Here is a 56900-nt window from a genome sequence, read left to right as displayed (position 1 = left end):
CGATACGATAAATGAGCAAAATGAAAAGTGTAAACAGAATGCGCGTACGCAGATCTGTTACTTTCCATATGTTGGACACGGTCGTGAACAATTAGATCACCTCGGTTTTACCGCCGGCAGCCTGGATTTTCTCTACCGCAGATTGAGAGAACTTATTCGCTTTTACAGTGAGACCTACCTTCAATTCACCATTACCCAAGATTTTGATTCCTGCCAAAGGATTTTTAACAATTCCTTGCTCAAGAAGAACCTCTGGAGTGATTTCAGTACCTGCTGCAAAGCTGTTCAGATCTTCAATGTTAACAATCGCATATTCCTTGCGGAATGGATTGTTGAAGCCACGCTTCGGAACACGACGATACAGCGGGTTTTGACCACCCTCGAAACCAGGACGTACGCCGCCGCCGGAACGAGCATTTTGACCTTTATGGCCTTTGCCTGCTGTTTTGCCGTTACCTGTACCGATACCGCGGCCTTTGCGTTTAGGCGCGCGAGTGGATCCGGCAACTGGTGCTAGTTCATGCAATTTCATCGCTTTCGCACCTCCTTATATATTTCGTGTTTGACATATACCGATCGCTTTTATACTTCTTCGACTTTGATCAAGTGGCTAACATGGTGAACCATGCCGCGGATAGCCGGTGTATCGTTCAGCACGACCGATTGACGAATTTTGCGAAGGCCGAGCGATTCAACTGTTGCACGTTGCTTCTCGTTGCGGCCAATTAAACTGCGAACGAGGGTGATTTGCAATTTTGCCATCGAGTTTCCCTCCTTAACCTAACAGCTCTTCGACTGTTTTGCCACGCAGCTTCGCAACTTCTTCCGCACGCTTCAAGCGGGAAAGACCTTCTAGCGTAGCATTAACCATATTAAGCGAGTTCGAAGAACCGAGTGATTTCGTTAAAATATCGCCTACGCCAGCCAGTTCGAGAACTGCGCGAACCGGTCCGCCGGCGATAACTCCAGTACCCTCCGATGCAGGCTTCAGAAGAACTTTTCCTGCTCCGAATCTGCCCTCAACCAAGTGAGGAATCGATGTACCTACGAGCGGCACATGGATCAGGTTTTTCTTCGCATCTTCAATGCCTTTGCGAATCGCATCCGGCACTTCGCCGGCTTTGCCGATCCCTGCGCCGACATATCCATTGCCGTCACCGACAACTACAAGCGCGCTAAAGCTGAAGCGGCGACCGCCTTTGACAACCTTAGCAACGCGGTTAATATGAACTACTTTTTCAGTCAGTTCTAACGTATTAGGGTCTACACGCAAGTCGTTTACCTCCTTTTGAATGGATTAGAATTCAAGGCCCGCTTCGCGAGCTGCTGTCGCCAGCGCTTGAATTCTGCCGTGATACAAGTAACCTCCGCGGTCGAATACAACAACGGAAATGCCTTTTTCTTTCGCACGTTTCGCAATCAGTTCGCCAACTTTCGCTGCCGCCTCGACGTTGCCGCCGTTGCCGATTGCTTCCGCCAGCTCTTTATCCTTAGTGGATGCCGCTGTCAATGTTACGCCAGCTACATCATCGATCAGTTGCGCGTACATATGCTTGGAGGAACGGAATACAGACAGACGCGGACGCGCTGCTGTGCCGTTAATTTTTTTACGAACACGAAGGTGTCTTTTCAGACGAGCCTTATTTTTATCGGCTTTCGTAATCATGCAAGGTTCACTCCTTTCCTATTCGCCTTGGAACGCTATAGATCCAGATCAGCCTAAGCTGCCTTATTTCTTCTTACCAGCTTTACCTTCTTTGCGGATGATGCGCTCGCCTTCATACTTAATCCCTTTGCCTTTATATGGCTCAGGCTCACGTACGGAACGGATTTGAGCAGCAGTAGCGCCTACGCGCTCTTTGTCGATACCGCGAACGGTAATTTTCGTGTTGCCGTTAACCTCGAACTCGATGCCGCTCTCAGGAGCAATTTCAACGGGATGCGAGTAACCAACGTTTAGCACGATTTTGTCGCCGGACTTGCTTGCACGGTAACCTACGCCGACCAACTCCAGATTTCTGGAGAAGCCTTCCGTCACACCGCTCACCATGTTGGCAACAAGGCTGCGCGTTGTTCCGTGCAGGGAACGATGCAATTTATTGTCAGAAGGACGCTCGATCAGAACTTCGTTCTCCGCAACATTCACTTTCATGTCCTTGTGAAGCTCACGGGAAAGGGTTCCTTTCGGTCCTTTTACAGTAATAACTGTGTTGTCCAAGCTGATGCTGACACCGCTTGGGACTGCAATTGGTTTACGACCAATACGGGACATTGTTACACCTCCTGTCTCTGTGACTTGTTACTTACCATACGTAGCAGACAACTTCGCCGCCGGATTTCACCTGACGAGCTTCTTTGTCTGTCATGACGCCTTTGGACGTGGAAATGATCGCAATTCCAAGTCCTCCGAGCACGCGTGGAACTTCATTCGATTTTGTATATACGCGCAGACCAGGCTTGGAGATACGCTTCAGGCCTGTAATAACGCGCTCTTGGTTAGGGCCGTATTTCAAGAAGATACGGATAATCCCTTGTTTGTTGTCTTCGATATATTCAGCATCGCGGATGAAACCCTCGCGCTTCAATATTTCAGCGATTTGCTTCTTGATTGTCGAAGCGGGCATTTCCACGGTTTCGTGACGAACGATATTCGCGTTACGAATACGCGTCAACATATCTGCAATCGGATCAGACATAACCATTAGTGTGAACCTCCTTCCCGAACTAGGCTGATTACCAGCTTGCTTTTTTAACGCCAGGAATCTGGCCCTTGTATGCTAACTCACGGAAACAAATCCGGCAAATTTTGAACTTTTGCAGAACAGAATGCGGACGGCCGCAACGCTCACAACGCGTATAAGCGCGAACTTTAAATTTCGGTGTGCGTTGTTGCTTCACTTTCATCGAAGTTTTTGCCACTGGGTATTACACCTCCTAGAAGTGGATTACTTCGCGAACGGCATACCCAGTTGGGTCAGCAGCTCACGAGATTCTTCGTCCGTTTTTGCCGTCGTGACGATGACGATGTCCATACCGCGCACTTTATCAACTTTATCATACTCGATCTCTGGGAAGATCAATTGCTCTTTCAATCCCATTGTGTAGTTGCCACGACCGTCGAATGCTTTCGTTGATACGCCGCGGAAGTCACGAACGCGCGGGAGGGAAATGTTGAACAGCTTGTCAAGGAAGTGGTACATGCGCTCGCCGCGCAGTGTAACCTTAACCCCGATTGGCATGTTCTCACGAAGCTTGAAGCCCGCTATAGATTTTTTAGCACGAGTGACAACCGGCTTTTGACCGGAGATAATTTGCAGTTCTTCTACTGCTGTGTCAAGAATTTTGGAGTTGGAGACTGCTTCGCCAACACCCATATTGATGACGACCTTCTCCACTTTCGGCACTTGCATTACCGATGAATAGCTGAACTTCTGCATCAATGCAGGAGTAATTTCATTCAGGTAGCGACTTTTCATTCTCGCTGTCATAGATCATGGACCTCCTTTCCTACCGTAACAATTAGTCAATCACTGCGCCGGAACGCTTTGCGATCCGAACTTTTTTGCCGTTCTCTTCTTTGTAGCCGATACGAGTGACTCCGCCACTCTTCGGATCTACGTGCATGACGTTGGACACGTGAATCGGCGCTTCCTTCTCGATGATGCCGCCTTGTGGGTTGGCTTGCGACGGACGAGTATGTCTCTTCACCATATTTACGCCTTCTACAAGGACACGGTTTTCACGTGGATACGCGGCGATGATGCGGCCTTTTTTGCCTTTATCCTTACCGGTAATGACGATAACCGTATCGTCTTTTTTCACATGCAGCTTATTGTTATGGGATTCCAATACTTTTTTCAGCCTTGGCATTTGTTACACCTCCTGCTCGCTTAAGCTATCAGGTCTATATCAACACTGTCATTAGATTACTTCCGGTGCAAGCGATACGATCTTCATGAAGTCCTTGTCGCGAAGCTCACGAGCAACAGGTCCGAAGATACGCGTGCCGCGCGGGCTCTTGTCTTCCTTCACGACTACCGCCGCGTTCTCGTCGAATGTAATGTAAGATCCGTCCTTACGACGTACAGAACGCTTCGTACGAACGATTACAGCCTTCACGATGTCGCCTTTTTTGACAACGCCGCCTGGTGTTGCTTGTTTGACGGAGCAAACGATCAGATCACCGATATAAGCTGCGCGACGTCCTGTTCCGCCTAGAACCCGGATACACATCAATTCCTTAGCACCGGAATTGTCAGCCACTCTTAACCGTGTAAATGGTTGAATCATTTCAACGTCCTCCTTTCGGGGAAATGCTTAGACTTGCGAACGTTCATTAGAGAATGACAGCTTCTTGGACAACTTCAACCAGTCTGAAGCGCTTGTCTTTGGAAAGCGGACGTGTCTCCATGATTTTCACGATGTCACCAATTTTAGCTTGGTTGTTCTCATCATGCGCTTTGTACTTCTTCGTGTACTTAATGCGCTTATGGTACAAGTCGTGCTTCTTGTAAGTTTCAACAGCCACGACGATTGTTTTATCCATCTTGTCGCTTACCACTTTGCCGATTTCAACTTTGCGGGCATTGCGATCGCTCATGTTTTTCCTCCTTCCTTCATCCGTGAATGTACTTTTGAGCAAGGCATTGATTAGCTGCTGATTCCTAGTTCTCTTTCACGCAGAACGGTTTTAGCACGAGCTATTTCCTTACGCACATCACGAATCCGCGTCGGGTTGTCCAGTTGGCCAGTTGCCAGCTGGAAACGAAGGTTGAAAAGCTCTTCTTTAAAACCAGAGATTTTGTGTTCAATCTCAGCAGAGGTTAGGTTGCGAAATTCACTAGCCTTCATTTGCTTCACCACCCACTTCTTCGCGTTTCACGAACTTCGTTTTCACGGGCAGTTTGTGAGCTGCGAGACGCATCGCTTCACGAGCGACTTCTTCCGGCACGCCGGCCAGTTCGAACATCACTTTGCCTGGCTTCACGACTGCTACCCACTTCTCTACATTACCTTTACCGCTACCCATACGAACCTCAAGAGGCTTCTGAGTAATTGGCTTGTCAGGGAAAATTTTAATCCATACTTTACCGCCACGCTTGATGTAACGTGTCATTGCGATACGAGCCGCTTCGATTTGACGGTTCGTAATCCATGATGGCTCAACAGCTTGAAGGCCGTATTCGCCGAAAGCTACTGTTGTGCCGCCTTTTGCGCGACCTCTCATGGAACCACGTTGCTGCTTGCGGTGTTTTACACGTTTAGGTACCAACATGATTAGTTGCCTCCTTCCTGGGGAGCTTTCTTCTTAGTTGGAAGGACTTCACCGCGATAGATCCATACTTTTACGCCGATACGACCGTAAGTCGTATGAGCTTCAGCTGTACCGTAATCGATGTCGGCACGAAGCGTATGAAGCGGAACAGTTCCTTCGCTATATCCTTCTGAACGAGCGATCTCAGCGCCGCCGAGACGACCGCCAACTTGTGTTTTAATTCCTTTAGCGCCTGCACGCATCGTGCGTTGGATCGCTTGCTTGAGTGCGCGACGGAATGATACGCGGCGCTCCAACTGCTGAGCGATGCTCTCTGCTACGAGGATAGCGTCCAGATCAGCTTGCTTGATTTCAGAGATGTTGATGTGCACTTTTTTGCCGTTCGTAATTTTGCCAAGCTCCGTGCGGAGATTTTCCACCTCGGAACCGCCTCTACCGATAACCATGCCCGGTTTGGCTGTTTGGATCGTTACGTTCACGCGGTTAGCTGCACGTTCAATCTCGATATGAGAAACAGCTGCGTCTTTCAGCTTGTTTTTCAGGTATTCACGAATTTTCACGTCTTCCAATAGAAGATCGCCGAAGTCTTTTCCTGCGTACCATTTGGATTCCCAGTCACGGATAATCCCGACACGTAGTCCGACTGGATTTACCTTTTGACCCACTCGTTATCCCTCCTTATTTTTCAGATACCACCAAAGTGATGTGGCTGGTTCTTTTATTAATCCGGCTTGCACGTCCCATTGCGCGAGGACGGAAACGTTTCATCGTCGGCCCTTGGTTAGCGTAAACCTGGGATACGACCAGATTGTTGACATCAAGCTGGTAGTTGTGCTCAGCGTTAGCAATTGCAGAGTTCAGCAGCTTCTCCAGAATCGGGGATGCAGCTTTAGGCGTGTGACGCAGAATTGCGATCGCTTCGCCGACTTGCTTGCCACGAATCAAATCCGCTACGAGAGCAGCTTTACGAGGAGCAATGCGAACAAATTTTACGTGTGCTCTAGCTTCTGCCATGTGGGAACCTCCTCTCGGTTATCCTTAAATGATCAAGGGCAAATTAACGTCTGCCCGTTTTCTTGTCATCAGCCGCGTGGCCTTTGTACGTACGAGTTGGCGCGAATTCGCCAAGCTTGTGTCCTACCATGTCTTCCGTTACATATACCGGCACATGCTTGCGACCGTCATATACGGCAAACGTGTGTCCGATGAATTGAGGAAAAATCGTTGAACGACGGGACCAAGTTTTGATCACGACCTTCTTGTTCGTTTCGTTCAGGTCTTCCACTTTTTTCAACAGATAGCCGTCGATGAACGGCCCTTTCTTCAAACTGCGACCCATATGTGTTCCTCCCTTCTCACAATAGCTTGCGTGATGACTCCATCACGCGGACCCGATAGAGACGTTATTACTTCGTGCGAGGACGAATAATATACTGGCTCGATGCTTTCTTCTTCTTGCGAGTCTTGTAGCCAAGAGTCGGCTTGCCCCATGGGGACAATGGAGACTTGCGTCCGATTGGAGCGCGGCCTTCACCACCACCGTGCGGGTGATCGTTCGGGTTCATGACAACGCCGCGAACTTCAGGGCGTTTGCCCAGCCAACGTGAACGGCCGGCTTTACCGACTTTCACAAGTTCATGGTCTCCGTTGCCTACGGAACCGATTGTCGCGCGGCAAGTGCTCAGAATGCGGCGAACTTCGCCGGAGCTCAGACGAATGGATACATAATCGCTTTCTTTACCCAGCAATTGCGCTTCTGTACCAGCTGCGCGGACCAACTGTCCACCTTTGCCAGGCTTCAGCTCGATGTTGTGGATAACTGTACCGACAGGGATATTCGCAAGCGGCAATGCGTTGCCGATCTTGATATCCGATTCCGGTCCAGAGACAACTTGATCGCCTACTTTCAAGCCTTTCGGCGCGATGATGTAAGCTTTCGCTCCATCTGCGTAGTGGATCAACGCAATGTTGGAAGTACGATTCGGATCGTATTCGATCGTCGCCACTTTACCTACAACGCCATCTTTGATGCGTTTGAAATCAATGATGCGGTATTTGCGCTTATGTCCGCCGCCATGGTGACGAACCGTAATTTTACCTTGATTGTTGCGGCCGGCCTTTTTGTGAAGCGGCGCAAGCAACGATTTCTCCGGTGTGCTTGTCGTGATCTCTTCGAAAGTGGACACGCTCATGTTACGACGCGCTGGAGATGTCGGTTTGTACTTTTTGATTGGCACTAGAATTCCCTCCTTTTCTATACAGACGTTTCAAAGAACTCGAGTTCTTTGCTGTCATCGCTCAATTGAACGATTGCTTTTTTCCAGTCTGGTCTATATCCGCTATGTCTGCCATAGCGTTTTGGCTTACCCGCTACACGCATTGTGTTCACGCCGGTTACTTTAACGTTGAAGATTTGTTCAATTGCATTTTTGATTTCGGTTTTGTTCGCGCGAAGGTCTACTTCAAACACGTAGCGTTTGACAGCCATATAATCGCTGGAACGTTCCGTAATAACCGGGCGCTTGATAATATCGCGTGGATTTTTCATTACGCAAGCACCTCCTGTACTTTCTCGACCGCTTCTTTGGTGATAATCAGCTTGTCGTATACGAGCACATCGCGAACGTTAATGCCGTCTGCAGCGACGAATTTCACGCCCGGGATGTTGCGCGCGGACAATGCCACGTTATCCTCATAATTAGCTGTAACAACCAGAGCTTTGCGGTCTGCTTTCAGGTTGTTCAGAATTGTAGCGAATTCCTTTGTTTTCGGCGCAGCCATTGTCAATTGGTCCAATACGATGATGCCCTCTGCAATCACCTTGGAAGACAATGCGGATTTGATCGCCAGACGACGAACTTTCTTAGGAAGCTTGAAGCCGTAAGAGCGAGGTGTCGGTCCGAATACAGTACCGCCGCCAACCCATTGCGGGGAGCGAATGCTACCCTGGCGCGCACGACCAGTTCCTTTTTGCTTCCAAGGCTTGCGGCCGCCGCCGCGCACTTCGGAGCGTCCTTTTGTTTTGTGCGTTCCCTGACGTTCTGCAGCTTGCTGCAGAACAACAGCGCTGTGCATAACGTGAGCGTTAGGCTCGATACCGAATACGCTATCTGCCAACTCCAGTTCGCCTACCTGCGAACCACTCACGTTAAATACTGTTACTTTAGGCATTTACTGTTCCTCCTTTCTTCAAGAGCGATTATTTCTTAACTGTTTCTTTTACTTTCACGAATCCGTTCTTCGGCCCAGGAATGGAACCTTTCACAAGCAGAACGTTGCGCTCCGCATCAATCTTGACGATCTCAAGCTTCTGGATCGTAACCGTCTCATGACCCATATGCCCTGGCAGACGCTTGCCCTTAGGTACGCGATTCGCCTGAATGGAGCCCATGGAACCAGGTCCGCGATGATAGCGGGAACCGTGAGACATAGGTCCTGTGCTTTGTCCCCAACGCTTGATAACGCCGGCAAAGCCTTTACCTTTCGAAATACCTGTTACGTCAACAAATTCGCCCTCTGCGAACAGATCAGCCTTCACTTCCTGGCCAACTTCATATTCACCAAGGTTGATACCGCGAATTTCGCGAACGTAGCGCTTAGGAGCCGCACCAGCCTTCTTCGCATGGCCGATAGTCGGCTTGTTCGCTCTCTTCTCGCTCTTATCGGAGAAGCCCAGCTGAACAGCTTCGTATCCATCATTCTCTTGGTCTTTCTTCTGCAGCACAACGCAAGGACCCGCTTCGATTACCGTAACCGGGACTACGTTGCCCTCAGGAGTAAACACTTGAGTCATTCCAAGTTTCTTCCCTAAGATACCTTTCATGTTGACACCTCGTTTCCTCTCTATAATGGCAATACTTCAATTTAAAGTTTGATCTCGATATCTACACCGGATGGCAGATCCAGACGCATCAGCGCATCAACCGTTTGCGGCGTTGGATTCACAATGTCGATCAAGCGCTTGTGTGTGCGCATCTCGAATTGCTCACGGGAATCCTTGTACTTGTGTACCGCACGGAGAATGGTGATGACTTGCTTTTCCGTTGGTAACGGAATCGGACCGGATACTCCAGCACCGGAACGTTTTGCAGTTTCCACGATTTTCTCTGCGGATTGGTCAAGAATTCTATGATCGTATGCTTTCAAGCGGATACGAATCTTTTGCTTTGCCATATAAGTCCCTCCTTCTATCGCCCAATTTTTTTAATCGGACATACTCCGTGAGAAAACCCTTCACTAGCTCCATGGCAAAGGAGCCGGGTGTGTCGGCAACCTCTCACATCAACGCAACGTCAGACCAACAGTCAATATTATACCGAAGTAGGCGGGCTAATGCAACCGGAAATTAAACTTTTTTTGCAAAAAAAAAGCAAGGGGCAAATTCCCCTTACTTCTTCCTTCTAGCAACAGCCTCAACCTAGCACAACTCTATCATCGGCCATCTTCTTGCCGCTAATTCGTTCAAACTCGCCCAGCAGACGCTCAACCGTCAATTGTTTTTTGCGATTCTCATCTACCTGAAGAATAATTCGACCTTTATCCATCATAATGAGCCGATTGCCCAGCTGAATCGCTTGCTCCATATTATGGGTGACCATCAGTGTCGTTAATTCCAGCTCACGCACGATTTGCTCCGTCAATCTCGTCACCAGCTCCGCGCGAGCGGGATCGAGAGCTGCCGTATGCTCGTCCAACAGAAGAATCTGGGGCCGCGTAAAGGTCGCCATTAGCAGGCTGAGCGCCTGCCGCTCTCCTCCGGACAACAGCCCTACCTTAGCGCTGAGACGATTCTCGAGACCGATACCGAGGCGAGACAGCTCATTACGGAACAGTTCGCGCGTCTTTCGCCCCACCCCCAGCGTCAATCCCCGGGACTGTCCACGCTTGTATGCGATCGCCAGATTCTCTTCAATCGTCATACGCGGCGCCGTCCCCGCCATGGGATCCTGGAATACCCGACCAATCCAGCGGCTCCGCTGATTCTCCGACAATGCGCTCACCTGATTACCGTCAATTCCAATATCTCCTGCATCCGGCTTTAGCACTCCGGATATAATATTCATAAGCGTCGACTTGCCCGCTCCGTTACTGCCTATAACTGTGACGAAATCGCCAGGCTTCAATTGAAGGTTAGCATCCATAAGCGCCACCTTCTCATCCATGGTACCGGGATTGAACAGTTTAGACACCCTATCAATTTGCAGCATTAGCGACCACCCCCGCTCTTCGCTTGCACCATTGCCGCCAGCATCTCTTCTGTTCGCTTCTTGGCGATCATCTTCTGGACCAATGTTCTTCGCACTGTAGGAATAACAAGGGCACAAACGATGATCACGGCTGTAATGAGCTTCATATCCTGAGCATCCAGCCATTCCACCCGCAATGCCACCGCATAGATGATACGATAGATAATGGCGCCGCATATAGCAGCGAAAGTAGCCCAGAATATATTCCTGGCTCCGATGATAGCTTCACCGATAATAACAGAAGCGAGGCCGATGACAATCATGCCGATACCCATACTCTGATCCGCATAACCCTGATGATGAGCTACAAGCGCTCCTGAGCACGCCACAAGTGCATTAGAAAGCGCGATGCCGAGAATCGTCGTCCAGTTCGTATTGGCTCCGAAGCTGCTGACCATGCGGCTGTTATCCCCGGTCGCTCGCAAGCTTAAACCCAGATCCGTCTTGAAGAACAAATCCAGCAGCAGCTTCACTGCGAATACCAATATAATGGCCAGAACAATAACAGGGATCGTCTCGAACAAATCCTCGTGCCCGCGAAGCGACACATTCGGCTTGCCTAGTATGCGAAGGTTAATGGAATACAGGGCGATCATCATAATGATGCCGGATAGCAAGCCGTTTATTTTCCCCTTTGTATGCAGCAGTCCCGTGCATACGCCTGCTGCAGCGCCGCCGAAGAAGGCGCATATGACGGCTAACCATGGAGGCGTCCCTCCAATCGTCATGACGGTCGCAATGGCTGCGCCTGTCGTGAAGCTTCCGTCCACCGTCAAATCCGGAAAGTCCAGAATACGGAAAGTGATGTATACGCCCAGCGCCATAAGCGCATAGAGCAAGCCAAGTTCTACGCCGCCCTGCAGAGATATCAGCATGCTATCGGCCTCCTAAGTTACTCAATAATGTTATTGGCAGGGTCTTTCACGTATGCTTTCATCGCGTCGGACACTTCAATTCCCTGCTCTGCAGCCGCCTTCAAATTGATGATGAAATCCAATTTTTGCGGCATCGTCACGTCCATCTCGCCAGGATCTTTGCCTTTTAAAATTTCAACTGCCATTTGTCCAGCTTCATAGCCATGATCGTAGTACTTGAATCCGACAGTAGCGAATGCGCCTTTCTCTACTGTATCGCGGTCAGCAGAAAAGAAAGGAATGTCTTGCGCATTCGCGACTTCGATGATAGCATCTGCTCCTGTAACGACCATATTGTCTAGTGTAATATAGATGGCGTCCACACGGCCTACTAATGATTGCGCTGCTTGCTGGATATCAGAGCTGTTCACGACAGGCGCCTTCACCAATTCGATATTGTGTGAAGCGAGCGCCTCCTCAGCGATAGAGCTCATGACGACGGCGTTAGGCTCGCCTTCATTCAGAATGATTCCAACCTTCTTCACATCTGGAAGCTCAGTTGCGATGAAATCCATCGTCTTCACAATTGCGTCCGGATTCGTATCCGCCGCACCCGTCACGTTGCCACCGGTCGCCTGAAGGGACTCCACGATACCGGCATCTACCGGATCAGTCACCGCCGCGAACAGAATAGGCTTATCCTTCACTTCGTCCACTAGCCCCTGCGTCGTTGGAGTAGCAATACCGAAGGCAAGATCGGCTTTGGAGGAAGCAATTTTCTCCGAGATCGCTTTCACATTGGATGGTTCGCCTTGCGCATTATTGTAATCGATCTCCAAGTTTTTACCTACCTCGAATCCCCCTTCTGCCAGCGCTGCTAGGAAGCCATCACGCGTCGCATCCAGTGATGGATGCTCTATAATTTGGGAAATGGCAACCACATATGTCTTCTCTTTTTCCGCTGGCTCATTTGCTTCCGAGCCACTCTTAACGTTGCCGCCATCTGTTTTCCCCGTATTTCCTCCGCCGCATGCCGTCATTACAACCATAACGGCCGCAAGCGCGAGGCCTAGCCACATTTTCTTTTTCATTTTAAGTACCCCTCTCCCTAATTAGCTACTTCACTATATTAAAGTGACTATTGCCAGTGAGTCAATCCTTAAATGCTGCTAATCGCGTAGTTGGTAAGATGAGGATGAGCGTATGGCTATACAAAAAGAAGCTGCGTCCAGTCATGAATCCATGACTGGGGGGCAGCTTCTTCATTATAAGCGACTATCGCCGCTATAAGCTTACGCTTCGATTGTAGCTACGGAACCAGCGCCAACTGTACGACCGCCCTCACGGATGGAGAACTTCGTTCCAAGCTCAACAGCGATCGGAGCGATCAGCTCGACAGTAACTGTGATGTTGTCGCCAGGCATAACCATTTCTGTACCTTCTGGCAGATTAACGATACCAGTAACGTCAGTTGTACGGAAGTAGAACTGAGGACGGTATCCTGTGAAGAATGGCTTATGACGGCCACCTTCTTCTTTAGTCAGTACGTACACTTGAGCAGTGAATTTGGTATGTGGCTTAACGGAACCCGGTTTAGCCAATACTTGACCACGCTCGATGTCTTTACGATCTACACCACGAAGAAGTGCGCCGATGTTGTCGCCAGCTTCAGCGTAGTCCAGCAATTTGCGGAACATCTCTACGCCAGTAACAACGGATTTGCGAGTTTCTTCTTGAAGACCGATGATTTCGATCTCGTCGCCGACTTTAACAGCACCACGCTCAACGCGGCCAGTAGCAACTGTACCACGACCAGTGATTGTGAATACGTCCTCGACAGGCATCAGGAACGGCTTTTCAGTATCACGCACTGGGTTAGGTACGTAAGTGTCGATGATTTCGAACATTTCAACGACTTTCTTAGCCCAGTCGCCATCAGGATTCATGAGCGCTTCACGAGCGGAACCGCGGATTACCGGCGTGTCGTCGCCAGGGAAGTCGTATTCGGACAGAAGGTCGCGAACTTCCATTTCTACCAGTTCCAGAAGCTCTTCGTCTTCAACCATGTCGCATTTGTTCATGAATACAACGATGTATGGAACGCCTACTTGGCGGGACAGCAGGATGTGCTCGCGAGTTTGCGGCATTGGGCCGTCAGTCGCGGATACAACCAGGATTGCGCCGTCCATTTGAGCAGCGCCAGTGATCATGTTTTTAACGTAGTCGGCGTGACCTGGGCAGTCAACGTGAGCATAGTGACGGTTAGGTGTCTCGTACTCAACGTGAGAAGTAGAGATTGTGATACCGCGCTCGCGCTCCTCAGGAGCTTTGTCGATTTGGTCGAATGCTATTGCAGCGCCACCATACGTTTTGGAAAGTACAGTTGTGATTGCAGCAGTCAGAGTTGTTTTACCATGGTCAACGTGACCGATTGTACCGATGTTAACATGCGGTTTGTTACGTTCAAATTTTGCCTTAGCCATTGAACTTGAACCTCCTCAATTTCACTTAAGTTTTTATGTGGGGGCCGACACCTAGAATATTATCATACCTGATGACGGCCGACACCAACAATTTCCTTGCTAAAGGTATTAACCTTTGCTCTTCTCAATGATGTCTTCTGCGATCGACTTCGGAACTTCCTCGTAATGAGACAGCTCCATGGAGAACACGCCGCGACCTTGCGTACCGGAGCGAAGCGTCGTGGAATAGCCGAACATCTCGGACAGAGGCACCTTGGCACGGATGATCTGAGCGCCGGAGCGCGCGTCCATACCTTCGATGCGTCCGCGACGGGAGTTCAACATACCCATTACGTCACCCATGTATTCTTCCGGAACGGTTACTTCCACTTTCATGATCGGCTCCAGGATGACAGGATTACACTTGTCCTTGGCAGCTTTAAGCGCCATGGAACCCGCAATCTTGAACGCCATCTCCGAGGAGTCGACGTCATGATAGGAACCGTCGACGACAGTTGCTTTCAGGTCAACTAGCGGATAACCGGCCACGACACCATTTTGCATCGATTCTTCGATACCTGCTTGGATCGGAGCAATATATTCGCGAGGGATTGCTCCACCCACGATTTTGCTTTCGAATACGAAGCCGGAGCCCGGCTCAAGTGGTTCGAACTCAACCCAACAATGACCGAACTGGCCTTTACCGCCGGACTGACGAACGAACTTACCTTCAACCTTCGCAGCTGCGCGGAATGTCTCACGGTAAGCAACCTGAGGATTACCTACATTCGTCTCTACCTTGAATTCGCGGCGCATACGGTCAACGAGGACATCAAGGTGAAGCTCACCCATACCTGCTATGATCGTTTGGCCTGTCTCTTCATTCGTGTAAGCACGGAATGTCGGATCTTCTTCAGCCAGCTTGGAGATGGCCACACCCAGCTTGTCTTGGTCGGCTTTTGTTTTAGGCTCGATTGCAACTTCGATTACCGGGTCAGGGAAGTTCATGGACTCCAGGATAACCGGATGCTTCTCGTCGCAAAGCGTGTCGCCTGTAACGGTGTCTTTCAGGCCTACCGCAGCAGCGATATCGCCTGCATACACTTCGCTGATTTCTTCACGGCTGTTCGCATGCATTTGAAGGATGCGGCCGATACGTTCACGTTTGCCTTTCGTGGCATTCAGAACGTAAGAACCCGACTTCAGTACGCCGGAATAGACGCGGAAGAATGTCAACTTACCAACATAAGGGTCCGTCATGATTTTGAACGCAAGGGACGAGAACGGCTCTTCGTCGGAAGAATGACGAATCGTCTCCTCGCCATCCTCCAGTGTTCCCTTAATATCCGGAACATCCAGCGGGGACGGCAGGTAAGCCACTACTGCGTCAAGCATCATTTGAACACCTTTGTTGCGGTAGGAGGAGCCTGCGATTACCGGGAAGATTTTCACTTCGCATACACCTTTGCGTAGAGCGGCTTTCAGCTCAGGAATGGTGATTTCTTCACCTTCCAGATACTTCATCATCAGCTCTTCGTCAAGCTCGGCAACCTTCTCTACAAGATCATTGCGAAGCTCTTCTACTTTTTCCGCATATTCAGCAGGAACGTCCGTCTTCTCAGGATCTTTACCCAAGTCGTCCTTGTAGATATAAGCAACGCCTTCGATAATGTCGATTACGCCTTTGAATTCATTCTCGGCGCCAATCGGCATTTGGATGGCAACGGCATTGGCTTTCAGACGATCACGCATGTCGGCTACGACATTGAGGAAGTCTGCTCCAATGATATCCATCTTATTGATATAAGCGATCCGCGGAACGCCGTACTTGTCAGCTTGACGCCATACAGTCTCGGACTGCGGCTCCACGCCTTCCTTTGCACTGAATACGCCAACGGCCCCGTCCAATACGCGCAGGGAACGTTCAACCTCAACTGTGAAGTCAACGTGTCCCGGAGTGTCGATAATATTAATGCGGTGTCCATCCCATTGTGCGGTTGTTGCGGCAGACGTAATTGTAATGCCGCGCTCTTGCTCTTGCTCCATCCAGTCCATCGTTGCTGAACCTTCATGAGTCTCGCCGATTTTATGCGTACGGCCAGTGTAGAACAGGATCCGTTCAGTGGTTGTGGTTTTACCAGCGTCAATATGCGCCATAATCCCGATATTACGCGTATTTTTCAAGGAGAACTCTCTTGCCATAATGTTTGTCTCCTCTCTAATATGGTGATTCTACCAACGGTAGTGAGCGAATGCTTTGTTCGCTTCTGCCATTTTGTGCGTGTCTTCACGCTTCTTCACGGATGCGCCAGTGTTGTTAGAAGCATCGATAATCTCGGCAGCCAGACGCTCTTGCATCGTCTTCTCGCCGCGATTACGCGAATAGTTAACCAGCCAGCGAAGCGCCAGCGCCGTACGGCGTTCTGGTTTCACCTCGATCGGTACTTGATAGTTTGCGCCGCCTACTCGGCGTGCTTTAACCTCAAGTACGGGCATAATGTTTTTCAAAGCTGTTTCAAAAACTTCCATCGGTTCATTGCCTGTGCGCTCTTGAATCAGCTTGAAAGCATCATACAACAACGTTTGTGCAACGCCTCTCTTACCGTCGATCATGATACGGTTGATCAGGCGAGTAACCAGCTTGCTGTTATACACCGGATCCGGCAGCACATCGCGTTTTGTTACAGGACCTTTGCGTGGCATGAGAAGTCCCCCTTTCTTCTAGTAGTAATAGTTGTAGCCTGGTATGAACTCAATGGAGTTATACCTCTTATTTCTTAGCTTTAGGACGCTTCGTACCGTACTTGGAACGAGCTTGCATACGGTTGTTCACGCCTGCAGTATCAAGCGCACCGCGAACGATGTGATAACGTACACCCGGAAGGTCTTTAACACGGCCTCCACGGATAAGCACAACGCTGTGCTCTTGCAGGTTGTGACCGATACCGCCGATGTATGCAGTAACCTCAACACGGTTAGTCAGACGTACACGCGCATATTTACGAAGTGCGGAGTTCGGCTTCTTCGGTGTCATTGTACCTACACGAGTGCAGACACCGCGTTTTTGTGGAGAGCTGATGTCCGTAGCCTCACGCTTAAGCGCGTTGAAGCCTCTTTGCAGAGCTGGCGATTTCGATTTGACGACTTTCGCTTGACGACCTTTGCGAACGAGCTGGTTAATTGTTGGCATGTTGCCACCCCCTTCCCCATAGTCATGTCATTTATATTGGTAGACATATCACCCATAATTTAAGCCCACAGATCCAGGCGGTTCATAACTAAGCACACATCAACACAAACCTGGTCATTAGGCACACTTCGATATAATATCACCTAAGACACACCAATGTCAAGTGCATTTCATCACTTACTTTCATCCTTAACGTAGGCGTAAAAATAAGGATGGAGCTAACTGCTCCATCCTCGTTATACTGCTATGCTATTCGATTGCTACAGCCTCTTCCGCCAATTCATTGGCTTCCGTCGACTCAACAACCTCTTCCTCCAGTCCAGCGAAGCGGATGTTGCGATAACGCTGCATCCCCGTTCCGGCAGGAATCAGTTTACCGATAATGACATTCTCCTTCAGACCAAGCAACTGGTCAATCTTACCCTTGATTGCTGCATCCGTCAGGACACGAGTCGTCTCCTGGAATGATGCCGCAGACAAGAAGGAGTCCGTCTCTAGAGATGCCTTCGTAATACCCAGCAATACCGGCTTGGCAACGGCAGGCTCCTTGTCGGCGAAGATCGCTTCGGAGTTGGCCGCTTCATATTCATGAATGTCTACGAAGGAACCCGGCAACAGTGTCGTATCGCCGGCATCTACGATGCGGATCTTGCGAAGCATCTGCTTGATCATGACCTCGACGTGCTTGTCATTGATCTCAACGCCTTGATTACGGTATACGCGCTGCACTTCCTGCAGAATGTAATTCTGTACGCCGCGAATGCCTTTAATGCGCAGCATATCCTTAGGGTCAATGGAGCCGTCGGTCAACTCGTCGCCGGCTTCGATGTGCTGCCCTTCCGATACGCGAATGCGCGAACCGTAAGTGACAGAGTATACCTTCGTCTCGGCTTCTCCTTGCACCTCGATCTCGCGACGGTCCTTCGCTTCGCGAATTTCCTTAATAACGCCATCTAGCTCTGTGATGATCGCTTGACCTTTCGGATTACGTGCCTCGAACAGCTCCTGAATACGCGGTAGACCTTGCGTAATATCGTCTCCGGCCACACCGCCGGTATGGAATGTACGCATCGTCAGCTGGGTTCCAGGTTCCCCGATCGACTGAGCGGCGATGATGCCGACGGCTTCACCGATCTCCACGTGCTTGCCTGTCGCCAGATTGCGTCCGTAACAGATTTTACATACGCCATGACGGGCGCGGCAGCTCAGTACGGAACGAATCTGCAGCTTCTCGACTCCTGCCTCAATAATTTGATCCGCTTTGCTGGAGTCAATCAACTCGCTCTTATTGACGATAACTTCACCAGTCTGTGGATGTCTAACCGTCTCGAACGCATAACGTCCCTCGATACGATCGTACAGATCCTCAATCACTTCTTTGCCGTCCTGAATTTTGCTAACGGCAAATCCTTTATCCGTACCGCAATCGTCCTCGCGAACAATCACATCTTGCGCGACGTCGACCAGACGACGGGTAAGATAGCCAGAGTCCGCTGTACGAAGCGCCGTATCGGCGAGACCCTTCCGTGCGCCGTGCGTGGAGATAAAATACTCCAAAACCGTCAGTCCTTCACGGAAGTTGGACTTGATCGGTAATTCGATAATACGTCCGGATGGATTCGCCATCAGACCACGCATACCGCCAAGCTGAGTAATCTGCGATTTGTTACCCCGCGCCTTGGAATCCACCATAAGCATAATATTGTTATAGCGGTCCATCGACTTCATCAGCACATCCGTTATCTCGTCTTTACATTTGCTCCAGATGCTGATGATACGGTCGTAACGCTCGTCGTTCGTAATTAGTCCGCGGCGGTATTGGTTCATGACCATTGCGACCTTTTCATCAGAGTTCTTCATAATCTCCGCTTTTTCCTCCGGAACGATAACGTCGGCGACGCCGATCGTAATTCCCGCTTTCGTGGAATAAGTGAAGCCAAGCTGCTTGATGCGATCGAGAATGACCGCCGTCAGTGTCGTATGATATTGACGGAAGCACTCAGCAATGATTTGGCCAAGATAGTCTTTGCCTACCGCTCCTGCAATAGGAAGATCGTCCATCGCCTTCAACAGGTCTGTACCTTTGTCGTACACAAAATATTTATCAGGCGTTCCGTTCAACAAGTTTTCTTTCGACGCCTCGTTGATATACGGGAACTGCTCCGGGAAAATTTCATTGAAAATGATCTTGCCCACTGTCGTCATTAGCAGCGCCTTCTGCTGAGCATCCGTGAAGCTTGTTTTCTTCAACACCCTGACAGGAATGATCACTCTCGCATGCAGGGACACGATGCCTCGCTGATAAGCGGAGACCGCTTCATTCACATTGGCAAAGATGGAGCCGCTGCCCTGAGCTTCCTTGTTGTCCATGGTCAGATAGTAGCTGCCAAGCACCATATCCTGAGAAGGAGTAACGACCGGCTTGCCATCCTTCGGATTCAGAATGTTGCCCGAAGCAAGCATAAGCAATCTGGCCTCAGCTTGCGCTTCAGCAGAAAGCGGAACGTGTACCGCCATCTGGTCCCCGTCGAAGTCGGCGTTATAGGCCGTACATACGAGTGGATGAAGCTTGATGGCCTTGCCCTCCACCAGAATCGGCTCGAAGGCTTGAATGCCCAGTCTATGCAAAGTGGGGGCACGGTTAAGCAGTACAGGGTGTTCTTTGATGACTTCCTCCAACACATCCCATACTTCCGGACTAACCCGTTCTACTTTGCGCTTCGCACTCTTAATATTATGAGCCAATCCTTTGTTGACCAGTTCCTTCATAACGAACGGCTTGAATAGCTCCAACGCCATCTCCTTCGGAAGTCCGCACTGGAAGATCTTCAAGTTCGGTCCGACGACGATAACGGAACGACCGGAATAGTCAACACGCTTGCCTAGCAAATTCTGACGGAAGCGTCCTTGCTTGCCCTTCAGCATGTGGCTAAGCGACTTCAACGGTCGGTTGCCCGGCCCTGTAACAGGACGGCCGCGGCGACCGTTGTCGATCAATGCGTCAACCGCTTCTTGCAGCATCCGCTTCTCGTTCTGAACGATTATATCGGGCGCTCCCAGATCCAGCAGCCGCTTCAGACGGTTATTGCGATTAATCACGCGGCGATAGAGATCGTTCAAGTCGGAAGTTGCGAAGCGTCCACCGTCAAGCTGAACCATCGGTCGAAGCTCCGGCGGGATAACAGGAAGCACATCCATAATCATCCAGTCCGGCGAATTGCCCGAATTACGGAATGCCTCGATGACTTCAAGACGCTTAATCGCACGATTGCGGCGCTGGCCTTGCGCTGTACGTAACTCTTCCTTCAGCATCTCCAGCTCGCGTTCGACGTCAATATCCTGCAGCAGCTTCTTCACGGCTTCAGCACCCATGCCTGCCTGGAATCCGTAACCATACTTCTCGCGGTAGCTCCGGTACTCCTTCTCAGACAGCAGCTGCTTCTTCTCCAGCGGCGTGTCGCCAGGGTCCGTCACCACATAAGACGCGAAGTAAATAATCTCCTCCAGTGAGCGAGGGGACATATCCAGCGCCAGACCCATACGGCTCGGAATACCTTTGAAATACCAAATATGCGATACAGGAGCTGCCAGTTCGATGTGGCCCATGCGTTCACGACGCACTTTCGCGCGAGTCACTTCTACGCCGCAGCGATCGCAGACGACACCTTTGTAACGAACACGCTTATATTTGCCGCAATGACACTCCCAGTCCTTCGTAGGACCGAATATCTTCTCGCAGAATAGACCTTCCTTTTCCGGTTTTAGCGTCCTGTAGTTGATCGTTTCCGGTTTTTTGACCTCTCCGCGGGACCATGAGCGAATTTTATCCGGCGATGCCAGACCAATTTTCATATACTCGAAGTTATTCACGTCCAACAAGGAGCAACCCTCCTTCGTCATGTATGACTATGTCTTATCAGAAGCTGAACTTCAACCCGGATGCCTGTGCTGCATACCCGGATTGAAGCTCAGCCAACATCTTATTCTACTCCTGCCTCTGCGCCTTCCAGATTGAGGTTCAGCTTGTCGCCGGTCGCCTCATCTTCATCGTCCATTTCCTTCATCTCGATCTCTTCTTCATTCTCAGTCAGGATTTTCACGTCCATCCCCAAGCTTTGAAGCTCCTTGATCAGTACTTTGAACGACTCCGGAACTCCCGGCTCAGGCACGTTCTCCCCTTTAACGATGGATTCGTATGTCTTCACACGACCGACCACATCGTCGGATTTGACGGTAAGAATCTCCTGCAGTGTATAAGCGGCGCCGTACGCCTCCAGCGCCCATACCTCCATCTCGCCGAAGCGCTGACCGCCGAACTGTGCCTTACCACCCAACGGCTGCTGGGTAACAAGTGAGTAAGGACCGGTAGAACGGGCATGGATTTTGTCATCAACCATGTGTGCCAGCTTGATCATATACATGACGCCGACCGTCACCTCACGTTCGAATGCTTCGCCCGTACGTCCGTCGAACAGCCTGGTCTTGCCGTTGCGCTGCATGCCGGCCTCTTCCATTGTGTCGAAGACGTCGTTCTCATTCGCCCCGTCAAATACCGGTGTAGCCGCATGGATGCCCAAATGCTTACAAGCCATGCCAAGATGAACCTCAAGCGCCTGACCGATGTTCATCCGAGACGGAACGCCCAATGGATTCAGTACAACCTCGACCGGTGTGCCATCGGGCAGGAACGGCATATCTTCCTCAGGCATAATACGTGCGATAACACCTTTGTTACCATGGCGTCCCGCCATTTTATCGCCTTCGGAGATTTTTCGCTTCTGCGCCAGATAGACGCGAACCAGCTGGTTAACGCCCGGCGGCAGCTCGTCGCCATTCTCACGCGTGAATACTTTAACATCCACTACGATTCCGTCTGTACCGTGCGGTACGCGGAGTGAAGTATCACGCACTTCGCGTGCCTTCTCACCGAAGATTGCATGAAGCAGGCGCTCTTCTGCCGTAAGCTCAGTTACGCCCTTCGGCGTTACTTTACCTACCAAGATATCGCCGGCACTGATCTCTGCACCTACGCGGATAATACCGCGCTCATCCAGGTTGCGGAGCGCTTCTTCGCCCACGTTAGGAATATCGCGGGTAATCTCCTCTGGCCCCAGCTTCGTATCGCGCGCCTCGGATTCGTACTCTTCAATATGAATAGATGTGTAGACGTCTTCCTTCACCAGCTTCTCGCTGAGCAGAATCGCATCCTCGTAGTTGTAGCCCTCCCACGTCATGAAGGCCACGACGACGTTACGACCCAATGCCAGTTCGCCCATCTCTGTCGAAGGACCGTCGGCAAGAATGTCTCCGCGTTTGATCACGTCGCCTTTGCGAACGATCGGACGCTGGTTAATGCAAGTTCCCTGATTAGAACGCGTGAACTTGTGAAGCTTATGCTTGATCAGGTCGCCTGTGACCTGCTTGCCGTCAATTGTCTCTACGCGCCGCAGCCAGATTTCATTAGCTGAGGAGCGTTCAATGACACCATCGTACTTGGATACGATACATACACCGGAGTCCTTCGCCGCCTTATGCTCCATGCCCGTTCCGACGAACGGCGCTTTAGGGATGAGCAGCGGAACGGCTTGCCGTTGCATGTTAGAGCCCATGAGCGCACGGTTGGAGTCGTCATTCTCCAGGAATGGGATAAGAGCCGTTGCAACGGACACAACCTGCTTCGGGGAGACGTCCATGTAATCCACCCGTTCGCTCGGCATGGTCAGAATGTTGTCGGCTTGCTTGTTGTAACGGACGATCGTATGATCATCCTTGAACGTGGAATCCTCGTTCAACACCGCATTCGCTTGGGCGACAACGTAGTTATCCTCTTCATCGGCTGTCAGATATGCGATCTGCTCTGTGACAACACCCGTCTTCGGATCTACCCAGCGATATGGCGCTTCAATGAAGCCATATTCATTAATGCGGGCGAAGGTAGACAGAGAATTGATCAGACCGATGTTCGGGCCCTCCGGCGTCTCGATCGGACACATTCGGCCATAGTGCGAATGGTGAACGTCACGTACTTCGAAGCCCGCACGCTCCCTCGTCAGACCACCCGGCCCCAATGCGGATAGACGACGCTTATGCGTCAGCTCAGCGAGCGGATTCGTCTGATCCATGAATTGGGACAGCTGGGATGAACCGAAGAACTCCTTAATGGATGCGATTACGGGACGAATGTTGATCAGCGCTTGCGGCGTAATCGCATTCGCATCCTGAATGGACATCCGTTCACGAACGACGCGTTCCATACGGGACAAGCCGATACGGAATTGGTTCTGCAGCAGCTCGCCGACGGAACGGAGACGACGGTTGCCCAGATGGTCAATATCGTCCGTACTGCCGATACCGTGCAGCAGATTAATGAAGTAATTGATGGAAGCGATAATGTCAGCAGGCGTAATATGCTTCACACTCTTGTCGATAATGCCGTTGGCAATGATCTTAATAATCTTGCTTTCATCAAGAGGCGAGAATACACTTATGCCTTGCAGAGGAATACTATCAGCATCCAGCACGCCATTAGCCACATGGTAGGTCTTGAACCCTACGTCGCTTTCCAGCTTGTCAAGAATCTCATCAAGCAGTCGGCGATCGATCATTTGGCCTGTTTCAGCGATAATTTCGCCTGTGGTTGGATCGATCAAATTCTCGGCCAGCCGCTGATTGAACAATCGGTTTTTAATATGAAGCTTTTTGTTTATTTTGTAACGGCCTACATTGGCCAGATCATAACGCTTCGGATCGAAGAAGCGAGCCACTAGCAAGCTCTTCGCATTATCCAACGTCGGAGGTTCGCCTGGACGCAAGCGCTCGTAGATCTCAATTAGCGCTTTCTCCGTAGAATCCGTGCTATCCTTGTCTAGCGTGTTGCGAATATATTCATCATGACCGAGCAAATCCAGAATCTCTGCATCCGTGCCAAAGCCCAGCGCGCGCAACAGCACCGTTACAGGAATCTTCCGGGTACGGTCGATACGGACATAGATGATATCCTTAGCATCCGTCTCCAGCTCAAGCCACGCTCCACGGTTCGGAATGACCGTTGCCGTATATGTTTTCTTCGCATTCTTATCAACCTTCGTGCTGAAGTACACACTTGGGGAGCGAACCAATTGGCTGACAATAACGCGCTCAGCTCCGTTTATAATAAACGTGCCGGTCTCCGTCATTAAGGGGAAATCACCCATGAAGACTTCTTGTTCCTTAACTTCGCCTGTCTCCTTATTAATTAAACGCACCTTCACGCGCAAAGGAGCCGCATACGTCACGTCGCGTTCTTTCGACTCATCGACAGAATACTTAGGATCACCTAAGCTGTAGTCGATAAACTCAAGTGATAGATTGCCCGTGAAGTCCGTAATCGGAGAAATATCCTGAAACAATTCAATCAAATCGCTATCAAGAAACTTCTGATAAGATTTTTGTTGAATTTCAATCAGGTTAGGGACTTCCAGCACCTCTTTGATCCGGGCGTAGCTTCTCCGCGTCCGCCGACCATACTGAACAAGTTGTCCTGCCAACTTAACCTCACCCCTCATGTCTGTCTCACAGCATCGATACTCACTGCTTATCGTCAAGACAGTGAGAACCGTCTATCAGAAAAATAAATAAAAGCCCTTATCGAATAGGTTCGAAAAAAGAGCATGTTCCGGCAGCTTACCAGTCGCAGCGCGGGCGCGACAGGCCCATATCAAGTAATTTTGCCCAAAATGTAAACATTATACGTCAAATGATCAGAAAGTATGCATGCCGCGCTGAAAATTCACACTTGACATTTTAGTTAACTAAAGAGATTTCAAGCAATTTTATGCTGACATTTTATAATGTTATCATATTCAAAATGTCAAGTCAAATCTTTTATGCGAATTTCAACCCTTTTCATTATCACTGTCCAACAATGGTAAAACTATACAGTTGTCAGTTGTTTTATCGCGCGAAATATGCGGTAGCCTTTATCCTTCGTGATCTCTTCTACATGACCGAATATTTGTTCCAGCTTCTCCTTCGCAGAAGGGGCGCCTTGCTTCTTCTGGATGACGACCCACATACTGCCGCCATCTCGCAGCAATTGACAACCCTCCTCGAATATACGGTGTACCGTTGCTTTCCCTGCTCGTATAGGAGGATTCGTCAAAATGACATCAAATGTCAGCCCGCGCACAGCTTCGTACAGGTCGCTCTGACGGACATCCACATTCTTCAAGCCGTTGGCAACCGCATTCTCCGAAGCAAGCAGCACGGCCCGTTCATTAATATCGATCATGGTGACACGCCCTTGATCCGCCAGCGTCGCCGCAGCCAGTCCGATCGGCCCGTAACCACAGCCGACATCCAACACCTCGGAGGTACGCGCAAATTGCATTGCTTCTATTAATACACGGCTGCCGTAATCGATTCCTGTCTTGGAGAAAACGCCGGAATCGGTCACGAACCTGAATTTCGTCCCTCTAAGTGTCGTCTCATGCGTTCTCCGCTCATGCGCAGTATCTGGGCTTTTAGAATAATAATGATTAGCCATCATGGATACCCCCTTCTCTTTAGTATGCAACAAACCCCTTGAAACAATAGGTTTCAAGGGGTTTGTCAGTCTGACGACTGCAATAGCCGCCAGACTCGTTCACACCAAAGCTCTATTACTTCACTTCTACGGAAGCGCCAGCTTCTTCAAGCTTAGCTTTGATAGCGTCAGCCTCTTCTTGGCTAACTTTCTCTTTGATTGCTTTAGGAGCGTTGTCAACAACTTCTTTCGCTTCTTTCAGGCCAAGACCTGTAATTTCGCGAACGACTTTAATTACGTTGATTTTGGAAGCGCCAGCGCCTGCCAGAATTACGTCGAACTCAGTTTGAGCCGCTGCGCCAGCGTCGCCGCCTGCTGCTCCGCCCATAACTGCAACAGGAGCTGCAGCAGTTACGCCGAATTCTTCTTCAATTGCTTTAACAAGATCGTTCAGTTCAAGAACGGACATACCTTTGATAGCTTCCAAGATTTGCTCTTTAGACATGGTATTACCTCCGAAATTAGTTTTATTGGTTTTGTGTTGCAAAAAATGAAAAGGTCATGCATGCAAGATGCGATGAAACTTAAGCTTCAGCTTCTTTCTTCTCTCCAACGGCTTTAACCGCAAGCGCGAAGTTGCGCATAGGAGCTTGAAGGACGCTGAGGAGCATGGAGAGCAAACCTTCGCGAGAAGGAAGCTCTGCAAGAGCCTTAATTTGTGCAGCGTCGACAACTTGACCTTCCAGAACGCCGCCTTTCAGTTTCAGCGCTTCGTTCTTCTTGGCGAAGTCGTTCAGAATTTTCGCTGGAGCGATAACATCTTCTCCACCGAATGCTACAGCTGTAGGTCCGGACAATACGTCATTCAGAGACGCCATCTCCGTACCTTCAGTTGCGCGGCGAACGAGCGAGTTCTTCAGAACTTGGAATTCGATACCCGCTTCACGAAGCTGCTTGCGCAGTTCCGTTACTTGAGCAACGTTCAGTCCGCGATAATCGGCAACGATCGTTGACGGGCTGCTCGCAAGCTTATCCGCAATCACCTTAACTGCTTCTTGTTTCTCTTGGATGATCTTAGCGTTAGCCAAACTGTACACCTCCCGTAATTTGTTACATCCCGTGTCTAAGACGATTCCCGGCCTCGATGCATGAGAAAGGCCTTCGCAGACGAAGCGAAGGCCATGATGTCGTTCCAGTCCGGATTGTTATCCGAGCTGACATTAACGTTTATCATAACACCTCGGTAGGAAATTAAGCCCTTATGGGCACCTACTGTCTACGGTATGCGTATTCGAATGTTAGCTGCGTCTCTTCGGCAATCCTTAGCGATAAGTCGCTGCGGATACGCGGACACCAGGGCCCATCGTGGAAGAAACAGCAATGTTTTTCAGGTAAACGCCTTTGGCTGCAGCCGGTTTAGCGCGAACCAGAGCGTCGATCAGAGCTTTCAGGTTTTCGTTCAGCTTTTCTGCATCGAACGAAGCCTTGCCGATAGGAGCGTGGATTTGACCCGCTTTATCCAGGCGATACTCGATCTTACCTGCTTTAATTTCTTGAACGGCCTTTGCAACGTCGAACGTTACAGTACCCGCCTTCGGATTAGGCATCAAGCCTTTACCGCCGAGGATACGGCCGAGCTTACCAACTTCAGCCATCATGTCCGGCGTCGCTACGCAGACGTCGAATTCGAACCAGCCTTGTTGGATTTTGTTGATTACGTCCGCATCACCGACATAGTCAGCGCCTGCAGCTTCCGCTTCTTTCACTTTTTCGCCTTTTGCGAAAACGAGAACGCGTTTCGTCTTGCCTGTGCCATGCGGAAGAACGACTACGCCGCGAACCGCTTGGTCTTGTTTACGAGGGTCTACACCCAGACGAACCGCCACTTCGACGGACTCATCGAACTTTGCCGTAGCGCCTTTTTTCACGAGTTCGATCGCTTCTAAAGGCTCATAGCTAGCTTCACTGTCAATCAGCTTGGCTGCTTCCACATATTTCTTGCCGTGTTTTGCCATTAAACTTACCTCCTTATGTGGTTAAACGGAGCATCCTCCTGCATGCAGGAGATGATCCTCCCACCAGCGAAGCTGCGCTTCGCTTAGCGAGATGTCATCCGACATCCTTGCGTATTGATTCGACCCGTCCGGACGAACAACGCCAATTAGTCAGCAATCGTAATACCCATACTGCGTGCAGTGCCTTCCACCATACGCATAGCCGCCTCGACGGAAGCAGCGTTAAGGTCTTGCATCTTGCTCTCTGCGATTTCGCGAACTTTATCGCGTTTCACAGTAGCGACTTTCTTCTTGTTAGGCTCACCGGAACCCTTCTCGATCCCCGCTGCTACGCGAAGCAATACAGCCGCTGGCGGCGTCTTGGTCTCGAATGTGAAGGAACGATCCTCGAATACAGTGAGAACAACCGGAATGACCAATCCAGCCTGATCCGCAGTACGCGCATTAAACTCCTTACAGAACGCCATAATGTTAACGCCTGCTTGACCCAGTGCCGGACCGATTGGAGGCGCCGGATTCGCTTTGCCTGCAGGAACCTGCAGTTTAACTAACTTAATGACCTTCTTTGCCATGACTCACACCTCCTTACCCTGTTATACAAGCGCCGGGTATGCGCCTGTTTCATTAAGAAACCGGATAATTTATATCTTCTCCACTTGTGTGTAATCCAGCTCAAGCGGGGTTTCTCTGCCGAACATGTTGACGTGGACCTTCAACTTCGCCTTGTCCAGCAGAATTTCTTCCACCGAACCGACAAAATCTGCGAAAGGCCCTACTTTGACGCGAACCGTCTCTTTCAGTTCAAACTCAATCTTCGGCTTAGGCTCTTCCATGCCCATATGCTTCAGAATCTGTTCCACTTCATCAGGCAGCAACGGAGTCGGCTTCGAGCCGGAGCCCGTCGACCCTACGAATCCTGTAACGCCGGGCGTATTGCGCACAACATACCAGGAATCGTCTGTCTGAATCATCTCTACGAGGACATAGCCGGGGTAGACCTTGCGTTGGACGGTTTTCTTCTTGCCGTCCTTCTCCACTACTTCATCCTCCATCGGAACAAGCACCCGGAAGATCTTGTCTTCCATGCCCATGGATTCCACGCGACGCTCCAGATTCGTTTTCACTTTGTTCTCATACCCGGAATAGGTATGCACGACGTACCATCTTTTCTCCATTACCAATCCACCTTTGGACCCTTCTAAACGATCAGTTCTACCAGAGACGAGATCCCGATGTCAAGAAGCCAGAAGTAAATCGTCACAGCCACAACCGTCAACAATACGACGATGGAATAACTCGTCAACTCCTTGCGATTCGGCCAGCGGACCTTCTTCAGTTCCGCCCAACTGTCGGCAAAAAAGCTGAACGTCGTACCGAAGCCCTGCTTCAGTTTCGCCAAAAATGCCACGGTCACACCTCCAATTCACTATCTCGTCTCGCGATGAGGAGTCTGCTCGTTACAGAACTTGCAAAACTTCTTCAACTCGATGCGGTCGGGGTGATTGCGTTTGTTCTTTGTGGTCGCATAGTTTCTCTGTTTGCAGTTTGTACATGCTAACGTGATGATAACCCGCACCTTAATACACCTCCCGAACTGCTGCAAAATGCGTTACATAAATCTCTCTCTTCAATCCATCGACGCCTTTCCCACAACGAAAAAAACCTCGATTTCAGGCCTACCTAAACACTTTATCACACAGGCCCATTCATGTCAACGCAAAACAACCGGTTCGGGCGTGCAATTTTTGGACGTCCGCATATTCCCTCTCCGCTTCAGGAGAAAACAAAACTCCCTCTTCTTCGATTCTATTAGTATAGGCGATTATTTCCCTTTTAAAACCAATGGACCCTCTTCACTGCCTGAAAACCGTCAGACAGAAAAGACAGTCCATTGTCGATAAGAAACTTTACGCTACACAAAATGAATGACGCTCCTTAGAGGGAACCGCCAATATCCCGCACTTCCAAATAACGTTCCAGCTTGCGCTTCACACGCTGCAATGCGTTGTCGATAGACTTCACATGCCTATCCAGATCAACCGCTATCTCCTGATAAGATCTTCCGTCCAGATAGAGCATAAGCACCTTGCGCTCCAGATCGCTGAGAATCTCGGACATCTTGTCTTCCAGACCAACAAACTCTTCCTTATTAATGATAAGTTCTTCAGGATCACACACTCTTGTGCCACAGATGACGTCCAGCAGCGTCCGGTCAGACTCTTCGTCGTATATGGGCTTGTCCAGTGAAACGTAGGAGTTGAGGGGGATATGCTTCTGACGGGTGGCCGTCTTAATCGCGGTAATAATCTGCCTGGTAATGCATAATTCGGCAAAGGCTTTGAAGCTTGCAAGCTTGTCTCCCTTGAAGTCCCGAATCGCCTTATACAATCCGATCATACCTTCTTGCACGATATCTTCACGATCCGCTCCGATCAGAAAGTAGGAACGAGCCTTCGCCCTCACGAAGTTCTTATACTTGTTGATCAGGTATTCCAGCGCCATACTGTCGCCATTACGAACCGCTTCCACGATATCTTCGTCCAGGCTGCGATCATATTCGAGCGTACTCCATTCTTTGAGGTCGATACTCACACACTATCCCTCCGGCCTGCAAGGCGTACACCGCTAGATTTATAACCTTGAAATATAGAGTCAGTATACATGAATAAACCTTGTAGCGTCAACCAATTGCCCCGCGAATGTTGTTGATATTCTAGCAATTTTGTAACATAGTGGTAGAACCGTGAACCGTTCAAGTCTTTGGAGGTTTATCGCCTCGCCTCATCATCTCGAGCTTCGTCCACACATCAGAGTTTATATTTTCATCCAGCGTATTTCGTCTGCCGCTTCTTTTGTCGCGAATAGCCTGTTGAATGCCGAGCTTGTTCTGGGCGATCTCCGTCAGAAGCTCGCGCGCCGACAAGCGGAGCGCCCCCTGACCAAATACGACATGCTGCTCGATCATATCGGAGGTCGCGACATAGATATGTCTCCTTCTGGCATACAGCTCCGTGCAGAGCCGTTCAATGCATTCGTCCGCTGTCTCCTTCTCCTTCGTGTACACAATGGTCAGCTTATGCTGCTTGAACGTCGCCCCCAGTCCCGGCACTTGATGCGCGTCGAATATGACATAGACACTTCTGCCCGTGAATCCCTGATACTCCGCCAGCATATCCAGCAGCTTGTCCCGTGCTGCTTCCAGATCGCTCTCCTTCAGCTTCGCAAGCTCCGGCCAGGCGCCAATCATATTGTAGCCGTCTACTAGTAAGACATCGTTCTTGCGGTTCATCGCTAGAGAGGCCTGCGCTGGCGGACAACCTCGTACATGAGCACGCCGGCAGCCACTGAAGCATTCAAGGAATTCAGACGTCCTCGCATCGGGAGCTTCACGAGAAAGTCGCATTTGTCTTTAATGAGACGCCCCATTCCTTTATTCTCATTCCCGATCACAACCGCAAGCGGCATATCCAGCTTCATATCGTATACTTCATCTGAAGCTGCCACGTCGGTGCCGGCAATCCATAGTCCCGCATCCTTCAACCCGTCGATCGTCTGTGCCAGATTCGTCACCCTTGCCACAGCCATATGCTCCGCCGCTCCGGCTGATGTCTTCAGCACCGTCGCCGTCAAGCTTGCCGAACGACGCTTCGGAATAATAACGCCGTGCACGCCTGTGCATTCCGCCGTTCGCAGAATGGAGCCCAAGTTATGCGGGTCCTCAATTTCATCAAGCAGGAGCAGGAACGGCGTCTCGCCGCGCTGCTTTGCGATTTCCAGCAATTCCTCCACACTGGCATACGCCAATGCCGCGGCCTGCGCCACAACCCCTTGATGCACCATGCCGGGCGCCATGCCGTCCAGTTTGCGCTTGTCCACAAACTGTATAACAATCCCCTGCTTCTTTGCCTCTGCCGAGATAGGACCGGCTATGCTTTTCTGCGACCCATCCGTCATCCATATTTTATTGATTTCCCTGCCGGAGCGCAGCGCCTCCAAGACAGGGTGCTTCCCTACAATCAATTCTTCGCTTCCATTCTCGTCGCCAGTGCCTCGAGACATCATACATCCTCCTCTATATTGTTCATCCTGATCATTGTCATGGTTGTGGCCAGTTCATTCCTTAGCGACCTGCTCCGCAACCGTCTCTTCCACTGCTATGCCAATCAATACCGCCAAGCGGTCAAACCGCCCCTCATAGTATAAGTACCCAATCAGGCATTCAAGCGCTGTCGCTTGCCGGTAGTCGGCCACATCGGCATTCTTCGGCGGAGCGCCCGACTTCGCATTCCGCCCTCTGCGCACGATATCCGCCTCTTCCTCCGTCAGCAGCTGCTGGACCCGCTCCAGCAGCTGTCTCTGCGCCTTTGCCGATACCAGCTTGGTCGCCTCGCGATGCAGATGATGCGATTTATGATTGGAAAGGGAGAGCAGATATTGACGAATCAACAGCTCGAACACCGCATCTCCCATGTAAGCAAGGACGACTGGATTTATTAAGCCAGCCTTCTTCGGCAACGTATGAAATGCTAGTGGATTCATTGAGTCGTTCATCATTTTCGCCGCCAACGGATGCCTTGCGGCGTATCCTCAAGCACAATGTCGAGTTCCGCAAGCAAATCCCGTATTTCATCGGCTCTCGCCCAGTTTTTCGCCTTGCGCGCTTCCGTTCTCTCTGCAATAAGACGATCGATATCTTCGTCAAGCAGTTCATCGCCACCCCCTGCATACAGCAGTCCGAGCACATCATCCATTCGCTCCAACGCATCCTGCAGCAATTTCAACCCTTTCGCATTCGCAAGATCCCCCTGCATGTATTGATTACCGGCTGCCACCAGTTCGAAGAGGGCTGTGATCGCATCCGGCGTGTTGAAATCATCGTTCATCTTCGCTTGGAACAACTGCTCGATTCCCGCAATTTTCTCACGAAGCGCTTCATGCTGTCCATCTTCCAGCGGTGAGGCATTGTCCATAGCAGCAAGCCGATGCTTCAGGTTGCCCGCGAAATTATTGATTCTCTCCACACTGTTCTCCGCCTGCGCGATCGCTTCTTCACTGAAGTTAAGCGGACCGCGGTAATGCGCCGCAAGCATGAAGTAGCGGATCGCTTCCGGCTTCACCCCTTTTACCAGCTCATGGACTGTAACGCCGTTGCCAAGCGACTTGGACATTTTCTCATTGTCAATATTAATATAGCCGTTATGCATCCAGTAATTCGCCAGCGGCTTGCCTGTCAGCGATTCTGATTGAGCCACCTCGCACTCGTGATGAGGGAACTGCAGATCGGTTCCTCCACCGTGGATATCAATCGTATCTCCCAAGTATTTGCGCGCCATCGCCGAGCATTCGATATGCCAGCCCGGCCGTCCCGGCCCCCAAGGGCTGTCCCAGCTGATCTCTCCGGGCTTGGCGCCCTTCCATAAGACGAAGTCGCCGGCGTTCTCCTTCCGATCGTCTACTTCGATGCGAATGCCGAATTGCAGCTCCTCGATGTTCTGATGCGACAGCTTGCCGTAATCCTTGAAGGAGGACGTGCGGAAGTACACATCGCCCTCACTTGGATAGGCATGCCCACCGGCGACGAGTTCGCTTATGAATGCGATGATTTCCGGCAAGTGTTCAGTTACCCTGGGATTCATACTGGCCGTCCGGACGCCCAGCGCTGCCGTATCCTCATGGAAAGCCTCGATGAATTGAGCCGCAACCTCCGGCACAGTCTTGCCTACTTCCGCCGCCCGCCTAATCAATTTGTCATCGACATCTGTGAAGTTCACCACATAGTCTACCTCGTAGCCTGCATATTCCAAATATCGGCGCACCACATCGAAGAAAATCGCAGGACGCGCGTTGCCAATGTGAATGTAGTCGTACACGGTCGGGCCGCATACGTAGATGCTCGCCTTCCCCGGCTGCTGCGGCCGGAACTCCTCCTTGGAACGAGACATGGAATTGTATATCATAATGCTCATAACGCTACTCCCCTTTATGACTTAATTGTTGAAGCTCTCTCATATCCGCGAGCTCCTTCTTCAGCCCTTCAATCTCTTGGCCCATCGCTCGGAACATCTCGATGATAGGATCAGGCAGATTCGTGTGATCCAGACGGTCTCCAACACGTTCTCCATTGCGCCGAACGACTCGCCCGGGATTGCCGACTACGGTGCAATTATCCGGCACCTCCCGCAGCACAACGGCATTGGAGCCGATATTGGAGTTATCCCCGACGCGGAATGAACCCAGCACCTTCGAGCCGGAGCCGATAACAACATTATTGCCAATTGTAGGATGCCGCTTCCCCTTCTCCTTACCTGTACCGCCCAGCGTCACGCCTTGATAGATGACGACATCGTCTCCAATCTCGCATGTCTCCCCAATTACTACGCCCATACCATGGTCAATGAACAACCGCTGCCCGATTGTCGCTCCGGGATGGATCTCGATCCCCGTCGTGAAGCGGCTCGCCTGAGATATGATACGGGCCAGCGTGAACCATCCCCTCCGATACAGCCGGTGTGCGATGCGGTGCGCCCAGATCGCGTGAAGGCCCGAATAGGTGAATACAACCTCGAATCTGCTCCTTGCAGCGGGGTCATTCTCGAATACCGTCTGAACATCTGAACGAAATTGACTAAACATAGGAATCCTCCCCTCCAGCGCATGCACCATTCTTCATACTTGCATATATCGTGTTCCGGATCGGCCACAGCGGCTTGACTTCGACATAGAAAAAGCCCCCGCAGCATGATGACATGCTACAGAGGCGTACTTAACGCGGTTCCACTCTGCTTGCCCGGCGCGACAATCACATCTCATGATTGTGCCGCCGAACATCTATAATTCCCATAACGCGGGAAATACGTTGCCGCCTACCCCGTTGCGCCAGAAGCCCGCCATCCAACACCGCGTGAGGATGATTCGACTTCGGCGACAACGGATCGGAGCAAAGCTCCCAGGTGCATGTTCCGCCAACGTGGATAAAACAACTTTCAGCCCTATTCCGGCGGCATACTCCATCCATCCGCGCAAAATATCGGTTGTTCTCTCTGTGCATCCTTAAACCTGACGTACTTCTCCTGTTCTCAGCCGATCTATTCTAATGAAATCTAGTATACTCAATCCCGCATAGAGTGACAAGAGACAACTGCATCAAATCCATTATGCCAGACGCTCGCGCAGACGTGCCGCAACCTTCTCCATACCCAGCAGCACGATGGATTGATTAAGGTCTGGACCATGCGTCTGACCCGTTAACGCCGCGCGAATCGGCATGAACAACGCCTTCCCCTTGCACCCGGTCTCCTTCTGCACTTCCTTGATCATCGCCTTGATGCCGTCCACGTCGAACGCAGCCCCCTCCGCTTCGATCCGGGCGAGGAATGCACTGAGCACGGCAGGCACCGTCTCCTCTGCCAGCACCTCAGCCGCATCCGCCTCATCCACGACGGAATCGCGGAAGAACAGCTCCGTCACCGGCACGATATCCGAAGCGCAGCGAAGCTTGTCCTGATGCAGCGCCACAAGAGCGGTAATCCATTCTCTTCCCGTCTCGTCCAACTCGTCGGCAATACGTCCCGCTTCCTGCAGATGCGGTAAGCAGAGATCTACTACACGGGATACATCTGCATTCTTCAAGTATTCGTTATTCATCCAACTCAGCTTGTTCGTATCGAATACGGCCGGGCTCTTGCTCAGACGGCTGGCCGTGAACACCTGAACCAACTCGTCGCGAGTGAACATCTCCTGCTCACCTTCCGGTGACCAACCAAGAAGCGCGATGAAATTGAACATAGCTTCCGGCAGATAACCCAGACGATCATATTGCTCGATAAATTGAATGATGGACTCGTCGCGTTTGCTCAGCTTCTTCTTCTGTTCATTGACAATAAGCGTCATATGGCCGAAGATTGGCGGCTCCCAGCCGAACGCTTCATAGATCATCAATTGCCGAGGCGTATTGGAGATATGGTCCTCGCCGCGAAGCACGTGGCTGATGCGCATCAGATGATCGTCCAGCACAACGGCGAAGTTATAAGTCGGGATGCCGTCCTTCTTCACAATAACGAAATCGCCCGTCTCCGCCGTATCGAACGTAATGGGCCCTTTCACCATATCATCGAATGTATATGTACGCCCTTCCGGCACTCGGAAGCGAATGCTCGCTACACGCCCTTCCGCTTCGAACGCTTGCTGCTGCTCCCCTGTCAAGTGGCGGTGCTTGCCGGAATAACGCGGCGTCTCGCCGAGCGCCATCTGCTCCTCCCGCTCCGCTTCCAGCTCTTCTTCGGTGCAATAGCAGCGATAAGCCAAGCCGCGATCCAACAGCTCTTGCCAATACTCACGATAAATATCCAGTCGCTCCGACTGGCGGTACGGCCCATAGCCTCCGCCGATATCCGTGCTTTCGTCCCAGTCGATGCCGAGCCACTTCAAATATTTCAGCTGGTTCTCTTCTCCGCCCTCCACATTACGCTTCATATCGGTATCCTCGACGCGGACAATGAACTTGCCGCCCTGGTTTCTGGCGAATAAATAATTGAATAAGGCCGTTCTGGCATTGCCGATATGAAGATGCCCCGTCGGCGACGGCGCGTATCTTACCCGTACTTCTGCTGTCATCCTTCATTTCCTCCTTTATGAATGAGGCATACGCATTGCGCGGCGATGCCTTCGCCCCTGCCCGCGAAGCCGAGTTTCTCCGTTGTGGTCGCCTTTACATTCACCTGCGACACCTCCGCTCCGAGTGCGTCCGCGATTATGTCCGCCATCTGCGGGATATAGGGCAGCATCTTCGGCTTCTGGGCAATGATGGTCGCATCCAGATTGCCCAGCGCATAACCCCGTTCCTTCGCCATCGCCCATACAGCCTTCAGCAGCTTCAGGCTATCCGCATCCTTATAGGCTTCATCGGTATCCGGGAAGTGCTTCCCGATATCGCCAAGCCCGAGCGCACCCAGTATAGCATCCGTTACGGCATGGAGAAGCACGTCGGCATCGGAATGGCCGAGCAGCCCCTTCTCGTAAGGAATCGTTACGCCGCCAATTATACACGGACGGCCCTCAACCAATTGATGCACGTCGAATCCTTGCCCAACTCGAATCATGTTACTCTTCTCCCCTCGTCAGTCGACGCTGCTGCAGCAGAAATTCAGCTAGCGGCAAGTCGTCCGGCGTTGTAATCTTTATATTGGTGTATTCGCCCTTGGCTACAATGACGCGCGTTCCCATGCGTTCCATCACCATCGCATCGTCCGTGGCAAGATAGCCCTCCGCTTCCGCCTGTTCGTGGGCGTCCACAAGCTCTGCACGACGAAAAGCTTGCGGCGTCTGAATCGCCCACAAGCTTCTGCGGTCCGGCGTGGACACAATCGTCCCCGCTCTATCCACTTGCTTGATCGTATCCTTGACCGGAACGGCAAGCACAGCCGCCCCGCCGCTCTGCGCCGCATGGCAGCAGCCCTCCACCGCCGCTGCCGAGACGAATGGCCGCACGCCGTCATGCACCATGACCCAATCCGTTGAGATGGCGCGCAAGCCCAGCAGTACGGAGTGCTGCCTCTCACCACCGCCTGATACGACAGCTTTCACTTTGGTCATGCCGTACGTGCCGATCCATTCCTCACAGCGGCGTACATCATGCTGCCCAACGACCAGCACGATTTCCTCGACGATAGCCAGCTGCTGGAACAATTCCAGCGTATGCACGAGCACTGGCCGGTCTCCAAGCTGAAGATACTGCTTGCTTTCCTTCGTCCCCATACGCGTCCCGCGGCCTGCAGCCACAATGACGACGCCCCATTTTTCTCCCATCATTCCAACCTGCCTTAAGCGCCCTTAGCGAATATGTACATAAGTACTATCATACCTTGTTACAGCGCTTTTTCCAACAGCTTTGGCTTAGCGAATATCATTCTGCCCGCGGAGGTCTGCAGCACACTCGTCACGAGCACCTCCATCGTCGTTCCGATATAATCCCGTCCGCCCTCTACGACAATCATTGTGCCATCGTCCAGATAAGCCACACCTTGCCCATGTTCCTTACCATCCTTAATCACTTGAACAATGATTTCTTCTCCCGGCAATACAACCGGCTTCACTGCGTTCGCCAGATCATTGATATTCAATACCGATACACCCTGAAGCTCGCATACTTTGTTGAGATTGAAATCGTTCGTGACAACTTTGCCTCCGAGCGCCTTGGCCAGCTTCACCAGCTTGCTGTCGACCTCGCTGATCTCCTCGAAGTCTCCTTCATAGATCAGCACTTTCACATCCAGCTCCTTTTGAATTTTATTCAGAATATCGAGCCCTCTCCTGCCGCGATTCCGCTTCAGCAGATCCGACGAGTCTGCAATATGCTGCAATTCTTCCAAGACGAATTCCGGAATGACGAGCGTGCCTTCAATGAATCCCGTTTTGCAAATATCTGCGATCCGCCCGTCAATAATGACACTGGTGTCCAATATTTTATGTTCTTCGTAGCCTTTCACTTCTTCGGTCACCGGTACGATACGTTGCCTTTCAAGCAAGGCCGCCACACCCGCGGCCATCTCTTCTTGCTTGTTCAGTCCAATGCGAAGCCCGATATAACCCATGCAGAGCATCATTATCGCCGGCAGAGCGATTCCTACCCCCTCCAGACGCGCCACAGCGGGATAAATTAACACGACGAACAACAGTCCTGCAAGCAAGCCCGTAGCTCCCGATAGAAGCTGACCGAGCGGCATGGCAACGGTTCGCTCCACTCCTTTATTCATATATCTGATTAATGGACCTGCTGCAAGTGAAGAAGCAATCATCCCTAGGAGGGCGCCTACCGCCACATTCATGTAATAGGTGCCCGATTGCTGCAACATCCCTATAGATGAACTGGCCCACAGGCTGGAGCCGTTCACCCAATTATGGACTTGCGATCCTGCCATTGCCCCGACGAAAAAACCAATAAGCTGAATAATTCGTTTAACCATTTAGGTTCACCTCCATTACAATTATGTTCCAATTCATGAATCATTAACCGTAGGGAGCACGAAAAAACAAATTCACTATTTCCTTTCGTCGCAACAATCTGCTTTTGTCATTGTGGAGCTGTAGCATTATAATAAGAGAGAGATTACTTCATTAGAGGCGGGTGAATAAAGTGGGATCTAATAATGCTCCAACATTGGAACAATTTCAACAGCAAGTATCCGAGCTGCTGCTCAGGCATCGCAGCGTATTGGACGTCATGTCAAAGCTGGGTCAATCCAGCGCAGCTGTTAATCGCGCCGTTACGAAGGCTGTAACGGATTGCGGATGCGTTGTACTGCATGCATGCAAGCAGCAGTATTCCAACGAACATAATCTGGAGGATGCCAAGGAGACGTTAAAAAGTCATGTGTCCGGTGACTTGTGCGAGCACTGTCACGAGATCGTGCGCAATGAGCTTGGACGCAATCTGTTTTACATGACCGCATTATGCAACCAACTAAATATTCAACTAGATGAAGTCATATCGAACGAATACAACAAGTGCTCCACGTTAGGGCTGTTCAACATGACATAACCAATTGTAAAACTTTTGCGTATGTTGGATACACGCACTAAAAAACGTTTCCGAACTTTCGGAAACGTTTTTTTATCATTTATGCCGGCTTCTCCGACTGAACGGGCTCATCCACAGCATCATCAACCGCCCCCTTTTTGCGGGAACGCTTCTTCAGCACTCGACGGTCAACGTTTTTTTTTAATCCGTACAAAGCATATAGAAGCAAAGGGATAAATAAAATTTTCGATAAATGATGTTCGAACAATATCCCCAAAACAACGGAAATAACGACGATAATGGGAACGACCCATACAGCGCTCCGAGGAATGCCGACTTTCTTGAAATTGGGGTAGCGAATCGTGCTGACCATTAAGACGGAGAGCAAAATAGTGCTGGCTATGAGTACAGCCACAGGAATATCGCTCTTGAACAATGCCAACGTGGACAAGACACCGCCGGCCGCCGGAATAGGCAAGCCGATAAAATAACCCGGAGAGCCAGACACCACATTGAATCTGGCCAGACGAAGCGCTCCGCATATCGGGAACAAAGCCGTTACAATCCAACCCAGCGCAGGGCTGAGCTCTTGAAAGGCAACGACATACATAATAAAGGCCGGGGCTACACCGAACGAGATCACATCGGACAGCGAATCCAATTCTTTGCCGAATTCACTCTGGACATTAAGCGCTCTTGCGACTCTCCCGTCTACACCGTCGAGCAGCATCGCGATAATAACCATCATGGCTGCAAGCTCCGGCTTTTCATTAAAAACCAGAATAATGGCAATTATGCCGAGTGATAAATTTCCCACCGTGAGAAGGCTCGGTATCGACTTTGTAATCATCTTATCCACCTCTTCTCTACTATGCCCCATTGACGCAACCGATGCGCATCCTAAAGTTTGGAACACATTCAACCCATTGTATGGGATTTAAATCTGTCTGTCAATGAACATTTGCTCTTGGATTCTCTTCAAACCATCCTTGATCGCCCGTGCACGCACCTCGCCAATGCCGTCTACCTCATCCAATTCTTCGATCGTCGCCATCAAGATGACAGGGAGATGTTGGAAACGATCGACTAGGTTATTCATAATGATCAGCGGAAGTCTTGGTATTTTATTGAGCAGTCGATATCCGTGAGGCGATACGGATTCATCAGCCATATTATTCGTTTGCGGATAGCCGATCAGACGAACGACCGGAGAAGCGTCCAGCAGCTCTTCCGAGCTCAGCTTCTTGAGACCAACCCGAATCTCCCTTATTTTCTCGTCCGAGTTGTCCTTCGCATAATCTTTCAGCAGATACCAGGCATCTTCTTCCACTCCGCCGACAAGTTCATCCATCTGCATGCTGATCAGACGACCTTCCGTACCAAGCTCATTCACGTATCGGTTAATTTCCATCTTGATGCGCAGGACCATCTCCACGCGCTGAATGACATGAGCTACCTCTTGCAGCGTAACAAGCTCTTCGAATTCCAGTGCAGACAAGTTGGTGAACGCCTGGTTCAATACCGCTTTATATTTCTCCAGCGTTTGAATCGCCTGATTGGCTTTCGTCAGGATGACGCCCATCTCTTTCAAGGAATAGCGCAGATTGCCCTGATATAAAGTGATAATATTCCTTCGTTGCGAGATGGATACGACAAGCTTCCCTGTCTGCTTAGCTACACGTTCCGCCGTGCGGTGGCGTATTCCCGTCTCAATCGAAGGAATGGAGCTGTTCGGAATAAGCTGTGTATTGGCATACAGAATCCGACGCATATCTTCGCTCATAATGATGGCACCATCCATCTTCGCGAGTTCATACAAGTAGTTGGGGGAGAAGTCGCAGTTGATCGAGAAGCCGCCATCCACGACTTCCATCACCTCGGGACTGTATCCAACTACAATTAAAGCGCCTGTCTTGGCCCGAAGCACGTTCTCTAGACCGTCCCGAAAAGGGGTCCCTGGCGCAATAAGCTGCAACAATTTATTCATAACTTCTTGCTGGTTCGGTTCTTTCAATGGTTATGCCCCCTATTCAAGCGCTGCTTTCAATGCTTCAGCCACAGTATTAACACCGATAATTTCTATATGTGCCGGCGGTGTCCAGCCTTTCAAGCTCTTCTCGGGCATGATGACCCGCTTGAAGCCCAGCTTCTCGGCTTCCTTCACCCGCTGCTCCGCTCTGGAGACGGCCCGCACCTCGCCTGTCAGCCCTACTTCGCCGAAGATGACGTCATAAGGCTTCGTCGGCGCATCGCGCAGACTGGAGGCCAAGCTGATAGCCGCTGCCAAGTCGACAGCCGGCTCATCCAGCCTCACTCCGCCAGCCACATTCAAGTACGCGTCCTGCGTCTGCAGGAACATGCCGTTGCGCTTCTCCAGTACCGCAATGATGAGCGCCATCCGGTGATGATCGATGCCTGTAGACATGCGCCGAGGCGAAGGGAAGTTCGTCGTGGACACCAGCGCTTGCAGTTCGACTAACACCGGCCTTGTACCCTCCATACTTGCCACTACCGTCGAGCCCGCTACACCAAGCGGTCGCTCGGACAGGAACAGTTCGGACGGATTCGACACTTCTCGCAGCCCCGACTCTTCCATCTCGAATATACCGATCTCGTTCGTGGAGCCGAAGCGATTCTTCACGGCACGCAGCAGCCTGTACGTATGGTGTCGCTCGCCTTCGAAGTAAAGCACGCAATCCACCATATGCTCCAGCAGCCGCGGCCCTGCTATAGCCCCTTCCTTCGTGACGTGTCCTACGAGCACAGTTGCAATTCCTTTCACTTTCGCCGTGCGCATGAAATGCGCCGTGCATTCCCTGACCTGGGATACGCTTCCCGGAGCCGATTCCACTCGGGGGTCGTATACGGTTTGGATGGAATCGATAACCAGAAAGTCGGGCTCGACAGCCTCGATCGCATCGTTAATATGCTCCATATTCGTCTCGCACAATACGAAGAGGTTCTCCGAGAGGGCGCCGAGCCGGTCCGCTCGAAGCTTGGTCTGCCTGACGGATTCCTCCCCGGATATGTACAGCACCTTGAGCCCTTTCGAGGCAAGCGCATGCGACGTCTGCAGGAGCAGCGTTGATTTCCCGATGCCGGGATCGCCGCCTACCAGAATAAGCGACCCCGGGACTACTCCACCGCCCAGCACCCGATTAAGCTCTACCATGCGCGTCTCGATTCGAGGCTCTTGCCCACTTTCTATATGTATGATCGATTGCGGTTTTTCTTTCGCATGGATTGACGATAATCCGACGCCTTTTGTTTTTACAACGGTTTCTTTCTCTTCTACCATTGTATTCCACTCCTGGCAGCCAGGGCATTTGCCCATCCATTTCGGCGATTCCGTCCCGCACTCTTTACATATGAATTTTGTTTTTATTTTGGCCATGCGAAGCTCCCTTTAACAATTCTCGTGATTAAAGTTTACCATTTAATGCTCATCTAAGAAAGCAAGCCGGCCTACTCTTGAAGTATGATTTTTAACGCTCGTGCTTCTTCTTACTTTATATCGGTCAACGGACCTATCAGATGTAGCCTTACTTGTTCCGATCCACACTATCCACCGTTGTCCAGGTGCACGAAAAACCCCGCAATCGTGATTGCGGGGTTGATGCGTATTATTGATGCGTAGTAGTTATTTAGTTGTTCGCGGACTGCTTCACTGCCTTGGAGACGACCAGCGCGCCTTCCTGCTCATCAATGACGAACGTATCGCCCTTCTGAATGAGTCCCATCAGCAGATCTTCCGACAATCGATCTTCAATATGCTTCTGAATGGCGCGGCGCAGCGGTCTCGCACCGTATTGCGGATCGTAGCCTTCCTTCGCCAGGAACGCCTTCGCAGAGTCTGTCAACGTAAAGTCCACATCCTGCTCCTTCAGACGCTTGCGCAGCTCATCGGACATAAGCGTCACGATCTGCGCGATATGCTCCTCGCCCAAGGAGTGGAATACGATCGTCTCATCGATCCGGTTCAGGAACTCCGGACGGAAGCTCTTCTTCAGCTCTGCCATTACTTTGTCCTTCATATTGTTGAAGTCGCGGCCTGCATCATTCGCCGCTGTAAAGCCAAGCGTAGAGTTCTTCTTGATCTGGTCGGCGCCCACATTGGAAGTCATGATGATAAGCGTATTGCGAAAGTCAACAACCCGCCCCTTGGAATCCGTCAGTCTGCCGTCTTCCAGCACCTGAAGCAGAATGTTGAACACTTCCGGATGCGCCTTCTCAATCTCGTCAAGCAAGACGACGGAATATGGCTTGCGTCGCACCTTCTCGGTCAGCTGGCCGCCTTCCTCGTAGCCGACGTATCCCGGAGGAGCGCCGACTAATCTGGATGTGGCATGCTTCTCCATATACTCCGACATGTCGATTCTAATGACTGCATTCTCATCGCCGAACATCGCCTCCGCCAGCGCGCGTGCCAGCTCGGTCTTGCCTACTCCGGTCGGTCCCAGGAAGATGAAGGAGCCGATCGGACGCTTGGGATCTTTCAGACCCGCTCTTGCCCTTCTGATGGCGCGAGACACTGACTTGACCGCTTCCTCCTGACCGATGACGCGGTCATGGAGAATATCCTCCATCTTCAGCAGACGCTCCGTTTCCTCCTCTGCCAGCTTGCTCACTGGAATGCCGGTCCAGCTCGCGACAACTTGAGCGATATCTTCCGGTGTTACCTCGGAATCGGTGCGGCCTTGCTTTTCTTTCCACTGATTCTTCGTCACGTCCAGTTCTTCGCGCATCTTCTGTTCCGTATCGCGAAGCGCCGCAGCCTTCTCGAACTCCTGGCTTTGCACCGCGGCATCCTTCTCCTTGCGGATATCCTCCAGACGGCTCTCCAGATCCTTCAGATTAGGAGGAACTGTATACGACTTGAGCCTTACGCGGGAGCTGGCTTCATCAATCAGATCGATCGCCTTATCCGGCAGGAAGCGATCCGTAATATAGCGATCGGACAGCTTCACTGCCTGCTCGATGGACTCATCCGTAATTTTCACCCGATGATGCGCTTCATAGCGATCGCGCAAGCCGTGAAGAATCTGAATCGCTTCTTCCGGAGAAGGCTGATCCACCGTGATCGGCTGGAAGCGACGTTCCAGTGCGGCGTCCTTCTCGATATACTTGCGGTATTCATCTAACGTCGTCGCGCCGATGCATTGCAACTCTCCCCTGGCAAGCGCAGGCTTCAGAATGTTAGAAGCGTCGATTGCGCCTTCCGCGCCGCCTGCACCAATCAACGTATGCAGCTCGTCGATGAACAAGATAATGTTGCCGGCTTGACGAATTTCATCCATGATTTTCTTCAGACGATCTTCGAATTCACCGCGATATTTCGTGCCCGCCACGACCGACCCCATATCCAGCGTCATGACACGCTTGTCGCGAAGCGTCTCCGGTATTTCATTTGCGATAATCTTCTGCGCCAATCCTTCTGCGATGGCAGTCTTGCCGACGCCAGGCTCCCCGATCAGGACAGGATTATTCTTCGTCCGGCGACTGAGCACCTGAATAACCCGCTCAATCTCTTTACCCCGACCAATGACAGGATCCAGATTGCCTTCCTTCGCATAAGCGGTCAGATCACGTGCCAGGCCGTCCAGCGTGGGCGTGCTGACATTGGATTGAGAGCCGTGGCTGCTGGACACCGCTTCGCTGCTGCCCAGCAGCTGCAGCACCTGCTGACGCGCCTTGTTCAGGCTGATGCCCAGATTATTCAGCACGCGAGCGGCTACGCCTTCTCCTTCACGGATAAGCCCCAGCAAGATATGCTCTGTTCCCACATAGGTATGACCAAGCTTTCTCGCTTCATCCATGGACAGCTCGATTACCTTCTTCGCTCTTGGCGTGTAGGCGATATTATTCGGCTGCTCCTGTCCGCGACCAATCAATGCTTCCACTTCATCCTGAATCTTCTCTAACCCAAGTCCCAGCCCTGTCAGAGCCTTGGCCGCGATTCCTTCGCCTTCCCGGATGAGACCGAGCAGAATATGCTCGGTTCCGATATTGTTGTGGCCTAACCGTACCGCTTCCTCCTGTGCAAGTGCCAATACCTTCTGTGCCCGTTCAGTAAATCTGCCAAACATCATATGCTTGCACCTCCATCTTCCCCATTATTAGTACTAAGTTCTCCTCGCAATTGCATTCTTATCAGCTCGGCTCTTCTCTGATCCCGTTGTTCGGCGCTTAGCTGCTCATTGAATGTCTGTTGAAGAAAGCCGGGCTGTGTCATAACAAGCAATTCATTCAGAATGCCCGGCGACACATTATCCAGCAGTCCCAAGTCCGCTCCTAGCCTTACATCAGACAGCCGCTGCGCCGCCTCCTTGGAATCCATGATAGATGCGTGAGACAAAATGCCGTAAGAACGCTTCACTCGGTCTTCAATACGCACGCTGGATTCCTCCAACAGCCGCTTGCGTGCAGCCCGTTCATGTTCAATAATTTGTCTGGCTACCCCATGCAAGTTATCAATGATCTCTTCTTCCGATTGGCCAAGCGTAATCTGATTGGAGATCTGAAACAGATTGCCAAGCGCCTCGCTTCCTTCGCCATACAACCCTCTTACAGCCAGCCCCACTTGCGTGACGGCCGTCAGTATTCGGTTGATCTGCTGCGTCAACACAAGCGCCGGCAGATGCATCATGACCGAAGCTCTAATACCGGTGCCTACATTCGTAGGACATGTTGTTAAGTAGCCACGCACTTCATCGAAGGCATAGTCGGCCGATTCTTCATATATATCGTCAATCGCACTGGCATGCCGCCAAGCCTCTTCTACTTGAAAGCCCGGGTATAGACATTGAATGCGCAGATGGTCTTCTTCATTAATCATAATACTGACGGCTTCATTATCGCTCAATACGACAGCTCCGGCCCGGGAATCATTCGCCAGATTGGGACTGATGAGATGCTTCTCAACCAATACCCGCTTATCCAGCTCGCTAATCTCAGACAGCATGATGGTCTCGAATTCACCGAAGCCCTTCAATCCGCCTGACTGGCTTACTTCGACCAGTTTCTTCAGTACTTCATTCGCTTGTTGGCTCGTCGCCAGCATCGGGAATGGCTGCTCTCGCAAATTGCGGGCGATGCGCACCCTGCTGCTAATGACGACGTCTGAATCAGGGCCTGTTCCCCTCATCCAATCGCTAAGCGCATGTTGTGAGAATCGATGCGTGCTCAAGGACGGCTCACTCCTTCCACTGCTTATGACGTGCCTAAGTTTTGTCTTTCCAACTCTCTGATTCGGTCTCGCAAGGAAGCCGCTTCTTCGAATTCCTCGTTCTCGATATGTCTTTGCATATCCTGGCGCAACTCTTCAATTTCACGCTTGCGCTGTATTTGACCGCCGGAACGCTTTGGGATTTTCCCACTATGAACAGTGCTGCCGTGAACCCGTTTCAACAACGGGTCGAGCCGGTCGGTGAAATGCTTATAGCAAGAACTGCAGCCGAATCGCCCGATCTTGCTGAATTGCGAATAAGTCAAACCGCATTCTTCGCATCGCGCAGATTTCGGTGGGGCTCCCAAGCCGCCGGGGGACCCGTTACCCATTGATTGAAAATCCATCAAGCCTGACAGCAGACTGTGGATGGAGAAGCTGTTCGGCGAACCAGGAATACCTTCTCCTTTCTCGCGCGCGCAGCTTTCGCAAATATGGAATTCCGTCTTGTCGCCATTGACAATTTTCGTGAAATGAAGTGTAGCCGGCCTCTTGCCGCATTCCTGGCAATACAAGGCTAATCCCTCCTTTTCAAATCCCTACTTGACCAGTAATGAAATAAGCATAGACCGCAGCAGTCTGGCTCGCATCTCGTCGCGCATCGGCAGATTAAGCGCGATCGTCTCGCGGCTAACCGCCGAGCGAAGCAAGTTCGCCTCCCGCTTCGTAATCAGCGCCGCTTCAAGCAATTGATAGATTAACCCTTCCGCCGCGCTCTGATCGACGCAATTGCCGATCGTATGCTCAATGTGATGACGGATGGTCTTCAACGCAGGAAGGTCTATACGCTGAATGCGAATATAACCTCCTCCGCCACGCTTACTCTCTACCATATACCCCTTCTCCATCGTGAACCTGGTGCTAATGACGTAATTGATCTGAGAAGGCACACAGGAGAAGCGATCCGCCAAATCGTTGCGTTGAATTTCTACAGCGCCTTCGTTGCTGCCGTCCAGCATTTGCTTCAAATACTGTTCAATGAGATCGGATATGTTACGCATATCGGCAACCTCCTTGAGATAGCCATCGAAAGTTCAACGTTTGGCAAACTGACTTTGACTTTCTTTGACTTTAGTTATATTATACGCAAATTTTATTAAAGGTCAAGATGCGGATTCTAAATTTTCTGACGATTAATCGATGAAGGCTGAATTGGTCCCGCACTACTTAGCATAACGCGATTTTTCCTTCTTTATACCCTCCAGCCATGGAAACGTTCCCCTCATCATCTTCATTGTTCTGTATATAACCGTAAAACTTTATAGATTTGTATTATTTTTTTTGCCCGCTCCGCTGGCTAGAATGTGAGTATCATCAAGTGGACTGGCTAATAAAGGAGGAGTTTCGCTATGGCATTGCTGACCAAAGCTTCTAAGCGAAGCGGCTTATCGGAAGCGTTCTGGGGGTATGTCTTTGTCGCTCCGTGGTTAATCGGATTGTTCGCGTTGACGCTTGGCCCCATGCTGCAATCGTTGTATTTGTCTATGACCCGATACCATTTGCTGGAGTCGCCGAAGTGGACAGGACTGGCTAACTACAAGGAGATTCTGCTTGAGGACGACACCTTTGTACAGTCGCTCGGAGTCACCTTTCGTTACGTCCTCTTCTCCGTACCGCTGAAGCTCGCCTTCGCATTGCTTGTTGCCATGCTGCTTTATCGGTCGATAAGGGGCATGGCGGTATTCCGGTCGATCTATTACTTGCCATCCCTGATCGGCGGCAGCTTGGCCATCGCGGCAATATGGCGCAATATATTCGGCATGGAGGGCGTCGTGAATAAACTGCTGGCCTTCTTCGGCGTCGCGCCGATGGATTGGATTAACTTGCCCGACACTTCATTAACGACCTTAATTGCACTGGCCGTATGGCAATTCGGCTCCGCGATGGTTATTTTCCTGGCAGGACTGAAGCAGATTCCGAACGATCTCTACGAAGCTGCGGCCGTTGACGGATCTTCCAGGATCAGAACTTTCTTTAGCGTAACCATACCGATGCTGACCCCCATCATATTGTTTAACCTGGTCATGCAGACGATCAACAGCTTCCAGATGTTCACCCAGGCTTTCGTCATTACGAAAGGGGGACCAATCGATTCCACGCTTGTGTACGCCCTGTATTTGTATCAGAAAGCATTCGTCTTCTTCGAGATGGGTTATGCGAGCGGTCTGGCCTGGATTTTGATGCTGCTGATCGCGGCCGCAACAGCAGTGATCTTTATTACATCGCGTAAGTGGGTGCATTATGAAAACTAATATGAATCAACTCGGAAGGTACGCTGCGCTGCTCATGGGAAGCCTATTTATGGCCTATCCCATTGTCATCCTATTCGGCAATGCGCTTAAGCCCAATGAAGAATTTACTAGCGGTAAGCTGCTGCCTAGCGAAATCAGATGGGAGAACTTTGTAGATGGCTGGTATGCGATCCCGGGCTTCACATTCGGAACGTTCTTCTACAACTCCTTCTTCATCTCGGTTCTTTCCGTTATTGGAACGGTCGCTTCAAGCGCCATCGTCGCCTTCGGATTTGCCCGTTTGAAATTTCCATTGAAGAGCGTATGGTTTGCCATATTGATGCTGACGCTGATGCTGCCTACCCAGGTTACACTCGTTCCGCAATATATTCTGTTCAAGAACTTTAACTGGATCGGCACATCGCTGCCGCTTATCGTTCCGCATTATTTGGCGGTAAGTCCGTTCTTCGTCTTTCTCATCGTGCAATTTATCCGTGGCATTCCGCACGATTTGGACGAATCGGCGAAGATAGACGGCTGTTCGGTGCCCGGAATCGCATTTCGCATTATTTTTCCGCTATGCACTCCGGCTCTGATCACATCGGCCATATTCAGCTTTATCTGGACATGGGACGATTTCCTGGCGCAGCTTCTGTACTTGACGGACACTTCCAAGTATACGGTACCGCTCGCCTTGCGGTTGTTCCTGGATAATTCGTCCGCCGTTACATGGGGACCGATGTACGCGATGGCGTTGCTGTCTGTCATCCCTTGCTTCGTCATCTTCATGTCGTCGCAGAAGTATTTTGTAGAAGGCATTGCCACGACCGGCATTAAAGGTTAGTAAAGAGACTTGAGCTCTCGTCCGGCGTCCTATATGCTGAGAAGTAAACCGATTACAAGAAGGATGAGCCTATGAAAAACCCACTCAAAGTTTTTTCGCTGCAAACCACGTTTTTCGTCTCCTTCATGATCTTGTCCGGCGTCTTGATCGCGCTGCTGGGCGTTACGGGCTACTATATTACCAATCAAGAGGTCGTCGACAAGACGATCTCTTCGCGCATTCTTCTGCTGGACGAAATCAACAAGCAGCTCGACCTGCAGTTGCAGACCATTGAGTACGATTCGCTCGTTGTCGCCAGCAATCCGCAAGTGAAGCAATATTTGCAGCAGCCCGAAGACTCCTTCGAGCGAGTAGGCCAGTATAATATGATTATTGATATGTTAAGCCGGCACAGCTATGTGAAAGAAGCGGTGCATTCCGTTCAGCTGTATGTCAAAAACAGCCTTTCAAGCAGATATAGAGGCGCTAACGGAGTATTTACGTATGACTTCCTGCAAAATTCACCTTATTATGAACGCATTCAGCATGCCGATTACGTATGGCTGGGCACTCATAGCCTTGAGGTTGGCGATTATATCGGCTCGCCGGAGAATGTCATCAGCTTTGTACGCAAAGTGTTGTCTTCATCCGGAGAAGAGGTCGGCATACTCGTCTTTAATATCAAACTGTCTTATATGTACGACTTAATATCCGGAGGCAAGGCGGAAGGCGGCCGGTATATACTGGACACGAACCGCAGATTGATTGTGGAATCCAACAGGAGCAACGCCGACCCGCTCGCTTATGAAGCGATAGAACAGCCGCTGAGGAATACTTTAAAGCAGGATGATCAGGCTACGAACCATGCAATTGTATCATGGGAGGAGAAGCAGCTTGTCATTTGGAACAAGCAGCAGCGTACGCAATGGATATCGGTCGATATCATCCCATGGGACTATATTACGGAAGGAAGCAAGCGAATCCAGACGATTATTATGATTGCCGCCGTGCTTTGCGTTATTTTCGCAGTGGCAATGGCTTACGTGCTGAGCAGGCAATTCGTCAAGCCGATCCGAAAGCTCGTGAAGTCGATGAACAGCTTCAAGACGGGCCAGCTCGCTACCCAGGTCGAGAACGAATACGAGAACGAAATCGGTTATCTGAATCAAAATTTCAATGAAATGACAAAAAATATTAAAGAACTGATTGTACAGCTGAACGAGCAAAATAAAAGCAAACGCGAAGCGGAGCTGCAAGTGCTGCAGGAGCAGATGAATCCGCATTTCCTGTACAATACCCTCGATATTATGAATTGGCATGCCATAGATGCAGGGGCAAGCGATATTAGCCGCATGCTGTCCCTGCTGGGCAAGATGCTGCGTATCGGCTTGTCCGGCGGCGGAACGTTCATTCCCTTGGCACTGGAGATGGAGCACTTGAAGTGCTATGTCGAATTGCAGCGAATTCGCTATCAGCAGCAGATTAGGTTCGAGATCGACATGGATGAACGACTTCTCGTCTACTGGCTACCCAAGCTCACGCTCCAGCCCTTAGTGGAGAATGCCATTATTCACGGCTTTCATTCCAGACGAAGCGGATATATCAGAATTAGCGGGCATGAGAATAAACATACACTGTGCTTGTGTGTAGAGGACAATGGACATGGCATGAACACGGAGGAGCTTCCTTCATCCCGGGAGCATCATGGACTCCGTAACATCAAGGAAAGATTCAGGCTTTACTTCGGTCCGAGCGGCGGCTTGCGAGTGGAGAGCGCACCCGATCTGGGCACGAAGATCATGTTAAGCCTGCCCAAGCTGATGCAGGAGCCGTCGGAATTCAAGCAACTGGAGGAGGAGAAGCCGAATGATTAAAGCGATTATTATCGATGACGATACACTTACGTTGAATGGGCTGGAGCGTTCCGTACCGTGGGAAAAGTACGGTATTGAGGTGGCAGGCACGGCTGTAGACGGCAAGGAAGGCCTCGCGCTTATCAAGAAGCACCGGCCGGAGCTGATATTGACCGATATTTATATGCCCGTGCTGGACGGAATCGAGATGCTGAAGCATATAAGAAGCGATGGCAATACGGCAGAGGTTATTATACTGAGCGGTTATGAAGACTTCAAATATGCGCAGTCGGCTGTGAAATTAAATGTGAGCGACTATATATCCAAGCCCGCTACAATCGATGAAATCTGCGAGGTGGTCAAAGGGACGGCAGACAAGATCAGAGCGACCATGAAGACTAGCCGGGAAGAGCAAGAGCTTCGGGAACTGCTTGAATCGCATCTGCCCGAGACCCGCAAGCTTGTATTGAAGGGGCTGCTTGAACCGTACTTCTCCGATACCCCCTTCTTCCAGAAGGCGTCGGCACGCACGAAATTAAAGTTCCACGGACAAGTACTGACTGTAGTGCTGCTTGAATATGTCGTCACAAGGGATCGCCTGGATGTGAAGCGCAGCGACCTTGCCAAATTCACTTACGCCGTGAAAAATATCGTGGACGAAATGACCGAAAGCTGGCGCGGCGCATATCTGGCCGATGTCCAGCAAAATGTGGTCACCCTCATCGCTACCACCCCCTCTGACGTCCGCTATGAACATAGCAGAGCCCGGGTGAAAAGGCTGGCCGGGGAATTGGTCAGCACGATTGGCTCCCTATTAAAGCTGCAAGTATGGGCCGCTATCGGCACTAGCGTTGATTCCGTTCACGATGTCCATCGGTCTTATCAGTTGGCCATGAATCTGCTTGCAGAGCGCGAGACCGTTAGCGAGAGGTTCATATTATGTCCGGAGGAATTCGAAGACGCCAAGCCGGTGATGGGGGCGTCCAGAAGACCGGTAGAGCATTATCAGAATCTGATTACGGCGGTAACGGAAGGGCAGAGCTCCCTCGTGCTTGAGCGAATCGAACGGCTAGTCCGGCAGTTGGAGGATATGGAGCATAAGCCAAGTGTATCCGCCCTTCGCGAGATGGCGATTCATCTGACCGGCATGCTGACGATCGGCCTATTCGATCAAGGCGTACTGCTGGAAGACATCCACCCTCAGCTGCTGCTATATAAGGAGCTGGAGAGAATAAGCGGATTGGATGATTTTCAGAGCTGGCTGCAGGAGGTTATGTTGCCCGCAAGCGAGGAGATGAGCAGGCGGGGGTCGCACAAGCACAAAAAAACCGTCGATTATATGAAACGGTACGTGCAAGCCCACTATGATGAGGACATTACGCTTGATGTGATGGCGGAAAAGGTGTTTTTGACACGGAATTATTTGAGCCAGATCTTCAAGCAGGTCACCGGTGAAAATTACAACAGCTATGTCACGCGCATCCGTATGGAGAAGGCCAAAGAATTGCTGCTGTCAGGGAAGTACAAGCTCTATGAGGTCGCGCTGATGGTCGGCTACAAAAACAACGCTTATTTCAGCCAACAGTTCAAAAAATATGCCGGCTGCAACCCCTCAGACTTCGCTTGACGGATAACCTCTATATATAAACAACATATTTTGTAGATTCATGATATTTTAATCCATTTCAGAGTTTCTATAATGAAGGGTGTAAGCAACCAATTATAGGGGGACATGTAGATGAACAATCGCTCTTACCGATTTAAAAGCGTCTTTATTGCAATGGCTGTGCTCTTGATCGTGAGCTTGCTTGCTGCCTGCGGCCAAAGCGATTCATCCAATTCGGAAAAGCCGGATACAGGCGCAACAAGCAATTCTGGCGTAAGCACTGACGGCGGAAAGGAAGACGCCGGGAACGTCGAGCTTCGATTCTCCTGGTGGGGAAGCCAGGGACGGCATGACCGGACTTTACAAGCTATCGAGAAATTCAATGCGCTGCATCCTAACATTACCGTGAAGCCCGAATATTCCTCTTGGGACGGTTACTGGGAGAAGCTGTCCACGCAAGTGGCAGCGTCCAATGCGCCCGATATTATGCAGATGAGCATTCTTTACATTAAGGAATATTCCGAGCGTGGAGTGCTTGGCGATTTGACAGCGTTTGCAGGCAATGAACTGCGCACCGAAGACTTGAACGACGACATATTGAAAAATCAAGGAACGGTAAACGGCAAGCTGACTGGCATACCGATGTCGGATAATGCGTCCGTCCTGCTCATTAATCGGGAAATGTTCAATCAAGCGGGAGTCGAGCCGCCGGCAATCGATTCTACATGGGACGAGCTATTCGTGAAATCGCGGGAGTTGAAAGGCAAGATTGGCGACAGTGTATACGGCATCTTCGATGCTTCCGCTTCCCTTGAAGCCTTCATGTATTATTTGTTCTCGAACGGCGACACGCTGTACCAGGACAATCGTCTCGGCTATCTGGACGATCACTTAAGAGCTTGGCTACAGATGTGGGAAGATGCACGTGAGGAAGGCATTGCGCCGACAGCCAATATGACCGCTTCCTTCCTGCCGCTTAGCAATGCAGATCCTAACAAGGACGCTTTGCTGAAGGGCAACGTGGCGATAATGGGACCTACTTGGGTCGCCGCATTCCCGGCCTATGAGAATTTGATGAAGGAGAACGTGGATATGATCTCCTATCCTCATGCCGACCATGCAGGCAGCGTGCTGCAGACGGCCATGTTCCTGTCGGCATCCGCGAAGTCGAAGCATCCGAAAGAAGCAGCAATGTTTATTGATTTCATGGTGAATGAGGAAGCTGCGGCCGATAGTCTGGAGACAGAGCGCGGTCTGCCGGAGAACAAGAAGATTCGCGAATATCTTGATCCTAAATTCACCGACCGCGACCGTAATATGATTGCCATGCTGGAGCATGTCGCTGATAGCAATCCGTCGTGGTACGATCCGGGTCCCAAAGGCGCGGGTGAAGTGACCAAGCTGTTCGAGCAGCTGGTTCAAAAACAGCAGTTCAAAAAAGCAAGCATCGATGAAGTCGTAACGGAGTTCCGTCAAGAGGCGGATAAAATTTTCGAGAAAAACAACTAATGAATGAGGCAGACCGTATGGCAGCTCGCTGTGAGGCGGGCTTCCGCCAATTCGGCACTTTATCTGATAGCAGGATGGGAGATGGAAGAGATGAAATACGCGATTATTGGCTGCCAGCATGCCCATATAGAAATATTTATCTCCGAGATGCGGGAGCTGGGCCATAGCTGTGCGGGTATCTATGAACCGGAGAATATCGCCTTGGCCGGCGCCATTGCCAAGAAGTTCGGCATACCTCTTGCCGACGATCAGCAGCTATTACTAGACGATTCAGTTGAGGTCATTGGCTGCGCCTCCATCAATAGTGAGAAAATCGATGTCATCGAGCTTTGCGAGCAATATGGAAAATCTGTCATGGTGGATAAACCGGCAGTCGTTGATGCTGCGGGACTGGCACGCCTTAACAGCGTTGTAGAGCGAGGCAAGATTCAGGTCGGCATGCTGCTCACCGAGCGGTTTCATCCGGCGATTCATAAGGCGCAGCAGCTCAATGCTGCAGGCACATTAGGCGAGATTGTCAGTGTGACGATGCGCAAGCCGCATAAATTGAATGCTTCGTTGCGACCCGACTGGTTTTTTGATAAGGTGCGGTGCGGCGGTATTCTGATCGACTTACTTATCCATGACTTCGACTTGCTGCGATGGTTCACAGGCAAAGAAATCAGTCGCACGGAAGGCTACGTCGGCAAGGATATATTACCGCAACATCCGAGCTTCTATAATACGGCAGCTGTTCAAGTAGTGATGGAGGACGGATGCGTTATGCAATTGTATGCAGATTGGCATACGCCTATGAGAAGCTGGACTTGGGGTGACGGCCGCATCTTTATAACCGGAACGAAAGGCAGCGCCGAGCTGCGCTTGGCTGGAGATCCCGCCATTTCCACAGAGAACCCCCTGCTGTATGTCATTACAGATCAGGAAGAGTGGCGTGACATACCGCTTGAGAAGCCCGCCGTTACAATTACGGAGGACTTTCTGGCCCGGATTGCCGGCAAGAGCGCCCTTCTTACTCATGAAGCCATCCTGCAGGCCAGCAGCGCCTCCATCGAGGCGGATGCAACTGTAACTTATGCTGTACACAAGATGAAGGAGGGATAAGCGTGGATAATCCTGTAAAATACGCCATCGTTGGCTGCGGCATCATTGCGGATATCCATGCGGCTGGCATTGCGGCAGTGGAAGAAGCAGAGCTTATCGCGGTATATGATACGGATGAGGAGAAGGGCAGAGCTTTCGCAGCAAAATATGGCGCTATATTCTTCGATAGCTATGAGGCATTACTTGCGGAATCACGGGTAGAAGTGGTCAATATATGTACGCCCAGCGGTCTGCATCCCGACCAGACGATTCTGGCGGCACAAGCTGGTAAGCACATCATCTGCGAGAAGCCGATTGCCATTCAGCTGAAGGATGCAAGAAGAATGATTGCCACTTGTCACGAATATGGGGTGAAGCTGACGACCGTATTCCCGCGTCGCATGTCGCCCGCCGCACAGTTCTTGAAGGCATTTCTCACAGGGGGCGGTTTAGGAAAACTGACGTTATGCAATGCCTTCGTGAAAATCTATCGCAGTCAGCAGTATTACGACAGTGCGGGCTGGAGAGGCACATGGGAGATGGACGGCGGCGGTGCGATGATGAATCAAGGCATTCATACAATCGATTTGCTGCAATGGCTCGTTGGCGAGATTAAGACGGTGTATGGGCGAGTGGAAGCCAAGCAGCGCCGGATCGAAGTCGAGGATACGGCAATTGCTTTACTGCAATATGAGAATGACGCTATGGGCGTGCTTGAGGTCACAACGACTGCCGATCCGGATCAGGGCCAACGGATTGAAATTCATGGGGAGAGGGGCACGGCCGTCTACACGGAAGATCGGATCACGCTCTTGCATGCTGATGGCGAACCCGTTCAACTGCCAGACTTCGAGCCGTTCCAAGTGCTGCCCGACGGCCATCGCATGCAGATTCGGGACATGGCGCTATCCATCCGCGAAGGTCGTTCTCCGAATGTGACTGGAGAAGACGGCGTACATGCATTGGAGATTATTTTGGGAACTTATACATCCTCTAACCAGAGACAGGAGATTGAACTAGCTTCATTAAGGTAAATGAACTATGCAATAAGCACATTCTGATGGCAGCAGCAGGCGATCCTGTTTAGGAGTGCCCCTGCTGCATTCTAGATTTTTTAACTTCACACCGCCCATCTCGCCCCTCTATCTTCTTTCCTCCGTTTCCTCTTTTTCCACTTACGCGCCACTCCGTGCACCTTCTATTCGCTTTCTCTGCTACGAATCATAATCCAAACAACAGTTCATCGCCGTTTATACGATTATTCATACTCAGGTAGTTACTTTCAAGGTTCGCTATAGCCGAGATGGAGTGAGACTTCACTTGACGTACATAAAAAACCTATTGCTTCGTAATTACTTCGATCGGAGGTTCGAACACTCTCCCGATGGGAGAGGAGCGTCTGGCTACGCACAAAAAACCTGCCGCAGTCATCTGCGACAGGTTATTCGTGCTTGGCGACGCCCATTCCGCACCGGATGAATTCACTTCGTGATATAGCTTCGAGGTCGGCGTT

64 protein-coding genes and 1 other annotated feature (1 of these 65 running past the window's edge) are annotated in these 56900 nt (G+C 50.9%); of the genes, 8 read left to right on the top strand and 56 right to left on the bottom strand.

What is annotated here, in order from left to right:
* The 49 genes from secY to ACFQ2I_RS21480 all read right to left on the bottom strand — a co-directional run.
* Positions 1-91, bottom strand: the start of a protein-coding gene (gene secY / locus ACFQ2I_RS21720) for a preprotein translocase subunit SecY (protein ID WP_377568021.1). Its footprint begins 1211 nt before the window's first position; 91 of the gene's 1302 nt are visible here — the first part of the coding sequence; the start codon lies at positions 89-91; its stop codon lies beyond the left edge, outside the window.
* The gene (gene rplO / locus ACFQ2I_RS21715) at positions 92-532 is read right to left on the bottom strand and encodes a 50S ribosomal protein L15 (RefSeq protein ID WP_262679566.1); all 441 of its coding nucleotides are present in this window, start codon (positions 530-532) and stop codon (positions 92-94) included.
* Positions 533-582: 50 nt separating this feature from the next.
* Positions 583-762, bottom strand: coding sequence for a 50S ribosomal protein L30 (gene rpmD, locus ACFQ2I_RS21710; RefSeq protein ID WP_377568018.1), 180 nt, complete (start codon positions 760-762; stop codon positions 583-585).
* A gap of 13 nt (positions 763-775) precedes the next feature.
* Positions 776-1273: a 30S ribosomal protein S5 gene (gene rpsE / locus ACFQ2I_RS21705; RefSeq protein ID WP_377568016.1), complete on the bottom strand. Its 498-nt coding sequence runs from the start codon at positions 1271-1273 to the stop codon at positions 776-778.
* Positions 1274-1297: 24 nt separating this feature from the next.
* Entirely contained in the window at positions 1298-1666 is a 369-nt protein-coding gene (rplR, locus tag ACFQ2I_RS21700) for a 50S ribosomal protein L18 (protein WP_377568014.1), read from the bottom strand.
* Between the two features lie 63 nt (positions 1667-1729).
* Entirely contained in the window at positions 1730-2272 is a 543-nt protein-coding gene (gene rplF, locus ACFQ2I_RS21695) for a 50S ribosomal protein L6 (RefSeq protein WP_377568012.1), read from the bottom strand.
* Positions 2273-2303: 31 nt separating this feature from the next.
* Positions 2304-2702: a 30S ribosomal protein S8 gene (rpsH, locus tag ACFQ2I_RS21690; RefSeq protein ID WP_262679560.1), complete on the bottom strand. Its 399-nt coding sequence runs from the start codon at positions 2700-2702 to the stop codon at positions 2304-2306.
* A gap of 31 nt (positions 2703-2733) precedes the next feature.
* The gene (locus tag ACFQ2I_RS21685) at positions 2734-2919 is read right to left on the bottom strand and encodes a type Z 30S ribosomal protein S14 (RefSeq protein ID WP_013312154.1); all 186 of its coding nucleotides are present in this window, start codon (positions 2917-2919) and stop codon (positions 2734-2736) included.
* A 26-nt stretch (positions 2920-2945) separates the two neighbouring features.
* Positions 2946-3488, bottom strand: coding sequence for a 50S ribosomal protein L5 (rplE, locus tag ACFQ2I_RS21680; RefSeq protein ID WP_377568010.1), 543 nt, complete (start codon positions 3486-3488; stop codon positions 2946-2948).
* A gap of 31 nt (positions 3489-3519) precedes the next feature.
* Complete coding sequence (rplX, locus tag ACFQ2I_RS21675; protein ID WP_377568008.1) at positions 3520-3870, bottom strand: 50S ribosomal protein L24; 351 nt, start codon at positions 3868-3870, stop codon at positions 3520-3522.
* A gap of 51 nt (positions 3871-3921) precedes the next feature.
* Positions 3922-4290 carry a 50S ribosomal protein L14 gene (rplN, locus tag ACFQ2I_RS21670; RefSeq protein WP_377568006.1) on the bottom strand — a complete coding sequence of 123 codons (369 nt, stop codon included), beginning with the start codon at positions 4288-4290 and terminating at the stop codon, positions 3922-3924.
* 46 nt (positions 4291-4336) lie between these two features.
* Entirely contained in the window at positions 4337-4600 is a 264-nt protein-coding gene (gene rpsQ / locus ACFQ2I_RS21665; RefSeq protein WP_377568004.1) for a 30S ribosomal protein S17, read from the bottom strand.
* A gap of 50 nt (positions 4601-4650) precedes the next feature.
* Complete coding sequence (gene rpmC / locus ACFQ2I_RS21660) at positions 4651-4851, bottom strand: 50S ribosomal protein L29 (protein WP_377568002.1); 201 nt, start codon at positions 4849-4851, stop codon at positions 4651-4653.
* On the bottom strand, positions 4841-5275 hold the full coding sequence (gene rplP / locus ACFQ2I_RS21655; RefSeq protein WP_377567999.1) for a 50S ribosomal protein L16: 435 nt from the start codon (positions 5273-5275) through the stop codon (positions 4841-4843). The genes rpmC and rplP overlap by 11 nt, the downstream gene beginning before the upstream one ends.
* Positions 5276-5277: 2 nt before the next feature.
* Positions 5278-5940: a 30S ribosomal protein S3 gene (gene rpsC, locus ACFQ2I_RS21650; RefSeq protein ID WP_377567997.1), complete on the bottom strand. Its 663-nt coding sequence runs from the start codon at positions 5938-5940 to the stop codon at positions 5278-5280.
* Positions 5941-5953: 13 nt separating this feature from the next.
* Positions 5954-6289: a 50S ribosomal protein L22 gene (gene rplV, locus ACFQ2I_RS21645; protein ID WP_377567995.1), complete on the bottom strand. Its 336-nt coding sequence runs from the start codon at positions 6287-6289 to the stop codon at positions 5954-5956.
* A 43-nt stretch (positions 6290-6332) separates the two neighbouring features.
* Positions 6333-6614, bottom strand: coding sequence for a 30S ribosomal protein S19 (gene rpsS, locus ACFQ2I_RS21640; protein ID WP_262679548.1), 282 nt, complete (start codon positions 6612-6614; stop codon positions 6333-6335).
* Positions 6615-6681: 67 nt separating this feature from the next.
* Entirely contained in the window at positions 6682-7512 is an 831-nt protein-coding gene (gene rplB, locus ACFQ2I_RS21635) for a 50S ribosomal protein L2 (protein WP_377567993.1), read from the bottom strand.
* Positions 7513-7529: 17 nt separating this feature from the next.
* Positions 7530-7823 (bottom strand): 50S ribosomal protein L23, encoded by a 294-nt coding sequence (rplW, locus tag ACFQ2I_RS21630; protein WP_262679546.1) that lies wholly within the window; start codon positions 7821-7823, stop codon positions 7530-7532.
* Positions 7823-8446: a 50S ribosomal protein L4 gene (rplD, locus tag ACFQ2I_RS21625; RefSeq protein ID WP_377567991.1), complete on the bottom strand. Its 624-nt coding sequence runs from the start codon at positions 8444-8446 to the stop codon at positions 7823-7825. Before rplD ends, rplW begins: the two co-directional genes overlap by 1 nt.
* 28 nt (positions 8447-8474) lie before the next feature.
* A complete protein-coding gene (gene rplC, locus ACFQ2I_RS21620) occupies positions 8475-9098 on the bottom strand; it encodes a 50S ribosomal protein L3 (protein ID WP_377567989.1) in 624 nt (207 codons plus the stop codon).
* Between the two features lie 41 nt (positions 9099-9139).
* The gene (gene rpsJ / locus ACFQ2I_RS21615; protein WP_006676490.1) at positions 9140-9448 is read right to left on the bottom strand and encodes a 30S ribosomal protein S10; all 309 of its coding nucleotides are present in this window, start codon (positions 9446-9448) and stop codon (positions 9140-9142) included.
* A 239-nt stretch (positions 9449-9687) separates the two neighbouring features.
* Positions 9688-10482 (bottom strand): ABC transporter ATP-binding protein, encoded by a 795-nt coding sequence (locus ACFQ2I_RS21610; protein ID WP_377567987.1) that lies wholly within the window; start codon positions 10480-10482, stop codon positions 9688-9690.
* Complete coding sequence (locus tag ACFQ2I_RS21605) at positions 10482-11396, bottom strand: ABC transporter permease (protein WP_377567985.1); 915 nt, start codon at positions 11394-11396, stop codon at positions 10482-10484. Before ACFQ2I_RS21605 ends, ACFQ2I_RS21610 begins: the two co-directional genes overlap by 1 nt.
* Positions 11397-11413: 17 nt before the next feature.
* Positions 11414-12466: an ABC transporter substrate-binding protein gene (locus ACFQ2I_RS21600; RefSeq protein WP_377567983.1), complete on the bottom strand. Its 1053-nt coding sequence runs from the start codon at positions 12464-12466 to the stop codon at positions 11414-11416.
* Between the two features lie 201 nt (positions 12467-12667).
* Positions 12668-13858, bottom strand: a complete 1191-nt coding sequence (gene tuf / locus ACFQ2I_RS21595; protein ID WP_377567981.1) for an elongation factor Tu — start codon at positions 13856-13858, stop codon at positions 12668-12670.
* A gap of 108 nt (positions 13859-13966) precedes the next feature.
* Complete coding sequence (gene fusA, locus ACFQ2I_RS21590; protein WP_377567979.1) at positions 13967-16039, bottom strand: elongation factor G; 2073 nt, start codon at positions 16037-16039, stop codon at positions 13967-13969.
* 30 nt (positions 16040-16069) lie between these two features.
* Entirely contained in the window at positions 16070-16540 is a 471-nt protein-coding gene (gene rpsG, locus ACFQ2I_RS21585) for a 30S ribosomal protein S7 (protein WP_377567977.1), read from the bottom strand.
* A gap of 67 nt (positions 16541-16607) precedes the next feature.
* Positions 16608-17027, bottom strand: coding sequence for a 30S ribosomal protein S12 (gene rpsL / locus ACFQ2I_RS21580; protein WP_262679523.1), 420 nt, complete (start codon positions 17025-17027; stop codon positions 16608-16610).
* Positions 17028-17276: 249 nt separating this feature from the next.
* A complete protein-coding gene (rpoC, locus tag ACFQ2I_RS21575) occupies positions 17277-20879 on the bottom strand; it encodes a DNA-directed RNA polymerase subunit beta' (RefSeq protein WP_449290084.1) in 3603 nt (1200 codons plus the stop codon).
* A 128-nt stretch (positions 20880-21007) separates the two neighbouring features.
* Positions 21008-24553 (bottom strand): DNA-directed RNA polymerase subunit beta, encoded by a 3546-nt coding sequence (gene rpoB / locus ACFQ2I_RS21570; protein WP_377567973.1) that lies wholly within the window; start codon positions 24551-24553, stop codon positions 21008-21010.
* Positions 24554-24939: 386 nt separating this feature from the next.
* Positions 24940-25551 carry a class I SAM-dependent methyltransferase gene (locus tag ACFQ2I_RS21565; protein ID WP_377567971.1) on the bottom strand — a complete coding sequence of 204 codons (612 nt, stop codon included), beginning with the start codon at positions 25549-25551 and terminating at the stop codon, positions 24940-24942.
* 115 nt (positions 25552-25666) lie between these two features.
* A complete protein-coding gene (rplL, locus tag ACFQ2I_RS21560) occupies positions 25667-26035 on the bottom strand; it encodes a 50S ribosomal protein L7/L12 (protein WP_377567969.1) in 369 nt (122 codons plus the stop codon).
* Between the two features lie 79 nt (positions 26036-26114).
* Positions 26115-26618, bottom strand: coding sequence for a 50S ribosomal protein L10 (gene rplJ / locus ACFQ2I_RS21555; protein ID WP_377567967.1), 504 nt, complete (start codon positions 26616-26618; stop codon positions 26115-26117).
* A gap of 53 nt (positions 26619-26671) precedes the next feature.
* Positions 26672-26830 (bottom strand) — a sequence feature (ribosomal protein L10 leader region).
* A gap of 22 nt (positions 26831-26852) precedes the next feature.
* Complete coding sequence (rplA, locus tag ACFQ2I_RS21550; RefSeq protein WP_377567965.1) at positions 26853-27545, bottom strand: 50S ribosomal protein L1; 693 nt, start codon at positions 27543-27545, stop codon at positions 26853-26855.
* Between the two features lie 146 nt (positions 27546-27691).
* Positions 27692-28117, bottom strand: a complete 426-nt coding sequence (gene rplK, locus ACFQ2I_RS21545; RefSeq protein WP_262679511.1) for a 50S ribosomal protein L11 — start codon at positions 28115-28117, stop codon at positions 27692-27694.
* A gap of 69 nt (positions 28118-28186) precedes the next feature.
* Positions 28187-28720 (bottom strand): transcription termination/antitermination protein NusG, encoded by a 534-nt coding sequence (gene nusG, locus ACFQ2I_RS21540; protein WP_262679510.1) that lies wholly within the window; start codon positions 28718-28720, stop codon positions 28187-28189.
* A gap of 23 nt (positions 28721-28743) precedes the next feature.
* Positions 28744-28953, bottom strand: coding sequence for a preprotein translocase subunit SecE (gene secE, locus ACFQ2I_RS21535; RefSeq protein WP_262679508.1), 210 nt, complete (start codon positions 28951-28953; stop codon positions 28744-28746).
* Between the two features lie 18 nt (positions 28954-28971).
* Positions 28972-29121 carry a 50S ribosomal protein L33 gene (gene rpmG, locus ACFQ2I_RS21530; protein WP_082967189.1) on the bottom strand — a complete coding sequence of 50 codons (150 nt, stop codon included), beginning with the start codon at positions 29119-29121 and terminating at the stop codon, positions 28972-28974.
* Positions 29122-29480: 359 nt separating this feature from the next.
* Positions 29481-30137 carry an RNA polymerase sporulation sigma factor SigH gene (sigH, locus tag ACFQ2I_RS21525; RefSeq protein WP_377567963.1) on the bottom strand — a complete coding sequence of 219 codons (657 nt, stop codon included), beginning with the start codon at positions 30135-30137 and terminating at the stop codon, positions 29481-29483.
* Positions 30138-30297: 160 nt separating this feature from the next.
* On the bottom strand, positions 30298-30834 hold the full coding sequence (locus ACFQ2I_RS21520; RefSeq protein WP_377567961.1) for an NYN domain-containing protein: 537 nt from the start codon (positions 30832-30834) through the stop codon (positions 30298-30300).
* A gap of 2 nt (positions 30835-30836) precedes the next feature.
* Positions 30837-31604, bottom strand: a complete 768-nt coding sequence (gene rlmB / locus ACFQ2I_RS21515) for a 23S rRNA (guanosine(2251)-2'-O)-methyltransferase RlmB (RefSeq protein WP_377567959.1) — start codon at positions 31602-31604, stop codon at positions 30837-30839.
* 54 nt (positions 31605-31658) lie between these two features.
* Positions 31659-32084: a Mini-ribonuclease 3 gene (locus tag ACFQ2I_RS21510; protein WP_377567957.1), complete on the bottom strand. Its 426-nt coding sequence runs from the start codon at positions 32082-32084 to the stop codon at positions 31659-31661.
* Between the two features lie 11 nt (positions 32085-32095).
* Positions 32096-33511, bottom strand: coding sequence for a cysteine--tRNA ligase (cysS, locus tag ACFQ2I_RS21505; protein WP_377567955.1), 1416 nt, complete (start codon positions 33509-33511; stop codon positions 32096-32098).
* A gap of 4 nt (positions 33512-33515) precedes the next feature.
* A complete protein-coding gene (cysE, locus tag ACFQ2I_RS21500; RefSeq protein WP_377567953.1) occupies positions 33516-34178 on the bottom strand; it encodes a serine O-acetyltransferase in 663 nt (220 codons plus the stop codon).
* Between the two features lie 519 nt (positions 34179-34697).
* Positions 34698-36158, bottom strand: a complete 1461-nt coding sequence (gene gltX / locus ACFQ2I_RS21495) for a glutamate--tRNA ligase (RefSeq protein WP_377567951.1) — start codon at positions 36156-36158, stop codon at positions 34698-34700.
* The gene (ispF, locus tag ACFQ2I_RS21490) at positions 36155-36643 is read right to left on the bottom strand and encodes a 2-C-methyl-D-erythritol 2,4-cyclodiphosphate synthase (protein WP_377567949.1); all 489 of its coding nucleotides are present in this window, start codon (positions 36641-36643) and stop codon (positions 36155-36157) included. Before ispF ends, gltX begins: the two co-directional genes overlap by 4 nt.
* Before the next feature lies 1 nt (position 36644).
* Complete coding sequence (ispD, locus tag ACFQ2I_RS21485; RefSeq protein WP_377567947.1) at positions 36645-37349, bottom strand: 2-C-methyl-D-erythritol 4-phosphate cytidylyltransferase; 705 nt, start codon at positions 37347-37349, stop codon at positions 36645-36647.
* A 59-nt stretch (positions 37350-37408) separates the two neighbouring features.
* Positions 37409-38506: a PIN/TRAM domain-containing protein gene (locus tag ACFQ2I_RS21480; protein ID WP_377567945.1), complete on the bottom strand. Its 1098-nt coding sequence runs from the start codon at positions 38504-38506 to the stop codon at positions 37409-37411.
* 170 nt (positions 38507-38676) lie between these two features.
* On the opposite strand from ACFQ2I_RS21480, the gene ACFQ2I_RS21475 reads away from it, so the two are divergent.
* Positions 38677-39081 carry a DUF1573 domain-containing protein gene (locus ACFQ2I_RS21475; protein ID WP_377567943.1) on the top strand — a complete coding sequence of 135 codons (405 nt, stop codon included), beginning with the start codon at positions 38677-38679 and terminating at the stop codon, positions 39079-39081.
* Between the two features lie 79 nt (positions 39082-39160).
* On the opposite strand, the gene pssA is transcribed toward ACFQ2I_RS21475, so the two are convergent.
* The 7 genes from pssA to ACFQ2I_RS21440 all read right to left on the bottom strand — a co-directional run bounded on the left by pssA (position 39161) and on the right by ACFQ2I_RS21440 (position 47286).
* Positions 39161-39910, bottom strand: a complete 750-nt coding sequence (pssA, locus tag ACFQ2I_RS21470; RefSeq protein WP_377567941.1) for a CDP-diacylglycerol--serine O-phosphatidyltransferase — start codon at positions 39908-39910, stop codon at positions 39161-39163.
* Positions 39911-39997: 87 nt separating this feature from the next.
* On the bottom strand, positions 39998-41074 hold the full coding sequence (gene disA / locus ACFQ2I_RS21465; protein WP_377567939.1) for a DNA integrity scanning diadenylate cyclase DisA: 1077 nt from the start codon (positions 41072-41074) through the stop codon (positions 39998-40000).
* Positions 41075-41086: 12 nt separating this feature from the next.
* The gene (gene radA, locus ACFQ2I_RS21460; protein ID WP_377567937.1) at positions 41087-42454 is read right to left on the bottom strand and encodes a DNA repair protein RadA; all 1368 of its coding nucleotides are present in this window, start codon (positions 42452-42454) and stop codon (positions 41087-41089) included.
* Between the two features lie 250 nt (positions 42455-42704).
* Entirely contained in the window at positions 42705-45149 is a 2445-nt protein-coding gene (locus ACFQ2I_RS21455) for an ATP-dependent Clp protease ATP-binding subunit (protein WP_377567935.1), read from the bottom strand.
* Complete coding sequence (locus ACFQ2I_RS21450) at positions 45146-46204, bottom strand: protein arginine kinase (RefSeq protein ID WP_377568060.1); 1059 nt, start codon at positions 46202-46204, stop codon at positions 45146-45148. Before ACFQ2I_RS21450 ends, ACFQ2I_RS21455 begins: the two co-directional genes overlap by 4 nt.
* A 65-nt stretch (positions 46205-46269) precedes the next feature.
* Complete coding sequence (locus tag ACFQ2I_RS21445) at positions 46270-46800, bottom strand: UvrB/UvrC motif-containing protein (RefSeq protein ID WP_377567933.1); 531 nt, start codon at positions 46798-46800, stop codon at positions 46270-46272.
* A gap of 24 nt (positions 46801-46824) precedes the next feature.
* Complete coding sequence (locus ACFQ2I_RS21440) at positions 46825-47286, bottom strand: CtsR family transcriptional regulator (protein ID WP_377567931.1); 462 nt, start codon at positions 47284-47286, stop codon at positions 46825-46827.
* A 348-nt stretch (positions 47287-47634) separates the two neighbouring features.
* On the opposite strand from ACFQ2I_RS21440, the gene ACFQ2I_RS21435 reads away from it, so the two are divergent.
* From ACFQ2I_RS21435 to ACFQ2I_RS21405, 7 genes are all read left to right on the top strand, one after another.
* Positions 47635-48537, top strand: coding sequence for a carbohydrate ABC transporter permease (locus tag ACFQ2I_RS21435; protein WP_377567929.1), 903 nt, complete (start codon positions 47635-47637; stop codon positions 48535-48537).
* Positions 48527-49360, top strand: a complete 834-nt coding sequence (locus tag ACFQ2I_RS21430) for a carbohydrate ABC transporter permease (protein ID WP_377567927.1) — start codon at positions 48527-48529, stop codon at positions 49358-49360. The genes ACFQ2I_RS21435 and ACFQ2I_RS21430 overlap by 11 nt, the downstream gene beginning before the upstream one ends.
* Before the next feature lie 71 nt (positions 49361-49431).
* Complete coding sequence (locus ACFQ2I_RS21425) at positions 49432-51213, top strand: sensor histidine kinase (protein ID WP_377567925.1); 1782 nt, start codon at positions 49432-49434, stop codon at positions 51211-51213.
* Positions 51206-52819, top strand: coding sequence for a response regulator (locus ACFQ2I_RS21420; RefSeq protein ID WP_377567923.1), 1614 nt, complete (start codon positions 51206-51208; stop codon positions 52817-52819). Before ACFQ2I_RS21425 ends, ACFQ2I_RS21420 begins: the two co-directional genes overlap by 8 nt.
* Before the next feature lie 111 nt (positions 52820-52930).
* Positions 52931-54307, top strand: coding sequence for an ABC transporter substrate-binding protein (locus ACFQ2I_RS21415; protein WP_377567921.1), 1377 nt, complete (start codon positions 52931-52933; stop codon positions 54305-54307).
* 81 nt (positions 54308-54388) lie between these two features.
* Complete coding sequence (locus ACFQ2I_RS21410) at positions 54389-55408, top strand: Gfo/Idh/MocA family protein (protein WP_377567919.1); 1020 nt, start codon at positions 54389-54391, stop codon at positions 55406-55408.
* A gap of 2 nt (positions 55409-55410) precedes the next feature.
* Positions 55411-56421 (top strand): Gfo/Idh/MocA family protein, encoded by a 1011-nt coding sequence (locus ACFQ2I_RS21405; protein ID WP_377567917.1) that lies wholly within the window; start codon positions 55411-55413, stop codon positions 56419-56421.
* The last annotated feature ends 479 nt before the right edge of the window (positions 56422-56900 follow it).

It is taken from the genome of Paenibacillus chungangensis (assembly GCF_042675905.1).
GTDB lineage: Bacteria > Bacillota > Bacilli > Paenibacillales > Paenibacillaceae > Pristimantibacillus > Pristimantibacillus chungangensis.
This window is presented reverse-complemented; position numbering and strand designations above follow the sequence as displayed.

What these genes read in the sequence shown, in the direction of transcription:
- rplO (WP_262679566.1), bottom strand. Translation starts at nt 532, where the DNA reads ATGAAATTGCATGAACTAGCACCAGTTGCCGGATCCACTCGCGCGCCT.
- rpmD (WP_377568018.1), bottom strand. Translation starts at nt 762, where the DNA reads ATGGCAAAATTGCAAATCACCCTCGTTCGCAGTTTAATTGGCCGCAAC.
- rplR (WP_377568014.1), bottom strand. Translation starts at nt 1,666, where the DNA reads ATGATTACGAAAGCCGATAAAAATAAGGCTCGTCTGAAAAGACACCTT.
- rplF (WP_377568012.1), bottom strand. Translation starts at nt 2,272, where the DNA reads ATGTCCCGTATTGGTCGTAAACCAATTGCAGTCCCAAGCGGTGTCAGC.
- rpsH (WP_262679560.1), bottom strand. Translation starts at nt 2,702, where the DNA reads ATGGTTATGTCTGATCCGATTGCAGATATGTTGACGCGTATTCGTAAC.
- rplE (WP_377568010.1), bottom strand. Translation starts at nt 3,488, where the DNA reads ATGACAGCGAGAATGAAAAGTCGCTACCTGAATGAAATTACTCCTGCA.
- rplX (WP_377568008.1), bottom strand. Translation starts at nt 3,870, where the DNA reads ATGCCAAGGCTGAAAAAAGTATTGGAATCCCATAACAATAAGCTGCAT.
- rplN (WP_377568006.1), bottom strand. Translation starts at nt 4,290, where the DNA reads ATGATTCAACCATTTACACGGTTAAGAGTGGCTGACAATTCCGGTGCT.
- rpsQ (WP_377568004.1), bottom strand. Translation starts at nt 4,600, where the DNA reads ATGAGCGATCGCAATGCCCGCAAAGTTGAAATCGGCAAAGTGGTAAGC.
- rpmC (WP_377568002.1), bottom strand. Translation starts at nt 4,851, where the DNA reads ATGAAGGCTAGTGAATTTCGCAACCTAACCTCTGCTGAGATTGAACAC.
- rplP (WP_377567999.1), bottom strand. Translation starts at nt 5,275, where the DNA reads ATGTTGGTACCTAAACGTGTAAAACACCGCAAGCAGCAACGTGGTTCC.
- rplV (WP_377567995.1), bottom strand. Translation starts at nt 6,289, where the DNA reads ATGGCAGAAGCTAGAGCACACGTAAAATTTGTTCGCATTGCTCCTCGT.
- rpsS (WP_262679548.1), bottom strand. Translation starts at nt 6,614, where the DNA reads ATGGGTCGCAGTTTGAAGAAAGGGCCGTTCATCGACGGCTATCTGTTG.
- rplW (WP_262679546.1), bottom strand. Translation starts at nt 7,823, where the DNA reads ATGAAAAATCCACGCGATATTATCAAGCGCCCGGTTATTACGGAACGT.
- rplD (WP_377567991.1), bottom strand. Translation starts at nt 8,446, where the DNA reads ATGCCTAAAGTAACAGTATTTAACGTGAGTGGTTCGCAGGTAGGCGAA.
- rplC (WP_377567989.1), bottom strand. Translation starts at nt 9,098, where the DNA reads ATGAAAGGTATCTTAGGGAAGAAACTTGGAATGACTCAAGTGTTTACT.
- rpsJ (WP_006676490.1), bottom strand. Translation starts at nt 9,448, where the DNA reads ATGGCAAAGCAAAAGATTCGTATCCGCTTGAAAGCATACGATCATAGA.
- ACFQ2I_RS21610 (WP_377567987.1), bottom strand. Translation starts at nt 10,482, where the DNA reads ATGCTGCAAATTGATAGGGTGTCTAAACTGTTCAATCCCGGTACCATG.
- ACFQ2I_RS21605 (WP_377567985.1), bottom strand. Translation starts at nt 11,396, where the DNA reads ATGCTGATATCTCTGCAGGGCGGCGTAGAACTTGGCTTGCTCTATGCG.
- ACFQ2I_RS21600 (WP_377567983.1), bottom strand. Translation starts at nt 12,466, where the DNA reads ATGAAAAAGAAAATGTGGCTAGGCCTCGCGCTTGCGGCCGTTATGGTT.
- tuf (WP_377567981.1), bottom strand. Translation starts at nt 13,858, where the DNA reads ATGGCTAAGGCAAAATTTGAACGTAACAAACCGCATGTTAACATCGGT.
- fusA (WP_377567979.1), bottom strand. Translation starts at nt 16,039, where the DNA reads ATGGCAAGAGAGTTCTCCTTGAAAAATACGCGTAATATCGGGATTATG.
- rpsG (WP_377567977.1), bottom strand. Translation starts at nt 16,540, where the DNA reads ATGCCACGCAAAGGTCCTGTAACAAAACGCGATGTGCTGCCGGATCCG.
- rpsL (WP_262679523.1), bottom strand. Translation starts at nt 17,027, where the DNA reads ATGCCAACAATTAACCAGCTCGTTCGCAAAGGTCGTCAAGCGAAAGTC.
- rpoC (WP_449290084.1), bottom strand. Translation starts at nt 20,879, where the DNA reads ATGAAAATTGGTCTGGCATCGCCGGATAAAATTCGCTCATGGTCCCGC.
- ACFQ2I_RS21565 (WP_377567971.1), bottom strand. Translation starts at nt 25,551, where the DNA reads ATGGCTAATCATTATTATTCTAAAAGCCCAGATACTGCGCATGAGCGG.
- rplL (WP_377567969.1), bottom strand. Translation starts at nt 26,035, where the DNA reads ATGTCTAAAGAGCAAATCTTGGAAGCTATCAAAGGTATGTCCGTTCTT.
- rplA (WP_377567965.1), bottom strand. Translation starts at nt 27,545, where the DNA reads ATGGCAAAACACGGCAAGAAATATGTGGAAGCAGCCAAGCTGATTGAC.
- rplK (WP_262679511.1), bottom strand. Translation starts at nt 28,117, where the DNA reads ATGGCAAAGAAGGTCATTAAGTTAGTTAAACTGCAGGTTCCTGCAGGC.
- nusG (WP_262679510.1), bottom strand. Translation starts at nt 28,720, where the DNA reads ATGGAGAAAAGATGGTACGTCGTGCATACCTATTCCGGGTATGAGAAC.
- ACFQ2I_RS21520 (WP_377567961.1), bottom strand. Translation starts at nt 30,834, where the DNA reads ATGAACCGCAAGAACGATGTCTTACTAGTAGACGGCTACAATATGATT.
- rlmB (WP_377567959.1), bottom strand. Translation starts at nt 31,604, where the DNA reads ATGTCTCGAGGCACTGGCGACGAGAATGGAAGCGAAGAATTGATTGTA.
- ACFQ2I_RS21510 (WP_377567957.1), bottom strand. Translation starts at nt 32,084, where the DNA reads ATGAATCCACTAGCATTTCATACGTTGCCGAAGAAGGCTGGCTTAATA.
- cysS (WP_377567955.1), bottom strand. Translation starts at nt 33,511, where the DNA reads ATGAGCATTATGATATACAATTCCATGTCTCGTTCCAAGGAGGAGTTC.
- cysE (WP_377567953.1), bottom strand. Translation starts at nt 34,178, where the DNA reads ATGTTTAGTCAATTTCGTTCAGATGTTCAGACGGTATTCGAGAATGAC.
- gltX (WP_377567951.1), bottom strand. Translation starts at nt 36,158, where the DNA reads ATGACAGCAGAAGTACGGGTAAGATACGCGCCGTCGCCGACGGGGCAT.
- ispF (WP_377567949.1), bottom strand. Translation starts at nt 36,643, where the DNA reads ATGATTCGAGTTGGGCAAGGATTCGACGTGCATCAATTGGTTGAGGGC.
- ispD (WP_377567947.1), bottom strand. Translation starts at nt 37,349, where the DNA reads ATGGGAGAAAAATGGGGCGTCGTCATTGTGGCTGCAGGCCGCGGGACG.
- ACFQ2I_RS21480 (WP_377567945.1), bottom strand. Translation starts at nt 38,506, where the DNA reads ATGGTTAAACGAATTATTCAGCTTATTGGTTTTTTCGTCGGGGCAATG.
- pssA (WP_377567941.1), bottom strand. Translation starts at nt 39,910, where the DNA reads ATGATTACAAAGTCGATACCGAGCCTTCTCACGGTGGGAAATTTATCA.
- radA (WP_377567937.1), bottom strand. Translation starts at nt 42,454, where the DNA reads ATGGCCAAAATAAAAACAAAATTCATATGTAAAGAGTGCGGGACGGAA.
- ACFQ2I_RS21455 (WP_377567935.1), bottom strand. Translation starts at nt 45,149, where the DNA reads ATGATGTTTGGCAGATTTACTGAACGGGCACAGAAGGTATTGGCACTT.
- ACFQ2I_RS21450 (WP_377568060.1), bottom strand. Translation starts at nt 46,204, where the DNA reads ATGAGGGGAACAGGCCCTGATTCAGACGTCGTCATTAGCAGCAGGGTG.
- ACFQ2I_RS21440 (WP_377567931.1), bottom strand. Translation starts at nt 47,286, where the DNA reads ATGCGTAACATATCCGATCTCATTGAACAGTATTTGAAGCAAATGCTG.
- ACFQ2I_RS21435 (WP_377567929.1), top strand. Translation starts at nt 47,635, where the DNA reads ATGGCATTGCTGACCAAAGCTTCTAAGCGAAGCGGCTTATCGGAAGCG.
- ACFQ2I_RS21430 (WP_377567927.1), top strand. Translation starts at nt 48,527, where the DNA reads ATGAAAACTAATATGAATCAACTCGGAAGGTACGCTGCGCTGCTCATG.
- ACFQ2I_RS21425 (WP_377567925.1), top strand. Translation starts at nt 49,432, where the DNA reads ATGAAAAACCCACTCAAAGTTTTTTCGCTGCAAACCACGTTTTTCGTC.
- ACFQ2I_RS21420 (WP_377567923.1), top strand. Translation starts at nt 51,206, where the DNA reads ATGATTAAAGCGATTATTATCGATGACGATACACTTACGTTGAATGGG.
- ACFQ2I_RS21415 (WP_377567921.1), top strand. Translation starts at nt 52,931, where the DNA reads ATGAACAATCGCTCTTACCGATTTAAAAGCGTCTTTATTGCAATGGCT.
- ACFQ2I_RS21410 (WP_377567919.1), top strand. Translation starts at nt 54,389, where the DNA reads ATGGAAGAGATGAAATACGCGATTATTGGCTGCCAGCATGCCCATATA.